The sequence below is a fragment of the Nonomuraea sp. NPDC001636 genome, from assembly GCF_040298265.1.
Classification (GTDB): Bacteria; Actinomycetota; Actinomycetes; order Streptosporangiales; family Streptosporangiaceae; genus Nonomuraea.
Genome location: NZ_JBEOZT010000007.1, coordinates 1 through 55,740 on the forward strand (window position 1 = coordinate 1; position 55,740 = coordinate 55,740).

53 protein-coding genes (1 of these 53 only partly in view) are annotated in these 55,740 nt (G+C 74.7%); 20 read left to right on the top strand and 33 right to left on the bottom strand.

What is annotated here, in order from left to right; all coding sequences use genetic code 11:
• Positions 1-234 precede the first annotated feature (234 nt).
• Both ABT158_RS15755 and ABT158_RS15760 read right to left on the bottom strand, forming a co-directional pair.
• The gene (locus ABT158_RS15755) at positions 235-1,062 is read right to left on the bottom strand and encodes an alpha/beta fold hydrolase (RefSeq protein WP_352353677.1); all 828 of its coding nucleotides are present in this window, start codon (positions 1,060-1,062) and stop codon (positions 235-237) included.
• The gene (locus ABT158_RS15760; RefSeq protein ID WP_352353679.1) at positions 1,059-2,354 is read right to left on the bottom strand and encodes an MFS transporter; all 1,296 of its coding nucleotides are present in this window, start codon (positions 2,352-2,354) and stop codon (positions 1,059-1,061) included. The genes ABT158_RS15755 and ABT158_RS15760 overlap by 4 nt, the downstream gene beginning before the upstream one ends.
• A gap of 92 nt (positions 2,355-2,446) precedes the next feature.
• Here ABT158_RS15760 and ABT158_RS15765 point away from each other — a divergent pair, with 92 nt between their 5' ends.
• A complete protein-coding gene (locus tag ABT158_RS15765; RefSeq protein WP_352353681.1) occupies positions 2,447-3,550 on the top strand; it encodes a LysR family transcriptional regulator in 1,104 nt (367 codons plus the stop codon).
• 51 nt (positions 3,551-3,601) lie between these two features.
• Here the strand turns inward: ABT158_RS15765 and ABT158_RS15770 are convergent, their stop codons facing one another.
• Positions 3,602-4,660, bottom strand: a complete 1,059-nt coding sequence (locus ABT158_RS15770; protein WP_352353683.1) for a spore photoproduct lyase family protein — start codon at positions 4,658-4,660, stop codon at positions 3,602-3,604.
• Positions 4,657-5,409 carry a DNA-formamidopyrimidine glycosylase family protein gene (locus ABT158_RS15775; protein ID WP_352353685.1) on the bottom strand — a complete coding sequence of 251 codons (753 nt, stop codon included), beginning with the start codon at positions 5,407-5,409 and terminating at the stop codon, positions 4,657-4,659. The genes ABT158_RS15770 and ABT158_RS15775 overlap by 4 nt, the downstream gene beginning before the upstream one ends.
• 176 nt (positions 5,410-5,585) lie before the next feature.
• Here ABT158_RS15775 and ABT158_RS15780 point away from each other — a divergent pair, with 176 nt between their 5' ends.
• Genes ABT158_RS15780 through ABT158_RS15790 form a run of 3 tightly spaced genes read left to right on the top strand, consistent with a single transcriptional unit; the run spans position 5,586 to position 13,803 of the window.
• Positions 5,586-6,044, top strand: coding sequence for a hypothetical protein (locus ABT158_RS15780; RefSeq protein ID WP_352353687.1), 459 nt, complete (start codon positions 5,586-5,588; stop codon positions 6,042-6,044).
• 21 nt (positions 6,045-6,065) lie between these two features.
• Positions 6,066-9,536 (top strand): hypothetical protein, encoded by a 3,471-nt coding sequence (locus ABT158_RS15785; RefSeq protein ID WP_352353689.1) that lies wholly within the window; start codon positions 6,066-6,068, stop codon positions 9,534-9,536.
• Position 9,537: 1 nt separating this feature from the next.
• Positions 9,538-13,803 carry a hypothetical protein gene (locus ABT158_RS15790; protein WP_352353691.1) on the top strand — a complete coding sequence of 1,422 codons (4,266 nt, stop codon included), beginning with the start codon at positions 9,538-9,540 and terminating at the stop codon, positions 13,801-13,803.
• 6 nt (positions 13,804-13,809) lie between these two features.
• Here ABT158_RS15790 and ABT158_RS15795 read toward each other — a convergent pair whose 3' ends face one another.
• A complete protein-coding gene (locus ABT158_RS15795) occupies positions 13,810-14,646 on the bottom strand; it encodes a helix-turn-helix domain-containing protein (RefSeq protein WP_352353692.1) in 837 nt (278 codons plus the stop codon).
• Between the two features lie 343 nt (positions 14,647-14,989).
• On the opposite strand from ABT158_RS15795, the gene ABT158_RS15800 reads away from it, so the two are divergent.
• Positions 14,990-17,038, top strand: coding sequence for an acyltransferase domain-containing protein (locus ABT158_RS15800; protein ID WP_352353693.1), 2,049 nt, complete (start codon positions 14,990-14,992; stop codon positions 17,036-17,038).
• A gap of 124 nt (positions 17,039-17,162) precedes the next feature.
• The gene (locus ABT158_RS15805; protein ID WP_352353695.1) at positions 17,163-17,489 is read left to right on the top strand and encodes a hypothetical protein; all 327 of its coding nucleotides are present in this window, start codon (positions 17,163-17,165) and stop codon (positions 17,487-17,489) included.
• A 314-nt stretch (positions 17,490-17,803) separates the two neighbouring features.
• On the opposite strand, the gene ABT158_RS15810 is transcribed toward ABT158_RS15805, so the two are convergent.
• The 3 genes from ABT158_RS15810 to ABT158_RS15820 are packed head-to-tail and all read right to left on the bottom strand — an operon-like array spanning position 17,804 to position 19,358.
• A complete protein-coding gene (locus ABT158_RS15810; RefSeq protein ID WP_352353697.1) occupies positions 17,804-18,406 on the bottom strand; it encodes an LGFP repeat-containing protein in 603 nt (200 codons plus the stop codon).
• A gap of 58 nt (positions 18,407-18,464) precedes the next feature.
• Positions 18,465-18,884 (bottom strand): DUF6294 family protein, encoded by a 420-nt coding sequence (locus ABT158_RS15815; protein WP_352353699.1) that lies wholly within the window; start codon positions 18,882-18,884, stop codon positions 18,465-18,467.
• Positions 18,885-18,893: 9 nt separating this feature from the next.
• Positions 18,894-19,358 (bottom strand): cupin domain-containing protein, encoded by a 465-nt coding sequence (locus ABT158_RS15820; protein WP_352353701.1) that lies wholly within the window; start codon positions 19,356-19,358, stop codon positions 18,894-18,896.
• A gap of 104 nt (positions 19,359-19,462) precedes the next feature.
• Between ABT158_RS15820 and ABT158_RS15825 the strand changes: the two genes are divergently transcribed.
• Positions 19,463-20,086: a TetR/AcrR family transcriptional regulator gene (locus ABT158_RS15825; protein ID WP_352353703.1), complete on the top strand. Its 624-nt coding sequence runs from the start codon at positions 19,463-19,465 to the stop codon at positions 20,084-20,086.
• 123 nt (positions 20,087-20,209) lie between these two features.
• Here the strand turns inward: ABT158_RS15825 and ABT158_RS15830 are convergent, their stop codons facing one another.
• Positions 20,210-20,446 (bottom strand): hypothetical protein, encoded by a 237-nt coding sequence (locus tag ABT158_RS15830; protein ID WP_352353705.1) that lies wholly within the window; start codon positions 20,444-20,446, stop codon positions 20,210-20,212.
• Between the two features lie 55 nt (positions 20,447-20,501).
• On the bottom strand, positions 20,502-20,915 hold the full coding sequence (locus ABT158_RS15835; protein WP_352353707.1) for a DUF6223 family protein: 414 nt from the start codon (positions 20,913-20,915) through the stop codon (positions 20,502-20,504).
• Positions 20,916-21,132: 217 nt separating this feature from the next.
• Between ABT158_RS15835 and ABT158_RS15840 the strand changes: the two genes are divergently transcribed.
• The gene (locus ABT158_RS15840) at positions 21,133-22,257 is read left to right on the top strand and encodes a sensor histidine kinase (RefSeq protein WP_352353709.1); all 1,125 of its coding nucleotides are present in this window, start codon (positions 21,133-21,135) and stop codon (positions 22,255-22,257) included.
• A complete protein-coding gene (locus ABT158_RS15845) occupies positions 22,254-22,916 on the top strand; it encodes a response regulator (RefSeq protein ID WP_352353711.1) in 663 nt (220 codons plus the stop codon). The genes ABT158_RS15840 and ABT158_RS15845 overlap by 4 nt, the downstream gene beginning before the upstream one ends.
• A 125-nt stretch (positions 22,917-23,041) precedes the next feature.
• Here the strand turns inward: ABT158_RS15845 and ABT158_RS15850 are convergent, their stop codons facing one another.
• Positions 23,042-23,896 carry a universal stress protein gene (locus ABT158_RS15850; RefSeq protein ID WP_352353713.1) on the bottom strand — a complete coding sequence of 285 codons (855 nt, stop codon included), beginning with the start codon at positions 23,894-23,896 and terminating at the stop codon, positions 23,042-23,044.
• Positions 23,897-24,096: 200 nt separating this feature from the next.
• Between ABT158_RS15850 and ABT158_RS15855 the strand changes: the two genes are divergently transcribed.
• Positions 24,097-24,972 (top strand): universal stress protein, encoded by an 876-nt coding sequence (locus ABT158_RS15855; RefSeq protein WP_352353715.1) that lies wholly within the window; start codon positions 24,097-24,099, stop codon positions 24,970-24,972.
• 137 nt (positions 24,973-25,109) lie between these two features.
• Here ABT158_RS15855 and ABT158_RS15860 read toward each other — a convergent pair whose 3' ends face one another.
• Together ABT158_RS15860 and ABT158_RS15865 are read right to left on the bottom strand one after the other, a co-directional pair.
• Entirely contained in the window at positions 25,110-25,715 is a 606-nt protein-coding gene (locus tag ABT158_RS15860; protein ID WP_352353717.1) for an Rv1733c family protein, read from the bottom strand.
• A gap of 224 nt (positions 25,716-25,939) precedes the next feature.
• Entirely contained in the window at positions 25,940-26,818 is an 879-nt protein-coding gene (locus ABT158_RS15865; protein WP_352353719.1) for a GerMN domain-containing protein, read from the bottom strand.
• A gap of 310 nt (positions 26,819-27,128) precedes the next feature.
• Between ABT158_RS15865 and ABT158_RS15870 the strand changes: the two genes are divergently transcribed.
• From ABT158_RS15870 to ABT158_RS15885, 4 genes are all read left to right on the top strand, one after another.
• The gene (locus tag ABT158_RS15870) at positions 27,129-28,103 is read left to right on the top strand and encodes an Acg family FMN-binding oxidoreductase (RefSeq protein ID WP_352353721.1); all 975 of its coding nucleotides are present in this window, start codon (positions 27,129-27,131) and stop codon (positions 28,101-28,103) included.
• Between the two features lie 76 nt (positions 28,104-28,179).
• Positions 28,180-28,974, top strand: coding sequence for a polyphosphate kinase 2 (ppk2, locus tag ABT158_RS15875; RefSeq protein ID WP_352353723.1), 795 nt, complete (start codon positions 28,180-28,182; stop codon positions 28,972-28,974).
• A 143-nt stretch (positions 28,975-29,117) separates the two neighbouring features.
• Positions 29,118-29,789, top strand: coding sequence for an NAD(P)-dependent oxidoreductase (locus ABT158_RS15880; RefSeq protein ID WP_352353725.1), 672 nt, complete (start codon positions 29,118-29,120; stop codon positions 29,787-29,789).
• Positions 29,790-29,866: 77 nt separating this feature from the next.
• On the top strand, positions 29,867-31,057 hold the full coding sequence (locus tag ABT158_RS15885; RefSeq protein WP_352353727.1) for a MarP family serine protease: 1,191 nt from the start codon (positions 29,867-29,869) through the stop codon (positions 31,055-31,057).
• Positions 31,058-31,084: 27 nt separating this feature from the next.
• Here the strand turns inward: ABT158_RS15885 and ABT158_RS15890 are convergent, their stop codons facing one another.
• The 13 genes from ABT158_RS15890 to ABT158_RS15950 form a co-directional block, all read right to left on the bottom strand.
• The gene (locus ABT158_RS15890; RefSeq protein WP_352353729.1) at positions 31,085-32,581 is read right to left on the bottom strand and encodes a carboxylesterase/lipase family protein; all 1,497 of its coding nucleotides are present in this window, start codon (positions 32,579-32,581) and stop codon (positions 31,085-31,087) included.
• 246 nt (positions 32,582-32,827) lie between these two features.
• Entirely contained in the window at positions 32,828-33,928 is a 1,101-nt protein-coding gene (locus tag ABT158_RS15895; protein ID WP_352353731.1) for an alcohol dehydrogenase catalytic domain-containing protein, read from the bottom strand.
• Positions 33,928-34,845 (bottom strand): DMT family transporter, encoded by a 918-nt coding sequence (locus tag ABT158_RS15900; protein WP_352353733.1) that lies wholly within the window; start codon positions 34,843-34,845, stop codon positions 33,928-33,930. The genes ABT158_RS15895 and ABT158_RS15900 overlap by 1 nt, the downstream gene beginning before the upstream one ends.
• 27 nt (positions 34,846-34,872) lie before the next feature.
• On the bottom strand, positions 34,873-35,484 hold the full coding sequence (locus ABT158_RS15905) for a glycerol-3-phosphate responsive antiterminator (RefSeq protein WP_352353735.1): 612 nt from the start codon (positions 35,482-35,484) through the stop codon (positions 34,873-34,875).
• A 10-nt stretch (positions 35,485-35,494) separates the two neighbouring features.
• A complete protein-coding gene (locus tag ABT158_RS15910) occupies positions 35,495-37,048 on the bottom strand; it encodes an FAD-binding oxidoreductase (protein WP_352353737.1) in 1,554 nt (517 codons plus the stop codon).
• A complete protein-coding gene (locus ABT158_RS15915; RefSeq protein WP_352353739.1) occupies positions 37,045-38,718 on the bottom strand; it encodes a glycerol-3-phosphate dehydrogenase/oxidase in 1,674 nt (557 codons plus the stop codon). The genes ABT158_RS15910 and ABT158_RS15915 overlap by 4 nt, the downstream gene beginning before the upstream one ends.
• Entirely contained in the window at positions 38,715-40,241 is a 1,527-nt protein-coding gene (locus ABT158_RS15920; protein ID WP_352353741.1) for an FGGY family carbohydrate kinase, read from the bottom strand. The genes ABT158_RS15915 and ABT158_RS15920 overlap by 4 nt, the downstream gene beginning before the upstream one ends.
• Positions 40,238-41,674 carry an MFS transporter gene (locus ABT158_RS15925; RefSeq protein ID WP_352353743.1) on the bottom strand — a complete coding sequence of 479 codons (1,437 nt, stop codon included), beginning with the start codon at positions 41,672-41,674 and terminating at the stop codon, positions 40,238-40,240. The genes ABT158_RS15920 and ABT158_RS15925 overlap by 4 nt, the downstream gene beginning before the upstream one ends.
• Before the next feature lie 197 nt (positions 41,675-41,871).
• The gene (locus ABT158_RS15930) at positions 41,872-42,369 is read right to left on the bottom strand and encodes a hypothetical protein (RefSeq protein WP_352353745.1); all 498 of its coding nucleotides are present in this window, start codon (positions 42,367-42,369) and stop codon (positions 41,872-41,874) included.
• 105 nt (positions 42,370-42,474) lie between these two features.
• Entirely contained in the window at positions 42,475-43,008 is a 534-nt protein-coding gene (locus ABT158_RS15935; protein WP_352353747.1) for a GNAT family N-acetyltransferase, read from the bottom strand.
• A gap of 10 nt (positions 43,009-43,018) precedes the next feature.
• Complete coding sequence (locus tag ABT158_RS15940) at positions 43,019-43,612, bottom strand: hypothetical protein (RefSeq protein ID WP_352353749.1); 594 nt, start codon at positions 43,610-43,612, stop codon at positions 43,019-43,021.
• A 75-nt stretch (positions 43,613-43,687) separates the two neighbouring features.
• Entirely contained in the window at positions 43,688-44,902 is a 1,215-nt protein-coding gene (locus tag ABT158_RS15945) for an alpha/beta hydrolase family protein (RefSeq protein ID WP_352353751.1), read from the bottom strand.
• Between the two features lie 90 nt (positions 44,903-44,992).
• Complete coding sequence (locus ABT158_RS15950) at positions 44,993-45,400, bottom strand: hypothetical protein (protein ID WP_352353752.1); 408 nt, start codon at positions 45,398-45,400, stop codon at positions 44,993-44,995.
• 140 nt (positions 45,401-45,540) lie between these two features.
• Between ABT158_RS15950 and ABT158_RS15955 the strand changes: the two genes are divergently transcribed.
• On the top strand, positions 45,541-46,077 hold the full coding sequence (locus tag ABT158_RS15955; RefSeq protein ID WP_352353754.1) for a hypothetical protein: 537 nt from the start codon (positions 45,541-45,543) through the stop codon (positions 46,075-46,077).
• A 35-nt stretch (positions 46,078-46,112) separates the two neighbouring features.
• Here the strand turns inward: ABT158_RS15955 and ABT158_RS15960 are convergent, their stop codons facing one another.
• The 5 genes from ABT158_RS15960 to ABT158_RS15980 form a co-directional block, all read right to left on the bottom strand.
• The gene (locus ABT158_RS15960) at positions 46,113-46,958 is read right to left on the bottom strand and encodes an FtsX-like permease family protein (protein WP_352353756.1); all 846 of its coding nucleotides are present in this window, start codon (positions 46,956-46,958) and stop codon (positions 46,113-46,115) included.
• Positions 46,955-47,620 carry an ABC transporter ATP-binding protein gene (locus ABT158_RS15965; RefSeq protein WP_352353758.1) on the bottom strand — a complete coding sequence of 222 codons (666 nt, stop codon included), beginning with the start codon at positions 47,618-47,620 and terminating at the stop codon, positions 46,955-46,957. The genes ABT158_RS15960 and ABT158_RS15965 overlap by 4 nt, the downstream gene beginning before the upstream one ends.
• Entirely contained in the window at positions 47,613-48,119 is a 507-nt protein-coding gene (locus tag ABT158_RS15970; RefSeq protein WP_352353760.1) for a PadR family transcriptional regulator, read from the bottom strand. The genes ABT158_RS15965 and ABT158_RS15970 overlap by 8 nt, the downstream gene beginning before the upstream one ends.
• A gap of 83 nt (positions 48,120-48,202) precedes the next feature.
• Complete coding sequence (locus tag ABT158_RS15975; RefSeq protein ID WP_352353762.1) at positions 48,203-48,832, bottom strand: response regulator; 630 nt, start codon at positions 48,830-48,832, stop codon at positions 48,203-48,205.
• A complete protein-coding gene (locus ABT158_RS15980) occupies positions 48,829-49,932 on the bottom strand; it encodes a sensor histidine kinase (RefSeq protein WP_352353764.1) in 1,104 nt (367 codons plus the stop codon). Before ABT158_RS15980 ends, ABT158_RS15975 begins: the two co-directional genes overlap by 4 nt.
• A gap of 87 nt (positions 49,933-50,019) precedes the next feature.
• Between ABT158_RS15980 and ABT158_RS15985 the strand changes: the two genes are divergently transcribed.
• Entirely contained in the window at positions 50,020-50,724 is a 705-nt protein-coding gene (locus tag ABT158_RS15985; RefSeq protein WP_352353766.1) for an ABC transporter ATP-binding protein, read from the top strand.
• Positions 50,721-51,461, top strand: coding sequence for an ABC transporter permease (locus tag ABT158_RS15990; protein ID WP_352353768.1), 741 nt, complete (start codon positions 50,721-50,723; stop codon positions 51,459-51,461). The genes ABT158_RS15985 and ABT158_RS15990 overlap by 4 nt, the downstream gene beginning before the upstream one ends.
• Before the next feature lie 49 nt (positions 51,462-51,510).
• Here the strand turns inward: ABT158_RS15990 and ABT158_RS15995 are convergent, their stop codons facing one another.
• Positions 51,511-52,347 (bottom strand): EamA family transporter, encoded by an 837-nt coding sequence (locus ABT158_RS15995; protein WP_352353770.1) that lies wholly within the window; start codon positions 52,345-52,347, stop codon positions 51,511-51,513.
• Between the two features lie 117 nt (positions 52,348-52,464).
• On the opposite strand from ABT158_RS15995, the gene ABT158_RS16000 reads away from it, so the two are divergent.
• The gene (locus ABT158_RS16000; protein ID WP_352353772.1) at positions 52,465-53,055 is read left to right on the top strand and encodes a helix-turn-helix domain-containing protein; all 591 of its coding nucleotides are present in this window, start codon (positions 52,465-52,467) and stop codon (positions 53,053-53,055) included.
• A 13-nt stretch (positions 53,056-53,068) separates the two neighbouring features.
• Here the strand turns inward: ABT158_RS16000 and ABT158_RS16005 are convergent, their stop codons facing one another.
• Entirely contained in the window at positions 53,069-53,824 is a 756-nt protein-coding gene (locus tag ABT158_RS16005; RefSeq protein WP_352353774.1) for a ZIP family metal transporter, read from the bottom strand.
• A gap of 137 nt (positions 53,825-53,961) precedes the next feature.
• On the opposite strand from ABT158_RS16005, the gene ABT158_RS16010 reads away from it, so the two are divergent.
• Both ABT158_RS16010 and ABT158_RS16015 read left to right on the top strand, forming a co-directional pair.
• The gene (locus tag ABT158_RS16010; RefSeq protein ID WP_352353776.1) at positions 53,962-54,720 is read left to right on the top strand and encodes a YqjF family protein; all 759 of its coding nucleotides are present in this window, start codon (positions 53,962-53,964) and stop codon (positions 54,718-54,720) included.
• A 145-nt stretch (positions 54,721-54,865) separates the two neighbouring features.
• Positions 54,866-55,740: the 5' portion of an alpha/beta fold hydrolase gene (locus ABT158_RS16015; protein WP_352353778.1), read on the top strand. Its footprint extends 652 nt past the window's final position; the window shows 875 of its 1,527 coding nt (coding positions 1-875); it begins with the start codon at positions 54,866-54,868; the stop codon falls past the right edge of the window.

Genomic DNA, 55,740 nt, shown 5'->3' on the forward strand with positions numbered 1-55,740 from the left:
GGGGGGCTTGGGGCACGGGCCCGGCCGCCGGGGGGGCCGGCGGCCCGGGCCCCGGGGCGGGGGGCGGGGGCGGGGGCGGGTGGTTGGGTCGCGTTGGCGCGCGGGGGTACCATACCCGGCCGCGCACCCCAGGTCGGTTCGCCGGCGTGACGACGCCGCCGGGCCGGGAGGCGTTAGGCGTGTCAGCGTGACGGTGGCAGGCCGGGGGCGGGCTGCCGGGTCGTCGCCGGGGATTCAGTGCAGCCGGTCCAGCACCGCCCGCAGCACGGGCGCGAACGCGTCGGGGTCGTCGGCGAAGCCCGTGTGGTCGCCGGGGAACAGGACGGGGTCGAGGCCGAGCGCCTGCCCCAAGGCGCGGGAGGCGCGGTCGCACAGCTGCCCGGCCGACTCCTCGCCGATGCCGATCACCAGGCCGGGCGTCGCGCGCAGCCGGTCCAGGTCGGGCGCCCAATGCGTGGTGGCGTGCAGCTCGTGGGCGAACCAGCGGCGCTCGTCGGCGACGTCCCGCGGGTCGCGCGGGCCGCCGAACATCATCTCCAGTGCGCCGTCCGGCACCGTGATGCCGGCCTGGCCCATGACCCCCGCCCAGGCTCCGACGACGTCGCCGCTCAGGTAGGCGGCGATGAGCTCGTCGGTCTGGCGGTGCAGCTTGTCGCGGTCCGGCAGCAGCTCGATCAGCGGCGGTTCGTGGGCGACGACGCCGCGCACCTGCTCGGGACGGGCCTGCGCCAGGGCCAGCGCGGTGACGGCCCCGCCGCTGGAGCCGAAGACGACGGCCGGACCGGCGTCCACGTGCGCCAGCAGGCGGGACAGGTCGTCGGCGCGCAGCTCCGGCGTGGAGTCCTGGGCGGGGTCGTCCAGCGGGCTGTGCCTGATGCCGCGCGGGTCGGTGGTCAGCACCGTGTGGTCGCCCGCGATCAGGTCGGCCAGCGCGGCGAAGGAGCCGGCGTCCATCGGCGCGCCGACGAGCGCGACGAGCGGGCCCTGGCCGCGTACCTCGAAGTGCAGGCGGGCGCCCGGGACGTCGAGCGTGGAGACGGTCGTGGAGACGGTCGCGGTCATGTTGTCCTCCTGGAAACGACGGCCCTGACGTGGGCCGCCGGATGGTCGGCCGCGGCCGCGGTCGTGACGACCGCGTCCAGCAGCGGTGGTGCGGCGACGGCCACGAGCAGCGCCAGGGCCGCCGGGATCACCAGGGCGAGGGGCAGCGACGCCGTCGTGGCGACGTACCCGATGAGGGCGGGGCCGACGAGGCCGCCGCCGTAGCTGACGGTGGTCACCGCGGACAGGCCACGCGCGGCCCCGCCCACGGTTCCGAGCAGGCTGGCCACGACCGGCCAGACCACGGCCACGCCCGCGCCGGACAGCGCCCAACCGGCCATGGCGCAGCCCAGACGGACGGCCGCCCCCACGGGCAGGACGCCCGCGAGCAGGACGAGCCCGTATCCGGCGGTGGCGGTCGCGCCGGCCAGCCGGATCGTGACGCGGACGCCGAGCCGCGTCCTGACGGCGTCGCCGGCGAACCGGACGAGCGTCATCGCCACGAAGAAGACGGTGTAGACGAGCGACCCGGTGGCCGGGTCGGCGCCCAGGACGCGGGTCGCGTGCACCCCGGCCCAGTCGGTGGCGGCGCCCTCGGCGACGAACGCGGCGGCGCCGACCACGCCCAGCAGGGCCAGCACCCCCGGCCTGAGCCGAGCCGCCCCCCGCACCCCGCCCGCACCCCCGCCGACGGCCCCGACAGCGGTCCCGGCGGTGGTTCCGGCGGTGGCCGGGGTGGCGGCCTGGGGGGTGGCCCCGATGGTGAACCCGGTGGAGGCCATGGCGGCGCCCCCGACGGCGGCCATGGCGGCGGTCAGCGCCGTCGCGCCCACCAGCATCAGCACCCGCACGTCGGCCCCCGCACGCAGGGCCGCCGTGACGAGCGCGCCGCCCGCCACCGCGCCGAGCGTCCACGTGCCGTGCACCGTGGCCATGATCGGCCGCCCGAGCCCCCGCTCGACGGCCACCGCCTGCACGCTCAGGGCCACGTTCAGCAGGCCGAAGAGCACCCCGAGCAGAGCGGCCGAGACCATCAGCGGCCCGGGGCCGGCCGCCAGCGCCGGGCCGGCCAGCGCGAGCGCCGCCGCCGGGGCGCAGACCCGCAGCAGCCCGGCCCCGGACCACCGGTCGCACAGCCGTCCGGCCACCGGCATGGCCACGAGGGAGCCGGCGGCCAGCATCATCAGCAGCGCGCCGAGCCCGCCCGGCCCGAGCCCGAGGCGCGCGTCGGTGGCGGGCAGCGTGGCGGCCCACACCGCGTTCGTGACGCCCGTCAGCCCGTAGCACAGCGTGATCGTTCCTCGTCCGGCCATGTCCTGATCCTGGCGGCGGCGGGGTGGCCGGGTCCAACACCTGTTCGAACGCGATTCACGCGCCAGCTGTGTGAATCAGGTAGGAAGGTGGCATGCCGGACGACGTGGAGATCCGCCTGCTGCGCCACTACGTGGCCGTCGCCGAGGAGTTGCACTTCAGCAGGGCCGCCCAGCGCCTGTACGTGGCGCAACAGGCGCTCAGCCGCGACGTCCGCAAGCTGGAGGACCGGGTGGGCCGCCGGCTCCTGGAGCGCACCACCCGCAAAGTCGCCCTCACCCCGGAGGGACGCCTGCTGCTGACCCGGGCACGGGAGATCCTCGCCCTGTACGACGCCACCATGCTGGACCTGCGCGGCCGGCCCAGGTCGCTGACGGTCGACGTCGTCGGCGCCGGCCTGACCCCCGCCCTGGTGCTGGCCGCGGCCCGCGCCCACGCGCCGGGGGTGGAGTTCTTCGCCCGCTTCCACAGCGGCACCGAGGCGGCCCCGCCCCTGCTCGCCGACGGCCGCCTGGACGTCACCTTCGGCCGCAGCCCCGAACCGCCCGGCCCCGGAGGGCTCGGCTCCGGAACGCTCGGCTCCGAAGCACTCGGCCCAGGAACGTCCGGCCTGGGAACGCCCGGCCTCAGCGCGTCCGGCCCAGGAGCGCCCGGCGCCAGTGCGTCCGACCACAGTGCGTCCGGCTACAGAGCGTCCGGCCGTGTGCGGTGGCGGCCGGTACGCCACGAGCGCATCGCGGTGCTGCTGCCCGAGCGGCACCCGCTGGCCCGGCTGCCGGCGATCCCCCTGGAGTCGTTGCGCGGCGCGAGCCCGTGCATCCGCGCCGGCGACCACGCCACGCCCGGCTGGGAGCACGCCGTCCTGCAGTTGCTGGCCCCCTTCGGCGTCGACGCCGCCCTGGCCCACCCGCACGTGCGCGGCGGTGACGAGCTGGCCCAGCACCTCCGCGACCGCGACGCGCCCATCCTCACGCTCACCACGCAACCCGACATCCCCGGCGCGGTCCTGCGCCCGCTCGTGGACCCGGTCGCGATGTTCCCCTGGACGATGATCTGGCGCGCCGACGACGACCATCCCGGTCTGCGCGCCCTCCACCAGGCCGTGGACGACCTGGCCGCCGCAAACGACTGGCTCGACGTCCCGGACGGCGCCTGGTTCCCCGGACCCGAGGCCGGGTCAGGCCGTCAGAAGGCGTAGTGGTCAGAAGGCGTGGCGGTCAGAAGGCGTGGCGGTCAGAAGGCGTAGTCGTCAGAAGGCGTAGCGGATGCGGCAGTAGGGGAGCCTGGCGGCGATCAGCCCGGTCAGGGCGGCGACGTAGCGGCCCTTGTGTCCGTTGCGGTAGCGGACGTTCCAGCCGCCCGTCTCCGACCGTTTGGCCTGCTGCAGCTCAGGCCGCCACAACACCTCCTCGGCCTTCGGATGCCAGCCCAGGTTGACCTGGTGGAGCCGGTCGTTGTGGGTCAGGAAGATCACCTCGGCGGCGAGCTGGGCGCGGGCCTCGGGCGACAGCGCGTCGCCGAGCCGCTCCAGCAGCTCGGCCCAGTCCGCCAGCCAGCCGTCCCGGACCACCACCGGGCTCAGGTTGACGTGGACCTCGTAACCGGCCGCGACGAAGTCGTTGATCGCGTCGATGCGCTCGGCGACCGGCGAGGTGCGGATGTCCAGGAGCTTGGAGTCGGCGGCGGGCATGAGGCTGAACCGCACCCGCGTACGCCCGCGCGGGTCCCAGCCGAGCAGGTCGCGGTTGACGTACTTGGTGGCGAAGCTGGCCTTGGCGTTGGGCAGGTCGCGGAAAAGCTCGACCAGGTCCCGGACGTTGTCGCAGATCGTGGCGTCGAGCGAGCAGTCGGAGTTCTCGCCGATGTCGTACACCCACAGGCGGGGATCGACCTGGTCGGGCCGGGGTTTGACGCCCTGGCGGCCGGCGTGCCGCCGCAGGTAGCCGGTGATCTGGTCGATGTTGGCGAACACCGTGATCGGGTTGCTGTAACCCTTGCGGCGGGGCACGTAGCAGTAGGCGCACGCCATCGCGCAGCCGTTGGCCGTGGAGGGCGCGATGAAGTCGGCCGAGCGGCCGTTGGGCCGGGCGGTCAGCGACTTCTTGACGCCGAGCACGAGCGCCTCGGTCTTGATCCGCACCCAGCGGGCCACGTTCGCCTCGTCGCCGTACAGCTCGGGGATGCGGTGGTGGCTGTCGACCTCGACGATCTCGGCGCCGGGGAATCTGGCGAGGATCTCGCGCCCGCGCGGCAGCGCGGCCGCCGCGGGCTCGGCGTAGATCCGCCGGACGTCGAGGAGGCCGGTCACGGCCGCTCCGGCTGTTCCATGGGGCAACAATATGCGGTCCGGGACGCGAGTTGCCAGGTCAGCACGGGTGCGCCGCAGCTTCGGCAGTGCTCGCGCCGGTACACCCAGCGCTCGCAGGGGGCGTCCGGGTCGCTCACCACCTGCCCGGCGTCCCGGCCGAGAGCGAGGTACCTGACCGCCGTGTCCCACAGCCGCCCGGCGGTTTCGGCGCAGACGCCGCGGGCGTCCGGATGCAGGCCGACGAGGAACAGCAGCTCGGCCCGCCACGCGTTGCCGATGCCCGACCACACCTTCTGGTCCAGCACGGCCGCGCCCACCGGCCCGCCGAACGCGGTCAGCCGGGCCACGGCCTGCTCCGGCACGGCGTCCGCGCGCAGCGGATCGGGCCCGAGCGAGTCCCGCAACGCCGCCACCTGCCCGCGGGTCAGTGCCTCACACCGCGAAGGCGCGATCAGGTCGTAGGCCACCTCGCCGGTCGCCAGCCGCAACCGGGTGCCGGGCCGCGGCGACGTCCCCGGATCGTCGTACCGCAGGAAGATGCCCCGCATGCCCAGGTGGACGTGCACGGTCGGCGCGTCCGCGAAGTGGTACAGCAGGTGCTTGCCGACCGCCTCCACCTCCGTCAGCACCCGCCCGTCCCACGGCCGCGCGTCGAACCGCCCCTGGGGCCCGGCGGCGAGGACCGTCCGCCCGGCCAGGTCCGCGTGCTGCCCGGCGGCGTGCCGGTGGATGAGATGTCCTTCGGGCATGCCCGGGGCCATACCCCTGTGAGCTGCGCCGACGCGCCGCGAGCGGCCGGTCCACTGAGTGGACCGAACGTTGCCCGCCGCCCTTCCACCCCAACAGCATGGACGCGACGTAAGTGATCGCTCACGCAGAGCGATGACCGCGCGGGCGATGAGACCCCCACGGAAGGACGAGCACGATGAACGACAGAACAGCGAGGGCCCTGTCCGGGGCCCTCATCGCGACGGTGATGGCGGGGGCGGCGGTGACGGCGTCCGGCGCGGCCCATGCGAGCAGCGTCCGGGCCGCGGCCGAGCCGACGTGCGGGAGCTGGGTCTCCAGCGCCGTCTTCCCCGGCCTGTCGGCCCGGGCCTGCATCTGGGGCACCGGCGCCTCCTGGAAGCAGGCCCAGACCGAGGTCTTCAACGGCACGGGCTTCGCACTGGAGGTCGAGACCCTGACCGCCACGCTCGACCCGCTCCCCGGCAACGCCCGGTGCACCGCCATCCGCCTCCAGAACGGGCAGACCGCGTTCTGCGGCACGCGGAGCGTCCCCGACAACAACCCCTTCCAGTTCGACCGCGCCGTGGGCTCCGTCCAGGTCACCGACCTGGTCCACCGGGAACAGTTCGCCTTCGCGTCCCCCTTCGTCGGCTGAGCGGGAAAGGGTGGTGAAGCCTTGACCGGTCCCGCGGAGGAGCCGGAGCAGGTCCGCCTGGTCCGCACCGCCGACCTGGCGGATCTGCGCTTCGGTTTTCCCGGCCTGTCGTTCAAGCGCCCGGCGGCCGGCCGGATCCTGGTCAGGACCGTGCCGGAGCGCGAGGGGCTGATCGTCGTCACGTTCGCCGCCCAGCACATCGTGGAGCAGGCGTTCTTCGAATCGGCCGGTGCCGGGCTGCCCGATCCCGTCCCGGTTCAGCCCCGTCCGGCGCCTCCCGTCGTCTCCCGGATCAGCGGGCGCACCACGCTGGTCTTCGTCGTGGGCCCTGAGGACGAGGTGCCGTACACCGCCGAGGGCCTGCTGGCGGCCATGAGACGGCTGCCGCTGCGCACGGTGGGCGACGAGGGCCCGGCCGACCCGCTGCGCGACCCGGCGGGGGATCCGCGGACCGCGATCGAGCTGCCGTACCGGCTGCTGCTGTCCCCGCCCCCCGACGTGCGCTGGACCCACCGCACGGCCCCCGCCGACGACGCGGACCGGGTGGAGCTGTGGCACACGCGGGTCCGCGACACGCGGGCCAGGGCCGTGTGGACCAGGGACTTCCCCGGCGACACGCCGGTCGATCCGCCGCCCGACCCGCTTCCCACGTCGCTGACGCCCGCCGACCGGGCCGCGCTCGTCCACCTCACCAGCGACCGCGGGCTGTTCACCGAGCCGGGGCACCAGCCGTACGTGCCGGTGCCCGTCGAGGTCGGCCACCTGATCCTGTCCGCCCTGGGCGGCTGGCTCGACGTCCTGGGCAGCTGGGACCCCCGCCCGGCGATCACGAACGTCAGCCAGTGGCGGCACCGCGCGGCCATGGGCCGCGACCACTACGTACGGGTGCTCTACTCCGGCTACCTGTGCCCCTTCGGGCACCGCGCGGACCTGGTGAAGGTGACCGAGCGGAAGTTCGACGCCGATCGCCCGGAACATCCCGCCTACCTGGCCCAGCGCATCTTCATCACCTGCCGCGAACCGGTCCGCGACTTCCCGCCCGGCCCGGCCCGCCGCGACGACGAGGGCGAACGGCTCGACGCCCTGTTCCCGTTCCGGCGGGTCGAGCTGCTGACCCTGGCCACCCCCGACCTCTCGCCGCCCGCCGACGTCCTGCCGGTGCGCGAAGGGCAGCACGCCTTCTTCCCCGCCGTCCGCGACCAGGACCCGTTCCTGTTCAAGGTGCGCGCGACCGACCTGGCCGGGCGGGAGACCGAGTTCAGCACCCCGCTGCTGTTCCTCACCGAGAACGTCAACAAGGGCGCCGACCTGGTGGCGGCGGCAGCGGCGTACAACGCCCTGGACCCCGGTCCTGCGCAGTCCCCGCCGGACCGGCTGAGCGCCGCCCTGCACGGCGCGCGGGTCGCCGTCGCCACGCCCGCCGCGCCCGGCGACACCACCGTCGAGGCCGCGACCCTCGTCTGGGGGGCCGCCCTGCCGACGGACCGCGATGACCGGCTCCACCAGCGGGTCCCCGGCTTCCTCCCGGTGCTGCGCTGGGCCTCGGCGGTGGTGCCGGCCGTGAGCAGGCTCACCGGCGCAGCCGGGCCTCGCCCGGTCCGGTACGCCCGGCGCTACCGGCTGGCCGCCTTCGACCGGACGCCCGACAGGCCCGGCGACCCCGTCAACCCCGGCGAGGTCTTCCTGGAACTGGTCACCGGCACGTCCCCGCTGGTCATGGACTTCGACGACCAGCGGGACCGCGCCGGCGGCCTGGCCGCGCCCACGTTCACCGTCGCGGGCCTGTCCCGCCTGACCGGGCCGGTCAGCGCCACCCGAACCCCCGCCGCCGCGGCGGACGACCCGCTCGGCACGGTCGCCGACGGCACCTTCCGGCCCTCGGACTTCTTCGACGCGATCGGCGCCAAACTGTTCGGCGTCATCCCGCTGTCCGCCCTGGTCAAGGCGGCCGGTCTGGACGAGGAGCTGAAGGCGCCGCGGTTCGTCACGCAGACCGTCAACGCCGCCACCGCCTTCCTCACCGACCTGCGCCGCGCCGAACGCCAGCTCACCGGCGTGGCCGCCCGCTTCCCGGCGGTGGCCGCCGCGGCCGAGCGGGTGCGGACCACCGCGCTGACCCTCGCCGCCACCGTCGAGGCGTTCGTCGCGGGAACGGCCGACCTCGGCCAGGTGGACGCGGCCTTCCGCGACTTCGGTGCCGCCCTCGACGCGCTCGGCGCCGGCCTTCCCGCCGACGTGGACCACGCCGTCGTCACGCTGCTCGGCCACCTGCGACAGGCCCTCGCCATCTGGGACGACGCCCCCGCCGGGGTGCTGCCGCTGCGGCAGGCGATCGAGAGCGTCAGGGCCGGCCTGCGGCTGCCGGAGTCCGTCGCCGCCCGGCTGGAGTGGACGCCCGACCTCCAGCCCTGGTCGTTGCGCGAGGGCGAGCAGCCTGTCTTCGTCCCGCACGACGGCCACGGCGACCCGGCGCGCAAGGGACGCTTCTCCGTGGTCGTCGACCTGCGCGCCGGGCTGCGTCCGGACATCCGCCCGGCCGCCGACGTGACGTGCACGCTGGAGGAGTTCGACCTGGTGCTGCTGCCGGGCGTGCTGGAGGCGATGCGGCTGGACTTCCGGCGGATCAGGTTCACCGTGCGGGCCGGTGAGAAGCCCGACGTCGAGGTGGCGTTCCGGGACGTCGAGTTCATCGGGGCGCTGTCGTTCGTCGAGACGCTGCGCCGGATCATCCCGCTCGACGGGTTCAGCGACCCGCCGACGCTCGACGTCTCCCCGCGAGGCGTGCTGGCGCGGTACGGGATGCCGCTGCCGAACCTGGCGATCGGCGTCTTCAGCCTGGAGAACATCTCCCTGAACGCCTACCTGGACCTGCCGTTCGCGGGCACCCGGCCGCTGGAGATCGGGTTCGCGTTCTGCCGCAGGGACGCGCCGTTCCGGCTCACCGTCTCGCTGTTCGGCGGCGGCGGCTGGTTCGGGATCGTGCTGTCGCCCGACGGGGTCCGCGCGCTGGACGCCGGCCTGGAGTTCGGGGCCGCGGCGTCCGTCGACTTCGGGGTGGCCAGCGGCAGCGTGTCGGTGATGGCCGGGATCTACTTCCACCTCGACGCCGCGACCGGGCAGGCCGTCCTGTTCGGCTACTTCCGCGCCCGCGGCGAGGTGGACGTCCTCGGCCTGGTCTCGGCCTCGATCGAGCTCTACCTGGAGCTGGGGTACGAGGGCGGCGACGCGGTCGGCCGGGCGCGGATCACGATCACCATCGAGATCGGGTTCTTCGAGGAGTCCGTCGAGATCAGCTGCGAGAAGCGGTTCGGCGGCGCCCGATCCCCGACGGCCGCCGCGGCGCTCGCCGAGGGCGCGGTGGTGGACGGCGGCCGGGCGGCCGGTTCCGCCGCGACCTTCGCCCAGATGATGGCGCCGTACCGGGATCCGGTCACCGGCGCGCGACGAGACCCGGTCGCCGAGTACTGCGGCGCCTTCGCGGAGGTGGCCTGACATGAGCGAACGGACCGGACAGAGTACGGGGGAGCGCATGGGCACGTTCAAGGTTCTGTGGACGGCGTTGCCGGCCGGGGTGGCCGGGCCGGGCGAGGTGCGGCTGTCGGTCGCCGTCGGCCCCCGGCTGGAGGCGCCGCGCGGCCGGCTCGACGACGTCGCGGAGTTCACCGACTGGCCCGGGACGTTGCGCGAGACGGTGCTGCCGGCCCTGCGGATCGTGTGGGACGGCCACGCGGCCCCGGTCGTCCCACACCTCGACCCGAGATCCCCGGCCCCCGACTCCGACCTGTGGGGGAGGCTCTTCCCGGCCGCCTCGCCGGTGCGGTCGCGCTCCCTGGCCGCCGCCGGCGCCCTCGGCGCGGCGGTCGCGGGGGGCTCGCCGGGCGTGCGGGTGTTGCGGTCGTTCCCCGCGGCGCTGGTCCACGAGCGCATCGCCACGCTGTACGACCAGATCGGCCAGGCCGTGATCAGCGACCGCCTCACGCCTCCGGGAAACGGCGAGGCCGCCCTCGGGGACGGCCGCCCGCGACGGCCCTGGCGTCAGCCGTACACCGGTCTGGTCCGCGAACTCCCGGTGGCCGGCGAGATGAGCCGGTTCAGCGGCGACCCGCAGGCCGCCTACCGGGCCATCGACGGCATGATCGGCGGGGGCGTCCGCGCCGCCGCCGAGCTCGGCCCGGCCACCCTCGACCGGACGAGCGCGGCCTACCGGGGCGACGAGACGAGGTTCGCGCTGGCCGAGGCCGTCAGGTTCTACGACCGGCCCAAGCCCTCCGGCAACGGCAACGGCGGCGGCCCGGCGGGCGCGGCGGCCGGTCCGCCCCGGCCGGAGCCGCCCGACGTGGAGTTCCACGGCGTCTGCGGCTTCCTGGCCGACTATCCGGAGCTGTGCCGCCGCCTCGGGCTCGTCCTCGACCTCGTCGTCCCCGTGCCCCCGGGGCTCGCCGCCGCCGGACGGCTCCGGGTGGCGTTCGAGGACGTGGCCCCGCCGTTCGACACCGACCGGCTGCGGCCGTGGACGCTCTACGACTTCGCGCCGGGGGAGCGCTTCACCGCCGCGTCGCCGCCCGGGCACCCCGTCCAGGGCGGCTGGCTCGGCCTCGGCGGCGACGACTGGACGGTCACCGACGCCGACGTCGACGGCGCGGCCATCAAGGCGGCCGACTTCACCGCGCTGATCGAGCGCATGCACGCCTTGAGCGGGCCGAGCGGCCAGCCGAGCGCCGACCACCTGGGCACCGGCACGACGGCGCTCCAGGGCGCCGGGCTCACCGTCTTCCACCGCGGGCGCGACGCCTGGCTGGCCGCCCAGATCGGCGACGACGCCGCCCACCAGCGGGGATCGGACGACGCGGCGCCCGAGCTGCACGCCGGGCACCTGGTCCGCGGGTTCCGCGTGGACGCCGGCATCGTCGGCCCGGACGGCGCGGTCACCGGCTGGCTCTCCCTGTGCCGCCGCCGCGGCTCCTACCTCATCCGCCGCGGCGGGCAGCCGCCGTACTGGATCGAGGGGATCGCCGACGACGAGGGCGCGGTCCGGGCGAGCGCCGTCACCCGCGACGCGACCAGGACCGACGAGCTGTACGTGCACCAGGCGCTGTTCGGCTGGGACGGCTGGAGCCTGGCCGCCCCGCTGCCCGGCCGCACGCTGGACAGGTTCGGCCGGCCGGTCGTCGCCGATCCGGAGGTGGACGCGAACTTCCCGCTCGACACCAAGTTCACGCCGGTGCCTGGCTCGCTGCCGGCGCTCCGGTACGGGCGCACCTACCGGCTGCGGGCCCGGGTCGTGGACCTGGCGGGCAACGCCCTGGACCCGCAGGCGCAGGCGCCCGCGTCCGCGCTGTCGCGGGCGATCACGTACTCGCGGTGGGAGCCGGTGCCGCCGCCCGTGATCGTCGAGCGCAAGCCGTTCAACGAGGGCGAGTCGAGCCAGTGCATGGTCATCCGGAGCACCGTCACGGCCGCCGGACGGGACGTCCCCGCCTGGGAGTGGGCCCTCGACCGCCAGGACGTCCCCGGCCACACCGACCACCCGCCCGCCGCCGACGGCCTGAGCCGCCGGTACGTCTATTACGACGAGCGGTTCGTCGCCCCGCCCAAGACGTCGCTGCAGATGGCCGAGCGGCACGGCCGGTTCGACGACGCCATCGGCGGCGACCGGCCGCAGGAGGTGCGCAGACGGTTCTTCACGGCCGCCGCCCGCGAGGCCGGCACGTTCCTCGACACCGTGGTCAGCTACGCCGACGACCCGCGCCGCACCCGCGACCTGCTGTTCTTCGGCGAGATCGCGGTCGCCAAGCACGACGCCGCCGACCCCGAGCCGGTCACCCAGCTGCCCGTGACGCGCGGCGCCGGGCTGAAGCGCGGTGAGTTCGTCGTGCACACCGCCGCCGAGCTGATCCTGCCGTACCTGCCCGACGTCCTGGCCAGGGGCGTCACGCTGTACGGCCTGCCGGGCGCGCCGCCCATCCACCCCGTCTCCTTCTACGACGGCTTCCACGACGTCTGGCCGGACGCGGCGCCGTTCACGCTGCGGATCGAGGAGGGGGACGGGCCGCCGCGATGGCAGGACGTCCCGCGCCGGCTCACCGTCCACCTGCCCAAGGCCGAGACGGCGACCGTACGGCTCAGCTGCCGGCTCACCGCGGCCGACCTCGCCCTGCTGCCCGTCTGGCAGCGCCTGCTCGTCTCGGACTTCTGGCGCGACCTGACCGACGCCGAGCGGGAGCTGATCGCCGAGGAGACCGTGGCCGGGCTGAACTGGCTGCTCACGCCGTACACGGAGCTGCGCCTCGTGCACGCTGTCGAACGCCCGCTGTCGCCGCCCGCGCTCGCCGGGCTGGACTTCGCCCGCGACCCCGAACAGACCTTCGCCGACCTGCGGGGCGCCCTGCGCGCCCACCCCCGCAGCACCGGGCACGTCGACATCGACGCCACCTGGACGCGCTGGATCGACGACGTCACCGAACCGGCCCCCCGCCGGATCAGGGAGCACGCCCACGTCGGCCGGGTCGAGCTGGCCCACTCCGACCGCGACGAGGTGCGCCTGCCGCACTCGGCCACCCCGGTCCGCCACGACTTCGGCGACACGCTGCACCGCAACGTCGCCTACCGGCCGACCGCCACCACCCGGTTCCGCGAGTACTTCCACCCGTCGATCACCGCCGATCCCGGCCTCGTCACCAGTGCCGGCGAGCCGAGCGCCGGGCCGTCCGGGCGGGGCTGGCCGGTGCCCGCGAGCAGGCGGCCGGAGCCGCCGAAACCGTCGTACCTGCTGCCCACCTTCCGGTGGAGCCGGCAGCAGGACCGCCGCGAGCGGCGTCTGGTGTCGGTACGCGACGGGGCCGGCGTCCGGGTCCACCTGGACCGGCCGTGGTTCTCCTCCGGCGACGACGAGTCGCTGGCGGTCGTCCTCGACCCGCCCGGGGGCGACGCGCTGCCCGGCCGCCTGGCGACCCGGTGGGGCACCGATCCCGTCTGGTCGGACGCGACCGTGCTGCCCCCGCCCGCTCCCGGCAACTTCCCCGGCCCCGTCACCGCCGTCGGGCTGCGGCTGGCCGAGTCGGGGGAGGGCCGCGAGCTGACCGGGGCCGTCGTGGCGTACGAGCCGTCCTACGACGCGGCCAAACGCCTGTGGTTCGCCGACGTGGACGTGGACCTGGGCGCCGCCGGGCAGGCGTCGGCCTGCTTCCCGTACCTGCGTCTGGCCCTGGCCCGCTACCAGCCGCACGCGCTGACGGGGCTGGAGCTGTCGCCGGTGGTGCAGGCCGAGTTCGCGCAGCTCGTGCCGCGCCGGACCTTGACGGTCGAGGAGGTGTCCGGCGGCGGGCTGCGCGTCGTCCTCGCCGGGCCCGCCGCCGCCACCGAGCTCGGCGCGCCGGCCGGTGCCGGGCTGCCCGGGGTCGCGGCGAGCCACCGGGTCACCGCGACCGTCCAGCGGCGGCCCTTCACCAGCGCGGAGGAGCTCGACTGGACCGACACGCCGATCAAGGCCGAACTGAAGTGCGGCACGGCCCGGACCGGCTACCAGTGGTCGGCGGTGATCCCGCCGGCGGTGCTGGACATCGTCTGGCAGTACCGCCTCCTGGTGGAGGAGCGCGAACGCTACCGCACCGATCCCGGCACGGCCGACGAGACGATCGTCATCGACGCGGCCGGTGGTGGCGCGCCGGAGCGGGTCCCGGTGGGGGAGCGGCTCGCGCACGCGGACAGCGTCCCGCTGCGCGCCCGGCTGGGACGGCTGGTGATCGACTTCGACGCCTAGCCCGACCTACCGGCCGGGTGGCGGGCCCTCCGGGGCGGCCAGGAGGCTCAGGGCGCGGCCCGCGCCCGGCACCCGGGCCAGGTTGGCGCTGATGCACGCCGCGGTCTCGCGTACGGCGTCGGCCAGCAAGGGCAGCCGGTTCGTGCCGACCACCACGACGGCCGCGGCGGCCACCACGGCCCCCGTCGGCGCGCGCACGGGGGCGGCCACACATCCCAGCGGCGGCAGGGCCGCCTCGAAGTCGAACGCCACCCGCCGTTCGCGGGCGTCGCCGACCCGCCGCGCCCACTCGGCCGGGGAGTGCCCCTCCGGCAGGCTCCAGCCGGGAGCGGGACGGCCGACCGCCGCCGGGTTCCCCACCGCCAGCACGACCTCGGCGGCGCTGGCCGCCGGCAGCACCAGGCCGGGACGCATGCGGAAGACCTCGTCCACGGCCGGGTCGCCGATCCCCGAGACGACGATGACGTCGTCGCCGTCCCTGACCGCGATGGTCGCCGCGCAGCCGGCGGCGGCCAGCCGGCGCAGCGGACGCACGGCGGCCGTGCTCAGCACCTGGGCCGGTGACCAGCGCTGACCCCAGCGGAACATCCGCGTGCCGATGCGGTAGCGGCCGCCGTCCTCGCGGTGGACCAGGCCGAGGTCGGTGAGCCGGCACAACAGCCGGTGGGCGGTCGCCTTGGGCAGGCCGGTGGCCACGGCCAGCTGGGTCAGCCCGGCCTCCTCCACCCGCGCGAGCTCCTCCAGCACCGCGAACGCGCCGTGCAGCACCCCGCGCCCGGCGGCGGGCCCGGCTCGTCCGTCGTCACCGTGGCCGCCGCCGAGCTCTTCCGGGCAGATTTCCATCGCGCACCCCCCGGGTCGCACTGACCCACCCGTTCGTATCACCGGGACGGACGCGCTCCCCAGAATCCCGACCGCCATAAGTGACTAACCAATCACGCAAAGTGATGTCGCGAGGCGAGTGCACACTTCGGGGCCCGAGTCGCAAGGGGGGCGGACGGCTATAGGCGAGTTTCTCCGTCGATAGGGTGACGTGTCGCAATGACACGACTACTTATCGTGTGCGAGCGGTATCAGTCGTTCGGCCGGACGGACGCCGGCGACGGGCGCGAGCGGTTCGCCACGACGCGCCCTTCGCCGGTCCTTTCCCGTGCGCCGCAAAGCCCCGCCTCCAGGAAGGGACTACATGCGCAGCAAAGTCGTCGCGGTCTTCCCGGGCAGCGTAGCCATGCCCGCCGCCGGGGTGCTGGCGCCCCTGGCCGCCCGTACGCCGGCCGTGCCGGAGCTCCTGCCGGAGATCGACGCCGTCGCCGCCGAGTACGGCTCGCCACCGCTCAGCGCCTACCTCCTCACCCCGGACGCCCCCCGCCCGCCCGGCCCCGAGAGCCACTACCTGGCCCTGATGGCGGTGTCGTTAGCCACCTTCGACACCCTCGTGCGCGAGGGGCTCCAGCCGTACGCGCTGGTGGGGCACGGCCTCGGCGAGCTGTGGGCCCTGGTCGCCGCCGGGGTGCTGAGCGCGGGCGACGGCGCGCGTCTGGCCTGCGCACGCAGCCGCGCGCTGACCGGCCTGGGCTGGCCGGGCGCGATGATGTCCCTCGACGTCTCGGCCGTGCAGGCCCGGCACCTGGTCGCGCTGCTCGACCATCCCCATCTCGTGGTCGGCTGCGACGACACGCCGCGGCGGTGCGTGCTGTCGGGGCCGCGCGAGCTGATGCCGCAGGCGGCCCGGATCGCCGGACACCTGGGCTGGACGAACGCCGCACTCCAGGTCCCGCACCCCGCCCACACGCCCGCGGTCGCCGCCGCGGCCGCCGACCTGAGAGGCCGCCTGTCCGGCGTCAGGACGGCTCCGGCGCGCTGGCCGGTGTTCTCGCCGACGCTGGGACGCCTGCTCACCCCCGACGACGATCCTGTGGGGGTGACCGCCGACGCCATGGTCGTCGCCGTGCACTTCCACCAGGCCGTCCGGGGGCTGGCCGCCCGTGGCGCGGAGGTCTTCCTGGAGTGCGGGGCGGGTGAGGACGCGGTCGCGCTGGTCCGCGCCATCGTCCCCGCCGCCACCGCCGTCTCCCCGCTCGCCGCCGGCGGGCCCTGGCGGCCAGGCGAGCCCCTCCGCCCCGCCACCGCCCTGAACACCCCCGAGCCGGCACCGAACGGCTCCGCCCCCACACCGGGTCACGTCGCGCCCGGCGGCCCTGCCCTGCTCGTCGACCAGGCGGGACCGCCGTGGCGCGACGAACCCACAGAACTCGCCCCGCGTGACGAACCCGCAGAACTCGCCCCGCGTGACGAACCCGCAGAACTCGCCCCGCGTGACGAACCCCCAGAGCCGGCCCCGCGCTACAGACCCGCAGGGCTTGGCCGGCCTGGCGATGCGGCGGAACGGGGCGCGTTGCCGCAGGCCGGTGCCGGGCTCGTGCCCGCCCCGGCCCGTCCGGGGGACGCCGACCAGGAGACGGGCCGATCGGGGACGGTCGGTGGCGCGGCTCTCGGCCAGGAGGCAGGCCCGTCGGTGGCCGGTGGCGCGCCTCTTGGGCGGGAGGCAGGTTGGTCAGTGGCCGGTGGTGCGCCTCTTGGGCGGGAGGCAGGGCGGTCGGTGGCCGGTGGTGCGGGTCTCGGGGAGGTGGCGCGACCGCGGCTCGCGCCTGCGCCGCCGCTCGCGCCGCCGCTGTTCCCGTCCGTCGATCGGATGTTGCCACCGGCGACGCTGCTGCTGTGCGGCGGGGCCGACGTCCTGGCGTTGCGGGCGTTGACCGACGATCGTGACGACGTGGTGGTGGCCGACGCCGACACCATCGACTGGACCTGGCTCCCCCTGACGCCCCGGCACCTGCGGGTGGTCGCCCGCCCCGGCCTGGACGCCGGACCGGTGCACGAGGCGATGATCGCCACCGCGGCGCGCTTCCCGCACCTGCACAGCATCGCCGCCCTCGTCATGGACGCACTGCGCCAGGAGGTGGTGCCGCACCCGATCGCCGGCCTGTTCACCGGGGCGATCCAGCCGCTGGCCGCCGAACTGGCCGGCTGTGCCTGCGTCGCGGTCGCGACCGCGGACGTCGACCTGCCCGCCGCGCTCGACGTCCTGGCCGCCGAACTGGAGGCGGCGCCCCCGCTGCTGGCCGCCTTCTACCAGGGCTCCCAACGGCTCCTGTACGAGCTCACCCCGGCCTTCGGCGACCAGCCGGGGCAGGGGAACGGACGCTCGTGGCCCTCGCCGACCAACACGGCATGAACGCCCCGCCTCGCCGATGCCCCGGGGAAGCGACTCCTGACGAGACCGCGCCTTCCGCCTCCGCCACTCTTTGCGTACGCTGCATCACAGCAAGTGACAGGCAAGCATTCGTTCAGGAGGGGCATTGCGCAAGTCAAAGCATGTCGCGGCGGTCGTCGCCGGGTCCGTCGCCCTGCTGTCGCTGGGGTTCACCACGCCCGCGTCGGCCGCCACGGTCCTCGACTGCGACACCTTCGTCCACAACAACGACAACTACCTCGGCATCGCGATGTGCAGCAACCCGACGGGCGAGACCTGGCGGTTCCGGGCCGTGATCACCTGCGGCTGGGCGCCCGACGTCGTCGGCGACTGGGTCGACCTCCCGCCGGGTGGTTCTGGCCAGTCCCAGGGCGTCTGCGGCCGGTTCGGCACGGGCGTCGGCGCCGTGGGCGTCGACGAGCGCCGCGTCTGAACCAGGAGATGGCAGAACGCCGGTGAAGGCTCTCGGCCATGGTCCGGAGCCCTTCACCGGTCGAGCCGGCCGTCGACGGCGACCGTCAGGATCGGCCGATGCCCTCTCCGTGCGGCGTGCGGGCATCGGTCCGTTCCTCCAGGTGGCCGTCGAACGGCGTCGATCGGGGCGGCCTTCTCGCGACTCTTCGACGAGTACGCCAAGGGCCGTCTACAACCATGCCTTCCGCCAGGCGCCGGTCTTCGTCGTCATCGATCTTGCGGACGCGTACCCGGCGGGGACGACGCTTCCGGCCGTCCCCGCGGCGAGGCTGGTCAGTGGGCGAGGCCGATGGAGGTGGGGATGCTCCAGGGGCCGCAGTCGGAGCCGAAGGTCGCCCTGTCGCAGCCCTGGACGACGAAGGCGAATGTGTTCACCTCGTGGCCGTTGGTCGTGGTGCCGACGCCGTCCCGTACGTAGGGGGCCATCACGTACTGGCCGCTCCAGGCGGTCAGCCGGCCCGTACGGACCTGGGTGGCCTTGCCGCCGTCCTTGCTCCAGCGGACGTTGAAGAAGTCCCAGTCACGGCCGAGGCCGCTCCACTTGAAGACGAGGTTCTGGCCCTTCTGGTAGACGCGGACCAGGGTGCCGTCGCCGAGGTTCGGCGACCAGGCGATCTTGCCGTTGGTGAAGCGTTGCCAGGAGCCCTTCTTGTCCGGATATCCGAACTCCTTGGTGGTGGGGCAGCCGTACACGCTGCGCTCGCCGCCGTTGGAGCGCCACAGGCCGCCGATGAGACTGCCGGACGGCGCCACCAGCGACGGGTCGCACGCGCTGCCGGCCGCCGCCGCGGGCGCCGGTGTGGTGAGGCAGAAGGTCGCCGCGAGCAGGGCGGCGGCGGCCGTGCCGGTTCGGGATGGTGGGGCTGCGCGGCTCATGGGCGTCCTCTCGTCGAAGTGCCGGCGGGCGTGTGCTGGCGGGACCGTTCCGGGCGGCTCAGCAGTGCTTGCTCAGGGACATGCGCTTGACCAGGTCGAACAGGTCGGGGTCGAACTGGCCCTTGGCGATCCAGCGGTAGGTCCGTCGGTCGTGCAGGTTCTTGACGAACTTGGTGCTGGTGCTGCCGTACACGCGTATGTCGCCGAGCAGGGCGCCGGCGCCGTCCTTCAGATGCGCCCACATCAGCCAGGCGTCCTCGTCGCCGAGGCTGGAGACGGTGGCGTCCAGGCGCGCCGTGCCGTTGGAGTACAGGGTCCAGGTCGCGCCGGGCTCGATCGTGCACTCGCCCGCCGAGAGGTAGCCGCGCCAGACGTACGTCTTCTGCTCCAGGGCGGACGCGCCGGCCGTCGTGGTGACGGACGACGCCAGGACGACGGCGGACACGAGCACGCCGGCGGTCTTGCGGATGCCTTTCATGAGGACTCCTCAGGGCATGGGGGGCGGAGGGAGGTGTGCCGGGGGCGGGCCGATGACCTGGTAGCCGTGGCGGGCTGCGACCTCGGCCAGGCGGCCGGGATCGACGTCCCCGGCGGCGACCTCGGCGGCGAAGTGTTCGAACCCGGCGGGCCAGGTGAGCTGGAGCAGGCGCAGGGGAGCGTCCTGGCCGTTGGCGAAGGCGTGCGGCACCCGGCGGGGGAGCAGGACGAAGGCCCCGGCGGCGACCTGCCACGACCGCTCGCCGCAGTACATCCGCGCCGTCCCCGACAGCACGTAGAACGCCTCGTCGTCGTCCCGGTGCACGTGCAGGGGCGTGGCGAAGCCCGGCGGGCATTCCTGCTCGATGACGGTGAGCCGGTCGCCGGTCTCCGTCCCGCCCGCCTTCACGGTCATGCTGGTGCCGAGGAACGAGTGGACGGCGCCGCCGCCGGCAGGCAGATGGAGCGCGCTCATGGCCGTCTCCGCAGCGTGTGGAGCCGGATCGCGATGGACGTCATGCCTCACCACCCTTTGTAGCATCGCTCTAAAGTACTACTCTAAAGTGGTACTCTAAATCGATGGATGACGTCAAGAGCCCCAAGCGGCGCTCGGCCCAGACCAGAAGCCGGATCGTGACCGCCGCCCAGGGGCTGTTCGTCGTGCGTGGCTACGCAGGCACGACCTTCCAGCAGATCGCCGACGCGGCCGAGGTCTCGGTGCAGACGGTGTACTTCCACTACGGGACCAAGAGCCGGCTGCTCAAGCACGTGGTCGACGTCGCCTCGGCCGGTGACGACGAGCCCGTGCCGCTGCTGGAACGGCCCTGGTTCGCGGCCCTGCAGGCGTCGCGGGACCCGGTGGAGGTCGTGAAGGGGTGGGTGCACCAGAGCGGCGTCATCCTCGGCCGCGTCGCCCCCGTCCTGGCGGTGGTCCGCGACGCGGCGGCCACGGACGCCGACATGGCCGCCCAGTGGGCGATCAACAGCGAGCAGCGGCACACCGCCCACGGGCAGGTCGTCGCCATCCTCGACCGCCTGGACGCCCTGCGTCCCGGCCTGACCGCCGAGCGGGCCACCGACATCACCGTCGGGCTGCTGTCACCGGACCTGTTCCTGGTGATGATTCGCGAGTGCGGCTGGACGCCGGCGCAGTGGGAGAGCTGGAGCGCCGACCAGCTCTCCCACGCCCTCCTGCCCTCCTGACGCCCCGGCGGATCCGTCCTGGAGGGCTGGCGCCCTGGCGTCCTGGCGGGCGTCGCGGATGGGCGGGCGGACACGTGGGCGGGTGGTGGGCGTGGTGGGCGGGTGGAAAGGTGGGCGGGTGGGTTAGTCGGTCGGCTCCACGTCCGGTTCCTCGTCCTCGCCGGAACCCTCGGCCACCTCCCGTCGCTCCTGCGCGACCTTCTCCTCCGGATCGGGCGGTGGCTCGACCGGCTCGGCGGGGATCGGCCGGGGAGTGTCCCTCACCTCGACCGCCGCCCGCGCGGCGGTGGTGTCGCTCTCCCCGTTGACCCGTCCGACCGCGGGCGGCATGTCCTCGGGCAGCTTGTCCTGTTCGTCCATGACCCGCAACTGCCCTGACCTTGACCTCTTGAACGAAAACCGACCTGTTCGGCGGTCAGGCCGGGCGGCGGGCGCGGTTCAGGACGAGGACGCCGAGGACGACGGCGGCCAGGCCGAGGATCAGGTCCAGGTAGCCGCCGACGATGCCGTAGCCGGTGCCCGGACCGCCCTTGGCGGCGCCGATGACCCAGCCGCCGATGACGATGCTGGTCACCCCCGCGGCCAGGGCGACGACGGCCCCGCGCTTCCCGGTCCCGGCCACGGTCCCCGTCCCGGTGCCGGTGCCGGGGGTGGTGTCGGAGGTGGTGCGGCGGCGGAGGTGGCCGGTGGCGCGGGCCAGGCCGAGGCCACCGGCGGCGACGCCGGCCAGGCCCAGCCCGGCGGCGATCAGGGACCACATCCGGCCGGTGGTCATGGCGTACGCGGCGACGGGGTCGGCCTGGGCCGCGAGCAGGTGGTCGATGAACATGGCGGGTTCCCCTTCGGCTGGACGTTGACGTGGAAGAGCATGACCCTCAGGGCCGCCGCCGGTCGTCCGGCGGGAGCGGGCTTGTCGGGGTGCCGCCGGCGCCGCAGCCGGCTACCGCACGGGCGGCAGGCAGGCGCGGACGTACCGCGTCCGCGGTAGGCGGCGGGTGATCCTCCTGCCGGAGTCGTCCGGCCGGACATGCGGCTATGGTGCGCTTATGAGCACAGGGCGGCTCGGCGTCGGAGCCGGGGGGATCGACTGGCTGATCGCTGCCGGTGTGGCGGCGGCGCTGGTGGTCACCGGGGTGTCCGGGCAGCCTTCCGCCACCTACCTCGCGCCGCTCGGCTACGCGCTGCTGGCGGCCGGCGGGCTGGCGCTGGCCGCGCGCCGCCGGGCGCCGGTGCCCGTCCTGGCCGTGACGGGGTTGTGCGCGGTGGGGTACCAGGCGGCCGGGTTCGACGTGCCGGCGGTGGCGTACCTGTTCGCGGTGTACGCGGCGATGCGGGCCGGACGGCGGCTGGTCACCGTGGCCGCGAGCGTGATCGTGCTGGCCCTGCTGCCCCTGGCCGCGCTGGCCTCCGGGCTGCACGACACGGGCGAGGCGTTCGCGCAGGCCAGGGGCGCGCTGGAGCTGGCCTGGCTGGTCGCGGCCGGCGCCGCAGGCGAGGCGTTGCGGCAGGCGGAGGGACGGGCGGAGGAGGCCGAGCGCACCCGGGAGGAGACCGCGCGGCGGCGTGCCGACGAGGAGCGGCTGCGCATCGCGCGGGACCTGCACGATTCGCTCACCCACCAGATCTCGGTCATCAAGGTGCAGGCCGAGGTGGCCGTGCACGTGGCCCGCAGGAAGGGGGAGCAGGTGCCGCAGGCGCTGCTGGTGATCCAGGAGGCCGGACGCGAGGCGACCAGGGAACTGCGCGCGACCCTGGAGGCGCTGCGTGACGACACGACTCCGCCGCACGGCCTGGACCGGGTCCCCGAGCTGCTGGAACGGGCCCGGACCACCGGCCTCGACGCGACGCTGACGATCGAAGGGCAACGACGTGACGTGCCGGCCGCGGTGGACCGGACCGCGTACCGGATCGTCCAGGAGTCGCTGACCAACATCGCCCGGCACGCCGCCGCCGCGACCGCGCAGGTCCGCATCGACTACCGTCCCGACGCGCTGGCCATCCGCGTGGACGACGACGGCACCGCCACGCCGGACGCCGCCCCCGTGCCCGGCGTCGGCCTGATCGGCATGCGCGAACGCGTCACCGCGCTCGGCGGCAGCCTGCGGGCGGCCCCGCGCGGCGCGGGCGGCTTCACCGTCCAGGCCGAGCTGCCGATGGACCGCACGCCGTGATCCGCGTCCTGCTGGTGGACGACCAGCCGCTGCTGCGCGGCGGGTTCCGCGCGCTGCTCGACCTGGAGGACGACATCGAGGTGGTCGCCGAGGCCGCCGACGGGGCGCAGGGCCTGGCCCTGGCCAGGGAGCACCTGCCGGACGTCGCGCTCATCGACATCCAGATGCCGGTCGTGGACGGCATCGAGGCGACCCGCCGCATCGCCGCCGATCCGGCCCTGGCCGGCGTGCGCGTCGTCATCCTGACCAACTACGGCCTGGACGAGTACGTCTTCAACGCGCTGCGCGCCGGCGCGGCCGGGTTCCTCGTCAAGGACGTCGTGCCGGAGGACTTCCTGCACGCCGTGCGCGTCGCGGCCCGCGGCGACGCGCTGCTCGCGCCGTCGATCACCCGCATGCTGATCGACCGGTACGTCACCCGCCCGCCCGCCGCCACCGCCGGCGAGGAGCTGCGGGAGCTGACCAACCGCGAGCGCGAGGCCGTCGCCCTGGTCGCGCGGGGGATGTCCAACGACGAGATCGCCGCTCACATGGCGATCAGCTCGATGACCGCCAAGACCCACGTCAACCGGGCGATGGCCAAGCTGCGCGTGCGCGACCGCGCCCAGCTCGTGGTCCTGGCCTACGAGTCGGGGCTGGTGACGCCGCGCACGGCGTGACACGCCGAAAGTTCACGTCCATCCACAACGCCCGGTGCGGGACGGCGACGGCGATCTCCTTCAAGGGGGGCACGCCGTGGGGGCATTGGTCCCTGGACGGCGGGCCGGGAGGCCCCGCCGCCGGTTCAGGGGCGCTCGCGCACCACCGCGACGGTGCAGCGCGCGTGGTGCAGGACGCCGCGCATGACCGAGCCGAGCACGAACGAGCCCAGCCCGCTCCTGCCCTGCGAGCCGACCACCAGCAGGTCGGCCCGGTCGCCCGCGGCGACGAGCGTCTTGACGGGATGGCCGCACTGGACGTCCGTGATCACCCTGACGTCGGGATGCCGTTCCTGCCACGGGGTGAGCTGTTCCCTGGTGACGCGCAGGTGGCTCTCCCGCAGCGCCTCGATGTCGCAGGAGAAGTCGGGCGCCAGCGCGAACGGCAGCGGCCAGGCGTGCACCGCCCGCAGGCTGCCGCCGCGCAGCTCGGCCTGCCGGAAGGCGTAGTCGAGGGCCGGTTCGCAGGCGGGGGAGCCGTCCACGCCGACGACGACCTCGTCATGGGAGGCGGTGTCCCCGTCGCGGACGACGACCACCGGGCCGGGCGCCTGACCGGCCACGCTCATGCTGACCGAGCCGAGCACGGCACCGGCGAAGCCGCCCGCCCCCCTGCGCCCCACCACCAGCTCGGCGGCCTCGGCCGCCTGCTCCCGGAGGACGACCGACGCCTTCCCGGTCATGACCCGGGTGCTCACCTCGACCGTGGGCCGGCGTTCGCCGACGATCTCCTGCGCCTTGGCCAGGATCTCCCGCGCGCGCTCGGTCATCGAGCTCTCCCACTCGACGGCGGCGATCTGCGGAACCTGGTACGGCCAGGTCTCCACCACGGACACGATCCGCAGCTCGGCCCCCGCCCTGAAGGCGTCGTCGGCAGCCCACGCCACGGCGTCGAACCCGGACGGCGATCCGTCGACACCCACCACGACCAGCTCAGACATCGCTCATACCTCCCCTACTCATTCAGCCGTCCGGGAGGTGAGCGGACAGGATCGCCAGCCCCAAAACTTGGAGAAATCTGGCGGCGGAGGCGACCCGGGGCAGCTCAGGACGGCCTCCGGCCCGCGAACTTGGGCTTTCTTCGCCCGCTCCTGACTTTGGGCAGGCGGGGGCCGAGGAAGATCCACGGCCGGGAGGCAGCATGCCGGGACGGATCATGGTCGGCGTGGACGGTTCCGCGCCGTCGGACGCCGCGTTGGGATGGGCCGCCGACGACGCGGCGCGGACGGGCGCGGAGTTGCACATCGTGCACGCCCTGGACCGGCAGCCGTACGCCGTCGGCCGGTTCCCCGACTTCGGGCAGTGGAACAATTTGCTGCTGGCGGCGTCCAGGGTGCTGGAGCGGGCCGAGGCGGCGGTCCGGGCGCGGCAGCCGTCCGTGCCGGTGCACGCCGAGATCGTGGAGGGGACGCCCGCGGCCGTCCTGCAGGATCAGGCGCGGCGGGCGGACGAGCTGGTCATCGGCAACCGGGGGCTGGGCGGGTTCGCCGGCGCGCTGCTCGGGTCGGTGACCATGCAGGTGGCCGGTCAGGTGCGGTGTCCCGTGGTGGTGGTGCGCGCGGACCCGCCGGAGCGGGTGGGCGAGGTCGGCGTCGGGATCGACGACTCCGGCGTCTGCGAGCCGGCCGTCGGCTACGCCTTCGAGCAGGCCGCCCTGCGCGGCGCCCGGCTGCGCCTGATCCACGCCTGGCAGATCCCCGTGCACGCCTTCGCACCGGAGATCGCCTACGACGTGGACGAGGTCCGGGCCGCCCAGCGGGAGGTGATCCGGACCAGGACGGCCGGATGGCGGGAGCGGCATCCCGAGGTGACGGTCGTGGAGGACGTGCAGAGCGCCCATCCGGTCGAGGCGCTCACCGGCGCGCCCTGCGACCTGCTGGTGGTCGGCTCGCGCGGCCGGGGCGCGTTCGGCTCGCTGCTGCTCGGCTCGGTCAGCAGAGGGGTGCTGCACCACGCGCACTGCCCGGTCGCGGTGATCCGCCCCGCCGACAGCGCCGAAGGCCGCGAGCCGCGGTGATGGACGAGCGGCGCGGATCAGGGCCCGTGAGCCGCGGTGAAGGACAATCGGCGCGGATCAGGGCCCGTGAGCCGCGGTGGCAGGAGGACAGCGCGAATCAGAGGCCGTGAGCCGCGGTGACGGACGGCCGGTGCGAATCAGGGGCTGCGGCGCCGTCCCCAGTCCTCGCCGGCCCGTGCCCACTGGACCTCCCACTCCCGGTACCGCCGCCGATCCGTCCACCACCGGAACGCCGCGAAGCCGCCCGCGGCGGCCAGGGCGATCACGGACATGAGCAGGAGGCCGGTCGCCACGCCCCTCGTCCGCAGGACCGTGCGGGCGGTGGGCGGCGGCACGGGCCGGCCGGCGGCGTCGATCCACAACGGGACCGTGGAGCCGGCCCTGGCCACCGCGGGGACCGGCACCGGGCCGCTGCGCGCCGCGCCCGAGGACGTCGTCCAGCTCGCCATCGCCCGCTGCTCGCCCATGGGCATCTCGGTGAGGGCGACGCGGGCGGCCGGCGCGTCGGCCAGCAGCGTCGCCCTGACCTGATGCCGCCCCACGGCGTGCGCGCTCTCCTCGCGGAGCGCGCCCTCGTAGGCCAGCCGGCCCACGAGGACGGCGGGCCAGACGCCCGCCAGCACCACGAGCCCGGTCACCAGCACCGCGAGCGCCTCCAGCCGGTCGGAACGGCGGCGCAGGGGATTGCCGTCGGGGCGGTACAGGCGTACGCGCCGGGCCAGAAGGTCGATCAACGCTTTCAACGGACACCTCCTTGAAGCACTGTGCGGGCGCCCCGGCGGGGACGGCAGGGGCGGGCGGCTCTTGACGGGAGGACCTTCGTCCCGGGTCCGTCATGACGGACGGGGCGGCCCCGCGTTCGGATCACGGAGGACAAGGCGTGGTCACCCCGCCATCATGAACGAACCAAGAAGATCAACATGGCCGTTCTCCTGGGAAAACGTGCCCACAGGCACCCCGTCCGGCCTCAGCCGGGCTCCAGCGAGCGGGGTACCGAGTCCGACGGCCCGGCGGGATGCCCGGTACGCCCCGCCGCGTCATAGATCTTGACCCACCGGATCGCCGGGAACTGCTTGAGCGTCGGCCTGATCTGGTCGGCGACGGTGAAGGCCGATCCGCCGCCGTCGACCGGGCCGGTCAGGTGGACCCTGGCGATCCCGTCCGCGACGGTCAGCCTGCCGAAGCCGGTGGCCCCGGAGCTGACGAAGCGCAGGCCGCGCGCCAGTTCGGCCTCGGTCGGGCCGGCGAACAGCCGTTGCAGCGCGCCGTAGGCGGTCTCCGGCGGGGCCACCGGGCGGGTCACGGACGCCGTGCGCGGGCTCCGGGCGGTGGTGTCGAGGAAGTGGTCGCGCACGGACACGGTCCGGTAGGACGTGGTGAGGTCGACGACGACCCGGCTCGGCCGGGTCAGCGTGCGGACCTGGTAGGGCACGCGCCTGGCCAGGCCGACGCCGAAGGTGAGCGTGGCCTCGAAGTCGCCGGTGTTGACGACCTGGACGACGCCGGGCAGCGCGTAGGTCCGGCGGGCGGGGCCGTAGGTGACCCGGCCCCGGCGGTCGTGGCCGTCGGCCTGGTCGAAGCGGACCTGGAGGAGGGCGTCGCCGACCGCGCCGACCGTCCGTCCGGAGCCGTCGGCGACCAGCCGGGACACGTAGCGCACGTCCTGCCGGGCCGGGACCGGGCCGCGGAACTCGAAGACCAGCCGGTCGACGCCGGGCAGGTGCGCGGCCCGGATGCCGACCAGGACGGGGACGGCGGCCTGCCGCGCGGCCCGCGCGGGTGAGGCCGGCACGCCGGTGACGGCCACCGCCAGGGCGACGGCGAGGAGGGGGCGGATCGGGATCATGATCATCATCTCTTTCCCGTGAACGATCCTGGTCCCAGACTGACGCGCGCGACCGCGGGGCGACACCGCCGGACGTCCTGAACTCCGTGGCCTTCCGGCATCGGCGCCGTACGCTCGCCGGCAGGGTCCTCGGACCCGGTGGCGCGGGCCCTCCGGCCCTGGGGCGGGCGCCCCGGGAGGACTCATCCTGGCGGGGTAGGCCGGACAGAGAAGGCCGAAGCGCGGCAGGCCGGACAGAGAAGGCCGAAGCGGGGTAGGCCGGACAGAGAAGACCGCACATTTCGCCGCGGTCGTCTTCTGGAGGTGGACCATGAGCACGTGCTCGCCGAGACAGGCCATGGACGCGGCGGTCGAGGCCGCTCGATGGGCCCCTTCCGTGCACAACACCCAGCCGTGGACCTTCTCGGTCTCCGACGTGGAGATCGGGTTGAAGGCCGACACCGGCAGGCAGCTCAAGGCCGGCGACGTGACCGGGCGGGAGCTGGTGATCAGTTGTGGCGCGGCGCTGTTCACGATGTGCGTCGCGATGCGGTGCGCGGGGTTCGAGCCGGTCGTCCGGGTCCTGCCGGATCCCGATCGGCCCGGGTTGCTGGCGACGGTCCGGCCGGGCCGGGAGAGCGAGCCGGACGAGGTGACGCGGGTGCTCGGGGGCGAGATCGAGCGGCGTCACACGCATCGGGCGGGTTTCGCCGACGTCCCGGTCCCTGACGCGTTCGTGGAGTCGCTGGTGAGGGCGGCGATGGGCGAGGGGGTCCGGTTGACGCCCGTCCGGTCGGCGGAGGCGGTGGAGGTGCTGGCCGCGCTGACCCGGGCGGCGCAGGGCGTGCAGGAGCAGGATCAGCGGTTCGGCCTGGAGGTCGTGCGGTGGGCCAGGCCGCCGGGCAGCACGCGGGCCGACGGTGTGCCGGCCGGGAGCTACCCGCGCGAGGGCGCGCCGACGGAGGCGGTCTTCCCCCAGCGTCACTACGCGTGGCGGCAGGGCTGGGGCGCACCGGGCGGCCAGGACGAGACGGCGGTCGGGGTGGTCGCCGTGCTGACCACGCGGGCGGACGACCGGCGGGACTGGCTGGCCGCCGGCCAGGCGCTGCAACGGGTGCTGCTGCAGGCGTCGGCGCACGGGGTCAGCGCCGCCTTCCACACGCAGGCCCTGGAGCTGGAGCTGTTGCGGGAGTTCCTGCGGCTGGAGCTGTTCTCGGGGGAGCACCCGCAGATGATCATGCGGCTGGGGGTCACCTTCGAGGAGAAGGGCACGCCCCGGCGTCCGCTCTCCGACGTCCTGGAGTGAGCGCGGCCTGGAGTGAGCGCGTCCTGGAGTGAACGCGGCCTGGAGTGAGCGCGGCGCCCTTCTAGAATCCGCAGGCATGGGGACTGACAGGCTGCGCCGCAAGCCGTACGAGAAGGAACTCCTCCGCCTCCAGCAAGAGCTGGTGGAGCTGCAGGAGTGGGTGCGGGCCGAGGGGCGGCGCGTCGTGGTGATCTTCGAGGGGCGCGACGCCGCGGGCAAGGGCAGCACGATCAAGCGGGTCACCGAGTACCTGAACCCGCGGGTGGCCAGGATCGCCGCGCTGCCCGTCCCGACCGACCGGCAGCGGTCGCAGTGGTACTTCCAGCGGTACGTCGAGCACCTGCCGGCCGCGGGGGAGATCGTGCTGTTCGACCGGAGCTGGTACAACCGGGCCGGGGTCGAGCGGGTGATGGGGTTCTGCACCCCGGAGGAGCACGCGCGCTTCCTGCACCAATGCCCGATCTTCGAGAGGCTGCTGGTCGAGGACGGGATCCTGCTGCGCAAGTACTGGTTCTCGGTGAGCGACGCCGAGCAGGAGCGGCGCTTCCGCGACCGGCTGGCGGACCCGATGCGCCGGTGGAAGTTGTCGGCGATGGACCTGGAGTCGATCACCAGGTGGGAGGAGTACTCCCGGGCCAAGGACGAGATGCTGGCGCACACCGACATCCCCGAGGCGCCCTGGTACGAGGTGGAGAGCGAGGACAAGCGGCGGGCCAGGATCAACATGATCGCGCACCTGCTGTCCACGATCCCCTACCGGCGGGTCGAGCGGGCGCCGCTGGAGATCCCGCCGCGACCGCCCGCCACCGGCTACCGCCGTCCGCCGCGCCGCCCCGGAGGGTACGTCCCCGACGTCACGGCCGACCTCTGAGCGGGCCCGGCCGGAAGCCGGTGGGCAGCTCGCGTCCGGGCGCCCGGGGTTGAGGGCCTGGCGGGACGTCACCTTCGGCGGGCTCACTCCGTCGTACGGGTGGCTGTTCGCACCGGACCCTTTCAGCAACCTTGGAGTGATTCGTGAAACTCACCGTCTTCGGCGCCGGCGGCGGCGTCGGTCGGCACCTGCTCGCCCAGTCGCTGGCCCAGGGGCACGACGTCACGGCGGTCGTGCGCGACCCGGCCAGACTGGACGGGCTGCCGGTCCGGGTGGTGCCCGTCGCCGACCTGACCACGGCCGAGGCGGCCGATCTGCGGCCCGCCGTCGAGGGCGCCGATGCCGTCCTGTCGGCGCTCGGCCCGCCGAACAACGCCGCGGCCGGGGTGGCGTCCCGGGGCACCGAGGTCATCCTCGCGGCCATGGAGGCCGCCGGAGCCCGCCGGCTGGTCGTGGTGAGTGCCGCCCCGGTGGGCACCACGCCCTCGCCGGGCCGTCCCCACCCGCCCCGGCACGACCCCGGCGACGGGCCGTTCCTGCGATACGTGGTGTATCCGCTGGTCAAGGCCGCGCTGCGCCCGCAGTACCTGGACCTGGCCGTCATGGAGGACGCCGTGCGCGACAGCGGCCTGGACTGGACGGTGGTCCGGCCGGTGCAGCTCACCGACAAGCCCGTGACCGGCGCCTACCGGACGGCGGTGGGCCAGAACGTGCCCGGCGGCCGGTACGTCTCCCGCGCCGACGTCGCCCACGCCGTGCTTGCCGCGCTCGGCCGTCCGGAGACGGTCCGGCAGGTCATCGGCATGGCGGACTGACCCGCTCGCCGATCAAGGAAATCCGGCGTACCGGACTGGATCCTCCCTTGTCGGGGAAAAGATGATTGTCTTTGCTTGTGTCCGGTGATCTGCTCGACGTCGTCCTGGTCGTTCTGGTGGTCGGGTTCGGCGTGGCGGGCTTCCGGCAGGGGTTCGTCGTCGGGGTGACGAGCTCGATCGGGTTCGTCGCCGGATGCGTGCTGGGCATCGCCGTCGCCCCCGCCGTGACGAACGCGCTCGTGACCGGCGACATCGCGCAGACGGCTTGCGCGCTCGTCATCGTGTTCCTGATCGCGCTGGCCGGCCAGTTCGCCGCGTCCACGCTGGGGGTGCGGTTACGCACGTACCTGCGCGGCGAACCGGCCCGGATCCTGGACTCCCTGGGCGGCGGGCTGGTCAACGCCACGTTCGTGCTGCTGGTCGCCTGGCTCGTGGGCAGCCTGCTGGTCTCCAGCCCGTGGACGCCGGCGGTGGAGCAGATCCGCGGCTCGGCGCTGCTGTCCACGCTCGACGCGGCGGCGCCCGAGGCGGCGCGGAACTGGCAGCGGCCCTTCAAGCAGTTCATCGACCGGTCCGACTTTCCGCCGGTGCTCGACACCATCGCCGGGATGAGCACCGTCCGGGTGCCGCCGCCGGACGTGGCCGTGCTGCGCAGCCCGGCGCTGCGGCAGGCCAGGACGGGCATCCTGCAGGTCCAGGGGACCGCCTCCGCCTGCGGCAAGCGCATCACCGGCACCGGCTTCACCTACGCGCCCGACCACATCATGACCAACGCGCACGTCGTGGCCGGGGTGGACACGGACCTGCAGGTGGTCGACCACCAGCAGCGGCCGCACCCGGCGCAGGTCGTCTGGTACAACCCCCGGCGGGACGTCGCGGTCCTGTACGTCCCCGGACTCGGGCTGCCCCCGCTCTCCTTCGACACCCGGGCCAGGGAGGGCCAGGACGCGCTGGTCGCCGGCTACCCGAACGGCGGCGGCTTCACGCCGGAGCCCGCCCGCGTCGCCGAGCGGCAGCGGGCCGGCAGCCGCGACATCTACCGGGCCTCGCAGGTGACCAGGGACGTCTACCTGATCCGGGGCAAGATCCAGCAGGGCAACTCCGGCGGCCCGCTGCTCGCCGTGGACGGCCGCGTCCTGGGCGTGATCTTCGCCGCCGTCGCCGGCCAGGTGGAGACCGGCTACGCGCTGACCGCCGGCGAGGTCGCGCCCGACGCCCGCCAGGCCGCCACGGCCACGAACCCCGTCAGCACCCAGACCTGCGACTGACCCCGGCCCGCCCGCGGTGACCGGTGCTCACGCCGGCCCGGAGATCGTCAGCGGGAGCGGGTCGAAGGCGTGCCCGGCCCACAACCGGCGCGACGCCTCCTCCGGGTACGCCGCCGTGCCCGGCTCGGTGTCGATGATCCAGGTCAGCCGCTCGCGCGGCTCGTACGCCGGCCAGCCCGGGTCGCCGGTCGCGGCGAAGGCGGTCCACGCCGCCCGCACCCGGGCCGACAACTCGGCGGCCTGCGGCGGCGGCTCCTGGCCGAGCAGCAGCCCGGCCACGCCCGCGGTCAGGTTGCCGAACGTCAGCGGCAGGCCCAGCCCGTGACACGCGCCGAGCGTCCCGCCCATGCCGGGGGCCGGCCAGGTCAGCTCGTACAGGTGGGCCCGGCCGTGCCCGCCGTGGGCCTCGGCCAGCCGTACGGACGGCATCCGGAACAGCCAGTCGGAGTGGACCAGCTCGTACAGCCGTTCGTCGCCGGCCTCCGGGTGGGCCGCCCGGTAGGCCGCCGGGTCGGGGGCCAGCGCCCGCAGCGCGGCGGCCGCCTGCTCGGCGGTGACCTGGCCGAGCTCGCCGCCGAGCGCCATGAACAGCCGGTACTCGTCGCGGTTGTGCCCCACGAGCAGGTCCACCCCGCCTGACGGCGACCGCCAGGGCGTCGCGGGCAGCACCTCGCCGTCCACGACCGGCGCGAACGGCGTGCGGACGTGCGCGGCCAGGCCCCAGCGCGGGCTGCCGCCCATCCCGGCCGCCACCGCGTCGCCGGCCTCGATCAGCCGTTCCGGCGGCAGGCGCGCCAGCTCGTCCGCGTGCGGGGCCGCTCCCAGCTCGGCGGCCACCGCGGCGGCGAGATCGGCGGCCAGCTCGGGGGTGAGGAACAGGCCCGGCACGCTCTGCGCGATCGCGCGGTGGAACAGGCCGGCCGCGGCGGGCATCGTCATCAGCGCCGCGATGCTCCCGGCTCCGGCGGACTCGCCGAAGACGGTGACCTGGCCGGGGTCGCCGCCGAAGGCCGCCGCGTTCTCGCGCACCCAGCGCAGGGCGGCCACCTGGTCCAGCAGGCCGCGGTTGGCGGGCGCGCCGCGGAAGTGCCCGAAGCCCTCGGCGGAGACCCGGTAGTTGAGGGTGACCACGACGACGCCGTCCCGGGCGAGCACGCCGCCGTCGAAGAGCGGGTCGCCGGACCAGCCGTACATGTAGCCGCCGCCGTGGATCCACACCATCACCGGCAGCCGGGCCGCGCCCAGGTCGGGGGTCCACACGTTGGCGGTCAGCCAGTTCCCGTCGGCCCCGGCGTCGCCGGTGGCGCCCAGCAGCCTGGACTGCGGCGGCGGCGGGCCGAACGCGGCGGCCTCGCGCACGCCGTCCCACGCCTCGGGCGGCGCGGGGGCGGCCAGGCGCAGGCCGTCCACCGGCGGGCACGCGTACGGCACGCCGCGGAAGACGGCCACGCCGCCCTCGATCCGGCCACGCAGCCGGCCCGTACGGATGGTGACCTGCGGGTGAGCGGTTCCGGCGGCGCTCATGACACGCTCCTCGTCCGGGGGACGGCTCCGACGGCCGTGCGCGGCCATCCTCACCCCGGACGCGGCCCGGCCGCATCCCGTTTTCGGCGGCGCCGACCGGCTGCTGCGCCCGCTCGTCCGCGAGGGCGGCACGCTGGTGGAGTGCGACTGGGAGACGGCGACGGGCCGGACCATGGCCCGGTCGAAGGAGCTGCCGCGGCCCCCAGACGCCGGCCGTCGCGTCGGGGTGGCGTCCGGCCCCGGCGGTCAGTCGTCGAAGACGATCAGCTGGCGCAGGGCGGCGCCGTCGGCGAGCTGGTCCATCGCCTCGTTGACGGCCGCCAGGCCGATCCGGGCCGAGACCAGCCGCTCCACCGGCAGCCGGCCCTCGCGCCACATCCGGGCGAACACCGGGATGTCGCGGGCGGGCAGCGCCGAGCCCAGGTAGCTGCCGATGATGCTGCGCCCGCCGGCTACCAGCGCGAGCGGCGAGATCGAGGCGCGGGCGCCGGGCGCGGGCAGGCCCACGCTGACGGTGCGGCCCCCGGGGGCCGTCGCGGTCACCGCGGTCTCGAACGCCCGCGCGCTGCCCGCCGCCTCCACCACGACGTCCGCCTCGCCGGTCAGCTCGTCCGGGCCGTACACCTCGTGCGCGCCCAGCTCGCGGGCCATGGCGAGCTTGGCCGGGTTGGCGTCCACGCCGATCACCCGGACGTCGTCGAGGGCCAGCGCGGTGAGCAGCGCGGCCATGCCCACGCCGCCCAGCCCGACGACCGTGACCGTCTGCCCGGGGCGCGGCCGGCCGGCGTTGAGCACGGCGCCGCCGCCGGTCAGCACGGCGCAGCCGAGCAGGGCGGCGACCTCGGCCGGCACGTCGGGATCGACCGGGACGACCGAGCGCCGGTCGACCACCACGTGCGTGGCGAACGCCGACACCCCGAGGTGGTGCAGCACCGCGACGCCGTCCCTGTGCTGGCGGACCGCGCCGCTCAGCAGGGTGCCGTCGTTGTTGGCGGCGCTGCCCGGCACGCAGGGCGTCACGCCCTCGGTGGCGCAGCCGGCGCACCCGCCGCACCTGGGCAGGAAGGTCATCACGACGCGCCGCCCGGGGGCGAGGTCGTCGACGCCCGGTCCGGCCTGCTCCACCACGCCCGCCGCCTCGTGGCCGAGCAGCATGGGCACCGGACGCACCCGGTTGCCGTCCACCACCGACAGGTCGGAGTGGCACACGCCGGCCACCTCCACCCGCACCAGCAGCTCGCCCGGCCCCGGCGGATCGAGTTCCAGGTCGCAGACCGTCAGGGGCCGCGACTCCGCGTAGGGCCGGGACCGGCCGATCTCCTCCAGGACCGCGCCGCGAATGCGCATCAGTTCGCCCTTCTTCGTGTCGAGAGGTTGGCCAGCAGCACCCCGCAGCCGCCCAGGACGAGCCCGGCCACGGCGAGCGGGGGCAGCGGCTGCCCGGCCAGCGACCAGGCCAGGACGGCGGTCACGGCCGGGGTCAGGAAGAACACCGTGCTCACCCGGCTGGCGGGGGAGCGCAGCAACATCCGGTTGAGCAGGATGAACGCCGCGATGGAGTTGACCAGCGCCATCCAGCCGACCGACAGCCCGAACGCCGTCCAGTCCGACACCCGGACCGGGCCGAGCGCCAGGCAGGCGAGGCCGGCGGCGGGGGCGCTGACCAGCAGCTGCACCGCGGTGCCGCTCAGCGCGTCCATGCGGGGGGCGTACCGCTGCTGGTAGAGGGTGCCCGCGCTGAGCCCGGCCAGCCCCAGCAGGCACAGCGCCACCCCGGACGCGGACAGGCTGATCCGGTCGGCCACCGCCAGCACCACCCCGGCCAGGCCGAGCGCGAACCCGGCCCACTGCCCGGCGCCGACCCGCTCGCCCAGCACCCGGCCGACCAGCAGGATGACCACCGGGTTCAGCCCCTGCACCAGGGACACGACCGCGGCCGGCAGGCCCGCGCCGAGCGCGCTGTAGAAGGCGCCGAACTGCACGGCCTGGATCAGCAGCCCGGCCACGGCCACGTGCGCCAGGTCCCGCCCACGAGGCCACGGCACCCGCCTGACCAGCGCGTACGCCCCCAGCAGCACCCCGGCGACGGCGAACCTGCCGAACATCAGCAACAACGGCGGCGCCGCCCTGACCCCCGGGATGCCCGCGATGAACGCGCTGCTCCACAGGACGACGAACACCCCGGGCGCCACCGGCCACCGCCTCCCGGCGCGCCGGACGGGCGCCGTGGGGGCGGCGGTCTCCCGCACGCGGGCAGGCGTCATCGCAAGGTCCTTCCGGATGAAGACGGATCAGGAGGCGCGCAGGGCCGAGCGGCGCAGCCCCCACAGCTCCTCGTCGGAGGTGCACACGCCGACGGCCCCGTGCCGCAGCGCCTCCACCACGTCGTCCGCGCTCTGCACGAACCCCGCGGCCAGGCACGGCACGCCGACCGCCCGCACCTGCCGCTCGACGTGCCGCAACACCATGGCCGGCATGAGCTGCACCAGGTCGGGCCGCGACCGGGTGATGGACTGCAGGCTGCGCCGCAGGTTCGACCGGTCGGTGACGAACACCTTCTGCATGGTCAGCAGCCCGAGCCCGGTGGCCCGCTCGATCATCGCCTGCCGCGTGGAGACGACCCCGACCGCGCCGATGCCCTGCAGGTAGGCCAGCGCCCCGGGATCGTGCCCCAGGCCGGGGGTGGAGTCGATGTTGACGAATGCGATCTTCCGGGCGGCCACCGTGCGCTGGACCGTGGCCGCCAGGTCGCCGAGCGGGATCGAGGCCAGGATGCCGATCGGCGTGGGGGAGGAGGTGAACCGCTCGACGCTCTCCACCCCCACCAGCGACGCGGCGACGGGATGCTCGGCCAGGGCGGCGAGCAGGCGCTGATCCAGCGGGCCCTTGTGTCGAGAGTTCACCGCATCAACCTTAGTGCGCCGGGTTTTCGAAGGGCGCGGGCAGCCCCAGCTTGCCGGGGTTCATGATGCCCCGCGGGTCCAGCGCCTGCTTGACCGCCAGCAGCGTGGGGTAGCCGCTGCCCAGCGCGTCCCGCATGTACGGCGAGCGCAGCAGGCCGACGCCGTGGTGGTGGCTGATCGCCGCGCCGTGCCGGACGAGCACCTCGGCGGCGGCGTCCCAGGCGGCCCGGTACCAGGCGCGCCGCTGGTCGCGTTCGACGTCGCCGCGCAGCGAGAAGTACAGGCAGGCGCCGTCGGTGTAGGCGTGCGACTGGTGGGCCGAGGCGCGCAGCGTGCCGGGGACGGCCTCGATGGCGGCCACGACCTCGTCGTACAGGGCGGGCAGCGCGGCCCACGGCCCGGCGATCTCGCAGGTGTCGGAGACGAACCCCGGCCCCCGGACGAAGCCGTCGGCGGCCTTGCCGACGATCATGCGCTCGTCCAGCCAGCGGGCGAAGACCGCCGCGCCGTCCAGTTTCACCGACGCGCGTTCGGCGCAGACCTCCTCGGCGATCCTCATGACGGCGTCGACCAGCACCGGGTCGCCCTCGTCGGCGACGAGCAGCAGGTTGGTGCCGGGCTCGCCGAAGTGGGTGCCGCTCTCGTGCGCGTCGTACAGGCGCAGCGCGGCCGGGGTGGCGCCGCGCTGCAGGATCTCCCGGCACGCGTCGAGCCCGGCGGCGAAGGTGTCGAAGCCGTAGGCGATGCCCACCGCGTAGTCGGGCAGCCGGTGCGTACGCAGCCGCAGCCGGGTGATGACGCCGAGCGTGCCCTCCGAGCCGATGAACAGCTGCCGCAGGTCGGGGCCCACCGCGGCGCGCGGGTAGGTGCCGTAGCTGGCGGTGGTGCCGTCGGGCAGCACCACGTCCAGCCCGACCACCATGTCCTCGATCTTGCCGTAGCGGGTGGAGAGCTGGCCCGCGCCGCGGCAGGCGGCCCAGCCGCCGACGGTGGAGATGGCGAACGCCGACGGCCAGTGGCCGGTGGTGGCGCCGTGCGTCTCCTGCAGCTCCTTCTCGAACAGGTCGCCGAACATGCCCGCCTGCACTTCGACGATCATGGATTCGGCGTCGAAGGACAGGATGCGGTTGAGCCGGCACACGTCCAGCACGACGCCGCCGTGCACGGGCAGCGCGGCGCCCAGCACGTTGCTGCGGCCGGCCGAGACGGTCAGCGGGATGCGGTGCTCGTGGCAGATCCGCACCACGGCGGCCACCTGCCGCTCGTCCTCCACCTCGACGACGACCGCCTCCGGCGTGGCCGGACGGCCGTCGGTCTCGCCGATGGAGGTGCCCGCCCACCAGTCGCGGGTGCGCAGGATCACCTCGTCCCGGTCGGTGTGCACGGCGGCGCCGAGCGCGCGCAGCTCCGCCACCACGCTCTCGGGGACCGGCACGACCTGGCCCTGCAGGCTGGCCGGGCCCTTGCCCGGCGGGCAGTCGGCGGCCCAGCGCGGCGGCGTGGGCGCGCCCACGACGTAGTCGCCGCGGTTGAACGGGTGGGTGACGGTCTGCCTGCTGATCATGAAAGTCCCTCCATCAGAACGCTCTTCTCGCGGTCCACGCCGCGCACGTAGTCCTCGACCTGCCGGGCCACCTCGTCGTCGGAGAGGCCGAGCTCGCGCTGGAGCAGCCGGCCCACCTCGGGAGCCGCCTTGACCGACAGGTCGCGGGCGAAGACCCGCATCCGGGTGCGCCGCGACAACACGTCGTCCACGTTCCTGGCCAGCTCGCAGCGGGCCGCGTAGACCACCTCGGCCCGCAGGTACTCGCTGCCCTCGACGACCGGCCCGGCCAGCGACGGGTCCTCGGTGATCAGGTCGGCGACGAACCGGGCCTCGGTGCCGTACCGCTCGCCCAGGTGGGCGCCGAGCCCGCCGGTCGCGGTGGTCGCCTCGGCGTCGTAGCCCGCGCCGCCGAGCAGCGGCAGCCGCGCGGTGCGGCAGCGGGCCTTGCGGCCGAGCACCTTCAGCGCCTCGTCCACGGCCAGCTCGCCCATGTGCCTGCTGGTGGTCAGCTTGCCGCCGGTGACCGTGACCAGGCCGAAGCCGTCGGTGGTGATCCGGTGGTCGCGGCTCATGTCGAGCGTGGCGCCCTCCTTCTCGCCGACCAGCGGACGCAGCCCGGCGATCGAGCCGATCACGTCGTCCGGGGTGAGGTCGGCGTCGAAGGCGGTGTTGGCGCCGTCGAGCAGGTACTGCATCTCCTCGCGGGTGCACAGCACCTCGTCGGGCGAGCCGTCGTAGTCGGTGTCGGTGGTGCCGACCACGACCACGTCGCCCCAGCGGGTGCAGGTGGCGCGGCGGGCCCGGCCGGGCACCGGGACGGTCACGGTGCCGTCCACCGGCAGCCGCGTCCACGGCACCACGATGTGCACGCCCTTGGCCGGACGCACCCGCGCCCGGTGCCCCGGGTCGGACAGCGCGTCCAGGGTGTCGGTCCACACGCCGGTGGCGTTGACGACGACCCCGGCGCGCACCTCGACCGTGCGCCCGTCCACCTCGACGCGGGCGCCGCGCACCCGGCCGCCCTCCTTGACCAGCTCGCGGCAGGTGGCGCCGTTCAGCACGGTGGCGCCGAAGTGGGCGGCGGTCCTGGCGATGGTCAGGGTCAGCCGGGCGTCGTCGGTGCGGCTGTCGTAGTAGAGCAGGCCGCCCTTGAGCCGGTCGGCGCGCAGCCGCGGCGCCCTGGCCAGCACTTCGGCCACGCTGAGCCGCTGGTGCAGCCGGCCGATGCGCCAGCCGCCCGCCAGGTCGTAGGTCCACAGCAGGCCCTCGAAGGCCTTGGCGATGCGGGCGTCGAAGACGCCGTCCTCGGCGAGGATCGGCAGCACGAACGGCAGCCGCCGCACCAGGTGGGGCGCGTTGCGGCGGAAGCGCTGCCGCTCCAGCAGCGAGCGGCGCACCAGCGGCAGGTTGCCCTGCTCGATGTAGCGCAGGCCGCCGTGGACCATCTTGGAGGACTTGGAGGAGGTGCCCGAGGCGAAGTCGTCGCGTTCCACCAGCGCCACGCTGAGGCCGCGGGTGGCGGCGTCCAGCGCGGCGTAGCAGCCGGTCACGCCGCCGCCGACGACGAGCACGTCCACCGGCCGCGCGGCCAGCCGCTCGATCTGCGCCTGACGGTCCAGCCGCAGCGGGGTGCGCCGGATGGCGCTCCTGGTCTCCGATCTGGGCTTGCGTTCTGGAAGCCGGATCACGAGGGGGATTCCTCCTGTTGGTACGAGATGTGCCGGGAGAGCAGGTCACGCCAGGCGGCGCGGGCCTCCTCGCGGGCGGCGTCGGGCAACGTGGGCTCGAAGACGGGGACGTCGCCGAGCCCGGCGAGGGCGGCGGGCAGGTCGGGCCAGAGCCCCGCGCGCACGCCCCCGAGGTAGGCGGCGCCGCGCAGGCTGGCCGTCTCGTTGGCGCGGGCGCGGCGGACCGGCCGCCCGACGAGGTCGGCCTGGCTCGCCATCAGCACGTCGCTGCTGGCCAGGCCGCCGCCGCAGAACAGATCGGTGACCGGCGCGCCGAGCGCCTGCTCCACCCCGTCCAGCAGGTCGCACACCGAGTGGGCGATGCCCTCCAGGACGCCCCGGGCCAGCTCGGCCCGGGTGGTGGACAGGCTGAGCCCGGTCAGGACGCCGGTGGCCTCGGGCGACCAGACCGGCGTGCGCATCCCGGCCAGCGCGGGCAGGAACCGCACCCGGCTCGGCCCGGGATGCTCGCGGGCCAGCGCGGTCAGCTGGGCGGGCGAGTCGAACAGCCCGATCTCCTCGCACAACCAGCGCACCGCCGAGCCGGTGGTGGCGGCGTAGCCCTCCAGGCTGAACACCGCCGCGCCGCGCGAACGCCAGCCGACCAGCGTCAGCACCCCCGGCACCGCCCGGCGGTGCGCGGGCGGCCGGTCGCCGGCCACGGCGTCCAGGAACGTTCCCGTGCCGTGCACGCACATCGCCTGGCCCGGCCGGTGCGCGCCGAGCGCGATCATCGCGGCGTGCTGGTCGCCCATCACCGACAACACCGGCAGCCGCACGCCGAGCACCGACGGGTCGGTGTGGCCGTAGTCGCCGTCCTCGTCAAGGATCTGCGGCAGCACGTCGCGGGGGCAGCCGAGGAAGTCCCGCCACGGCTCGTACCAGTCGCCGGTGCGCAGGTCGTAGGCGCCGGCGGCGACCGCGTTGGTGGCGGACATGACGTGCCGCGCGCCGCCGGTCAGCCGCCACACCAGCCAGGTGTCGACCGAGCCGAAGGCCACCCGTCCCGCCTCGTGCGCCCGGCGCACGGCCGGGTCGTCGCGCAGCACGTCGGCGGCCCACAGCAGCGGGGCGCGCGAGCCGACCGGCCGGCCGGTGTGCTCGACCAGGCGGGCGTCCCAGCCGGGCTCCCATGCGCGCAGCCGGGCGGCGTAGCGGCGGTCCTGCCAGACCACGGCGGGGGTGAGCGGCTCGCCGGTGACGGTGTCCCACAGCAGCACGGTGGCGCGCTGGGTGGCGATCGACACGCCGGTGACCTCGACGTCGTGCGCCCGCGCCCACTCCAGGGCCTGCGCGCAGACCTCGGCGGTCTTCGCCCAGATCTCCATGGCGTCCTGCTCGACCCGCAGATGGTCGGGGGAGTGGACCGAGATGGGCCGGTAGGCGGGCGGCGCCGCCGAGCCGTCGTCCAGGACGACGGCGGCGCGCGTGCCCGTGGTGCCCTCGTCGACGCTGAGGATCCCGCGCCGGGTACGGCCGGTCATCGGCGCTCGTCCCTCTTCCGCAGCGCGATCTCCTCCTCCTCCAGGTTGACCGCCACGCGGGTGGGGTCCCACTTGATCAGCAGGCAGGTGACCAGGCCGACCAGCGGCACCACCGACAGCACCATGAGGCTGGCGCCGACCCCGATGCCCGCCTGCAACTGCGGGAACAGGTACAGGCCGGCGACCGAGCCGAGGCTGCCGAGCATGCCGGTCACGCCGGTGCCCAGGGTGCGGATGTCGCTGCGGTAGGACAGCGCGGCGATCGACTTGCCGTTCGGGCCGGGCCCGGCGGAGTGGAAGAAGATGAACAGCACGGGCAGCAGCGCGGCCAGCGCGACCGGCAGCTGCTTGAACGTCGCGCCCATCACCAGCAGCGCCACGAACACCACCGCGTACCCGGCCATCGAGCTGAGCCGCAGGCCCAGGCGGCGGCCGGTGTAGGCGGCCAGGCAGCCGCCGACGATGCCGACCGCGTTGAACGCCATCGACCCGATCGTGGCCTTCTCGAACTCCTTGCCGAACAGCTCCAGGCTGATCACCGGCAGGTACCAGCCGACCGCGAAGTACTGCATGGCCTGGGTGAGCGAGATGACCGTGGACAACACCGTGCGCGGCAGGTACGGCCTGCGGAACAGCACGCCCGCGTCGCCGAACCCCACCTGCCGGCCCTGGTCGGCCGCGACGCCGTCCCGTCCCGCGTCCTCCTGGACGGCGAAGCCGTACATGCGGCGCAGGGCCGCGGCGGAGTCGCGCAGCCGTCCCTTGGCGGCCAGCCACGTCGGGCTCTCCACCAGGAAGGCGAGTTGCAGGACCAGCAGCACGACGGCGAAGACGGCCGAGGAGCCCACCGACCAGCGCCAGATGTCCGCGCCCACGTCGAAACGGTAGAACACCAGCGTGAGCAGCAGGTTCGTGGTGGTGGCGGTGTACCAGACGCCTTGCCAGAAGTTGAGCCTGCCCTTGAGCGCGGACGGCGTGTACTCGGCCAGCAGCGCCATGGCCACCGCGAAGTCGATGCCGTACGCGATGCCGACCAGGCCGCGGCCGGCGAAGACGGTCTGGAAGTCGGAGCCGGCCGCCGTCAGCAGCGCGCCGAGCGCGAACACCACCTTGGTCAGCAGCAGCGGCTTGACCCGGCCGATCCGGGCGGCCAGCCAGCCGCCGAACGGGTTGGAGATGATGGCGATGGCCGGCGCCATGGCGGTGAGCACGCCCACCTGGCCCGGCGACAGGCCGAGCTGCTTGACCATGGGGGACAGGCCGGCGCCCAGGGCCGCGTTGGAGTAGGCGTCCAGGAACAGGCCCGCCAGGGCGAGGAACCAGATCCAGTTGGCCCGGCCGGCCAGCCTCGTCAGGGTGTTGATGACGTCGGCCGCGTCTCCGGCGTTGCGGATCCGCGTGACCGAGGTGTTCTGCACGGGGGCGTCGCTCATGCCCAGCCGCCTTTCAGGGGGGTGTGATCCCTTGCCAGCGGTCCGGATACGACAAAGGCACAGACGAAGACCACTGACAGGGATCTCTTCGTCTGTGCCTGCCGATTGACGGGACACTATGTGCCGACTGTCCGGTATGTCAAGCGGTCGTACTCGTATCGCCGCAGCTCGCACGCCCTGCCCGGCGGACCGGGCGGTCAGGAATACCTGATCTCCCACCAGCGGCGGGTGCACGACCACTTGCCCGCGGCCTTCACGCAGGCGCGGAACTTGCGGCCGGTCGGGGCGTCCACCGCGTACGACGTGACGCTGCGGCGTCCGCCGCCCCTGACCACCGCGTGGCAGGCGTGGTAGGTGCGGCCCCCGTCGTCGGTCCAGTCGATGGAGATGCGGTCGCCGGAGCGCAGGCTGGTGCCCCAGGCCCACCACACGTTCCGGCCGCGGTAGACGCCGTCGGCCTCGTACAGGTAGACCGTGCCGCGGCGGCCCTTCGCCGCCGCCATGCGGTGCCAGGTGTTCCTGGGCACGTCCCGGCTCACCCGCAGCCGCGCGCCGCACGAGTAGTTGATCGGCCCGGCGGCCTGCGTCCGGGACACCTGCCGGACGTCCTGGACGGAGGCGCCGGCGGGCGAGGCGACGGTCAGGACGCCGCCGGCCACCACCGCGGCGACCGCCAGGGCTGGAAGGTTACGCATGTGCTCCCCCTTGGTGCGGAATCGTGTGACCGCAACGTAGGGGCGCCGGTGTTGAGGATCCGTTGAGCCCGCGTTGATCTCCGCCTGGGTCCGCCCCGCCGCTGGTCAGGCCCCTGGAGGTGCCGGGGTCCGGTCCAGGTCGGCGCGGACGATGCCGTACATCACGCCGTCACGCCACTCGCCGGCGCGGAACCCGCCGCCGCGCAGCACGCCCTCCCGGGTGAAACCGGCCTTCTCCAGCGCGCGCTGCTCGGCCACGTTGCCGAGCTCGGTGGTCGCCTGCACCCGGTTGACCGGCGAGTGGTCGAACAGGTAGCGCGCCAGCAGCCGCTGCGCCCGCGTCCCGTGCCCCTTGCCGCGGAAGCCGGGCGCCACGATGAGGCCCATCTCCCAGCAGGACGACACCCGGGAGGTGAGCTGCCTGCGCCACGACACGAGGCCCGCCCGGTCCTCGCCGGAGGCGATCACCAGCATGCCGCCGTCCTCGCCGAGCATCCCGTTCTCGTCCCAGAGGCGGCGCAGGCGGTGGGGGTCCTGCCAGCCGTACCACTGGTACTCGCCGCTGCTGTCCGGGTCGCCGATCAGCCGGGTCAGGAACGCCAGGTCGTCCTCGCGGACGGCGCGCAGTTCGATCGTCATGATCGCGACACTATGCGACAGAGGGGACGTCGGCGCGGGCCCTCCGTCCGGCCCGCAGCGCCAGGGCCAGCGCCGCCAGCAGCGCCGCGCCCGTGAACGGCGGCCACGACAGCCCGGACGGCGGCCCGAACGTCCCGCCCGCCCCCGCGCGGTCGAGCACCGCGGCCACCGCGAGCGCGGGCAGCGCCTGGGCCGCTCCCGAGACGAGCGCGAGGACGGCGAGCCAGGCGACCCGCGCCGCGTTGCCACGGCGGTACGGCTCGCCCGCGAACACCGATGTCAGCAGCCCGCCGACCAGGAGGGCGGCGACGAGCGCGCACAGGCCGCCCACCATCACGTCCGCCCGGTAGAGCATCTGCTCGGCCGCCGTCGAGTCCCAGACCCGCAGCGACAGCTCCCCGCCTCCCAGGGAGAGGCCGCGGGGCAGCTTCACCCCGCTCAGCCCGAGCCGGTCGGCGGCCCCTGGACGGGGGACGACGCGGACGACGATCTCCCCGCCGGCCTGCGTGGCGCCGTTGACGGCGTAGGCGACCCCCCACACCCCCGCGACGGCCCCGGCGAACCTGACCACGTAGAGGGCCAGCCGCACGAACAGACGATCCATGGACGCTCCAAGGAGACGGACCGATGGTTGTTCATCATGCCCGCCGGGCCGGCCCCGCGTACAGACGGCCCCGGGTCACTCGCAGGTCTTGTCCTCCGGGCTGCAGAATTCGACCTCGGGGACGTCGGCCGACGGCTTGTCCAGCAGGGGCCGGGCCTGCCCGCGCAGGTGCTGGTCGAAGAAGGCCGTGACGTAGGCGCGGGTGACGCCGAGTGCGCGGGCGCCGGGCACGGTGGCGCCGTCCTCGATGCCGACCTGGTCCATCAGGACGCCCAGGTCCGTGAAGGACGTGTGCGCGGCCCCCGTCAGCAGCAGCCAGCGCTTCCATCCGGTCAGCCGCGCCCAGACGCGCTCCCACGTGGCGGCCGACCCGCCCTTGCCCGGCGTGAACGAGGAGGGCTTGCCCAGGAACAGGAACGGCCGGGACGTCCCGGCCGCCGGGAGCGTCGTCTCCACGCTGCCGTCGAGGTCGATGCCGGCGCGCAGCCGGGTGTCGGCCGCGATCGACGCGACGGCGGCGGCGCCGCCCGCCGAGTGACCGGCCATGGCGATCCTGGACGGGTCGATCAGGCGGGCCCCCGTCCACCGCGCGTGCGCGCCGGTGAGCCGGTCGAGCACGAAGGACACGTCGGCCGCCCGGCTCTTCTCCAGCTTCGCCCACCAGGCCGGGCCCTTGTCGTCGATCTCGCAGGTGACGCAGGTGGTGACCCGGCCGTCGGGGAAGGAGGTGGCGACGTTCTCGTAGGTGTGGTCGATGGCGGCCACCACGTACCCGTGGCTGGCCAGCTCCTCGGCCAGGGCGGTGAGCTCGGTGCGGGGCTTGCTGTGGCCGGGGGACAGGACGACGAGGGGCAGGCTGCGGGGGCGTCCGGCGGGGCGGGCGTCGGTGAAGGCGTTGGTCCGGGTCCTGCTCAGGGTGTCGGCCGGGAGGTCGGTGATCCCGCCGTCCTTGAGCAGCAGCTCCGACGCCTTCGCCGTCATGTACGGGGCGCGGTGGCGGCCCGGCGACCTGGCCGGGTACCAGAGCGAGACCATCAGCTCGCGCGCCTTGGCCGAGGGGACCCACGGGTCGGCGCGCGAGGTGTCCTTCAGGTACAGGGACGTGGTGCCGACCGGCCGGGAGCCGGTCGGGGCCGGCAGGTACGTCGCGGGCGCGGGCGCCGCCGAAGCAGCCGACGCCACGGACGCCGCCGCCGGCGAGCCGTGGACCAGCCCGGCCGCCAGGACGGCGGCGAGCCCGGCGACGGCCGCGGTCCCGCCGGCCCGGTTCGTTCTGAAGTGCTTGATCATGCACCGCAATATACCCCGAGAGTATATACGCGGTGTATAAGCGGGGCGGAGTGCGGGGACACCGTCAGGGAGGAGGCCCCGCCGCGCGGGTCAGCCGGCGGGAGGGGCGGGGCGGAAGCGGAAGGCGAGCACCGCCGCGCAGAGCAGCAGCACCCCGCAGACGCCCTGCTCGGCGACCATCCAGCCCGGCAGCGGCAGGAACAGCAGCACTCCCACCACCGCGACGAGGATCACGACGAGCACGACGCGCAGGCGCAGCAGCGCCCGGTCGCCGCCACCCTGGGCGCGCCGGGCGAACACGAACGTCAGGACGGACGTCGCCGCCACGATGACGCCGCGCCCCCATGCCTCGGGGGTGACGAGCGACGGCGCGACGGTGGACAGGACGGCGATCGCCGCGACGGTCAGCAGGCTGAGCGCGGCGTAGGCGGCGACCAGGATCTTGGCCGTGTGCAGGCCGGAACCGGGGAGCGCGGCGGGAGGGGTCGGCGTGGTCATGGGACATCCTCCGGATCTGTGGTGCTGGCGGCCGGTCGGACGGCGTGGACGGCGTCGGTGAGGATGACGCTGATTGGACTCTCCCCCACGGGGAGAGTCCACGCTATGGGGGATTCCACCCAGATCTACCCGGAGGATCCATGACCCCGCGACTGGTCCACTGCCATCCCGTCACCTGCCTCAACGTCACGGGCATGGGAGAGCCCGGCGGCGCCGAGCACCTGTCGGCCATCGGCGCCCTGTACGCCGTGGCCGCCGCCATGGGCGGCGCCACCGGGCCGCTGGAGGGGCGGTGGTGGGTGGAGGACACCTCGCTGCCGCCGCTGGAGACCCCGCGCGACCAGTGGCGGTGGCACCTGCTGCTGCCGTTGCCCGGGATGCCCGAACCGGGGGCGGCCGAGGCGGCGCGTGAGCGGGCCCGCCCGTCGGGAGCGGCCGTGGACCGGGTCCAGGTCGTCACCTTCACCGAGGGCCAGTGCGTGGAGCTGCTGCACGAGGGGCCCTACAGCGAGGAGAAGAGGTCGCTGGAGGTGATGGAGGCGTTCATGGCCGAGCACGGGCTGGTGCCCAACGGGCTGCACCACGAGATCTACCTGACCGAGTTCACCGACCCCGACCCGAAGACGCTGCTCAGGCAGCCGGTCGCCCCCCGGCCGGCGGAGGCGGCTCACCGGTAGACGGCCAGGGGGCAGGCGGTGTCAGCGGAGGCCGGTCACGTCCGCGTGCCGGACCGCAGGGCGCCGCGCAGCAGGGAGCGGGCCGCCAGGGCGACGACCACGGCGGCCAGCACCCCGACGCCCGCCATGAGGACGGCCCTGGTCAGCGCCCACGGCAGCGACTCGACGCGGTACACGCTCGCCAGGGAGAGCACCACCACGGCGACCCCCGACACGGCCGCCACCACGCAGACCGGCAGCGCCGCGACGACCGCCTGCCGCACCAGCACCCCGCCCAGCGCCCGTTCCGGCACCCCGGCGGCGGCCAGCGCGGCGAACGAGCGGCGATGGTCGATCAGCTCCTCCGCCTGGTGCACCACCAGCGCGATCGACGACGTCACCAGGGCCAGCAGGAGCGCGACGTCCACCAGGGCGTGGCCCTGGGAGTAGCCGGCGGCGGCCTGCTGGGCCCCGGCCCCCGCGCCGAAGAAGACCGTCAGGCTCACCACCGACAGGGCCCTGGCCCACGCCCGGGGGTCGGCCTCGACCAGCCGCGCGGCCAGCAGCGTCTCCGGCGACCGGGCCCGCCGGCCGGCCCGGCGGGCGTACGCCCTGATCAGCCAGGTCGCGGCCAGGGTCGCGCCGATCAGCAGCAGGACCAGCCCGGCCGCCATGGCGGTCGCCGTCCCGTACTTGCCGGCGACGGGGAAGCGGCCCTTGACCGACAGCCCGAGGACGAGCAGGCCCACGCCCGCCGCGAACAGGACCAGGTCCAGCACACGCGGCCCCCGCACGCGTGCGCGGCGGGTCACGCCCAGCGGCGAGGTGACGACGTGCCGGCCGGCGCGGGCCCCCGACAGGACCCCGCCGAGCGTCACCAGGGCGACGACCACGGTGATCATCGTTCCGCCCCCACCAGGACGGCGCCGTCGCGCAGCGGGATCTCGCGGTCGGCGTAGGCGGCCACCCGGTTGTCGTGGGTGACCAGGACGACGGCGGCCCGGCCGGCGCGGGCCGCGCCGAGCAGCGCGCCCATCACCTGCTCGCCGCCGAGCGTGTCGAGGGCTCCGGTGGGCTCGTCGGCGAACACCACGCGCGGGCCGGTCACCAGCGCCCGCGCGATGGCGACCCGCTGCCGCTGCCCGCCGGACAGCTCGCCGGTGCGCCGCCCGGCGCAGCCGGACACCTCCAGCCGGGCCAGCCACTCGGCCGCGGCGGTCATCGCCTCCTGCCTGCCGTGCCGGTTGAACAGCAGCGGCAGCGCGACGTTCTCCGCCGCGGTCAGCTCGGGCACCAGCTCGCCGAACTGGAAGACGACCCCGAAGCTCTGGCGTCGCAGCCGGGTCAGGTCGTCCTCGGGCAGCGTGTCGATGCGCGTGCCGTCGAGGACGACCTCGCCGGACTCCGGCCGGACGACCCCGGCCAGGCAGTGCAGCAACGTCGACTTGCCCGCGCCGCTCGGACCGGTGATCGCGACGATCTCGCCCTCCGCGATCGCGAGCGAGACGCCGTTCAGCGCCCTGGTGCCGCCGTACGACTTGCCCAGGCCCCTGGCCTCAAGCATCGGTGTCCTCCTTCGTCCGCGCGAGCGCGGTCTCGATCCAGCGCAGGTCGGCGTCGAGGTGCTGGAGCGCGTAGTCGGCCGCCAGCACCTGGGCGGGCGAGCCGGTCGCCTTCTCGGCGGTCAGCTCCCGCATGCGGGCCAGGTGGGCCTCGCGTTGCCGCAGGAGGTAGCCGTCGGCGGCCTTCCCCGCGACGGCGACCCGGGCGAACAGGGGGCCGGCGACGTACGGCGCCGACGGCTCGACGGTGTTCAGCCACCGCTCCAGCTCCGCCCGGCCGGCATCGGTGATCGCGAACAGGGTGCGCTCGGGGCCGCCCTCCTGCTGCGTCTCGGCCACCTCCGCCAGTCCGTCGCGTTCCAGGCGTTGCAGCGTGGCGTAGACCTGCCCGTACGCCAGGGGCTTGGCGCCGGCGAGGCGGTGATCGTGCTCCTTCTTGAGCTCGTAGCCGTGTTTCGGCCGCTCGGCGAGGAAGCCGAGCAGCACGTGACCGGTTGACATGATCACGACTATACATTCAATGAATAGTCACGCAAGCGGAACCGGCGGACCTCACACGAGGCGGGTCTCACACGAGGCGGGTCTCACACGAGGCGGGCCTCGTAGGCGGCGATGACCAGGTGCACGCGGGTGCGGGCGCCGAGTTTGGTCAGCAGGCTGCTGACGTGCGTCTTGACCGTGCTCATGCTGACGAACAGGGTGCCGGCGATCTCCGCGTTCGACAGGCCCCTGGCGACCAGGACGAGGACCTCGCGCTCGCGTTCGGTGATGTCCAGGCCGCCGTCCCCGGACGGTGGCCGCACGTACCGCTCGACCAGCCGCCGCGTCGCGGTCGGCGCCAGCAGCGACTCGCCGGACGCGACCACGGCCATGCTCCTGATCAGCTCGGCCGGCGGCGTGTCCTTGAGCAGGAAGCCCGCCGCGCCCGCCCGGAGCGCCCCGTAGACGTAGTCGTCGAGGTCGAAGGTGGTGACGATGAGCACGCGCGTCTCCGGCCGCTCGGCGCAGATGCGGCGGGTGGCCTCGATGCCGTCCATCTCCGGCATGCGCACGTCCATCAGCACCAGGTCGGGACGGTCGCGTCCGGCCGCCGTCACCGCCTGCGCGCCCGTGGCGGCCTCGCCGACCGCCTGGAACCCCGGCGTGGAGTCGATCAGCCGCCGGAAGCTCGCCCTGATGAGCGCCTGGTCGTCGGCCACCAGCACTTTGATCACAGCGGCAGCCTCGCTCTCACCCGGAAACCGCGCACGGGCCGGACGCCCGCCTCGAACTCGCCCCCGAAGACGCGCACGCGCTCGCGCAACCCGGTCAGGCCGTGCCCGTACGGCCGCGCCCGGCCGCGCGTGCCGTCGTCGGTGACCTCCACGGTCAGCGCGTCCGGCCGGCGTTCGATGCGGACGAGGGCGTGCCGGGCGCCGGCGTGCTTGAGCACGTTGGTCAGCGCCTCCTGGACGATCCGGTAGACCGTCGGCTCCATCTCGCCGTCCACGGCGCCGTCGATGGACAGCTCCACCTCCAGGCCCGCCGCCCTGGTGCGCGCGACGAGCGCGTCGAGATCGGCCAGGCCGGGGGCCGGGGCGAGCTCGGCCGCGTCGTCCTCGCGCAGCACGCCGAGCAGCTGCCTGGTCTCCCGCAGGGCCGACCTGCTGGTCTCCTCGATCGAGGCGAGCGTGCGGCTCATCTCCTCCGCCCCGCCCACGTGGCCCGCCACGCCCGCCTGCACGGCGATCGTGCTGAGGCTGTGTCCGATGACGTCGTGCAGCTCCCGGGCGATCCGCAGCCGCTCGGCGACGGCCTCCGCGCGGGCCCGTTCCTCGGCCTGCGCGGCCAGCTGCCCGGTGTAGAGCCCGCGCTGGCGTACGGCCGTGCCGGCGGCCCACGCGGCGAGCAGGATCGCCAGCGCCAGCCCGATCCGGTCGCGGACCGCGGCCGTCATGGGGACCTCCGCCACGCCCTGCGCGGCGACCGCGCCCGCCACCAGCAGCGGCAGCACGGCCCTGTGCCGCGTGGCCAGCGTGTACAGCACGAGCGGCAGGCAGAGCAGCTCGGCGTGGGGGAGCAGGAACTCCCGCATGCCCAGCCCGCCCAGCAGGACGACCACGAACACCGGCCCCGGCCACAACCGCCTGACCGCCACGGGCAGCCCGGCCGCCAGCGCCGCCGCGAAGTCCGGCACACCGGGCTCGGCCGGGTTCCGCGACCAGGTGAGCCCGGCGTAGCCGAGCGCGACGACCAGCGCGACGACGGCGTCGAGCGAAATCCAGCCCCAGGCGGGCACCCGGTTCAGCAGCGGCGGACGGATCTGTTGGCGCACGGCACGAACCTAGCCCGGCGGCCACGCCGCCCGTATCGGTCCCAGGACCGATGTGCGCCGGGCCGGAAGCCGTGGAGGGTGAGGAACATGATCGAAGTCACCGGACTCACCAAACGCTTCGGCCGGACCCCGGCCGTGCAGGACCTCTCCTTCACGGTCCGGCCCGGCCGGATCACCGGCTTCCTCGGCCCGAACGGCGCGGGCAAGACCACGACCATGCGCGTGCTCCTCGGCCTCGAACGGCCCACCGCCGGACGGGCCACCGTGAACGGCCTGCCCTACCGCGCGCTGGACCGGCCCCTCACCCAGGTCGGCGCGCTGCTGGACGCCTCCGCCGTGCAGGGCGGGCGGCGCGCGGAACAGCACCTGTGGTGGCTGGCCCGCTCCAACGGCCTCGACCGGGCCCGCATCGGCCCCCTGCTGGAGCTCGTGGGGCTCGGCGGGGCGGCCGGGCGGCGCGTCGGCGGGTTCTCGCTGGGCATGAAGCAGCGGCTCGGCCTCGCCGCGGCGCTGCTCGGCGACCCCGAGGTGCTGGTGCTCGACGAGCCGGCCAACGGGCTCGACCCCGAGGGCATCCGGTGGATGCGCGGCCTGCTCAGGTCGCTGGCCGCCGAGGGCCGCACCGTGCTGGTGTCCAGCCATCTCATCAGCGAGATGGCGGTCACGGCCGACCACCTCGTCGTCATGGCGGGGGGCAGGCTGCGCGCCGACGCCGCGCTCGGCGAGCTGGTCGGGCCGGGCGGCTCGCTGGAGGAGACGTTCATGGAGCTCGTCGGACGGGGGGAGCGGTGAACGCGCTCGCGGCCGAGTGGATCAAGTTGCGGACCCTGCGTTCCACCTGGTGGGCGCTCGGCGTCGGGGTGCTGGTGTCGCTGGCGCTCACCGTGCTCGGCGCCGCCACCGTCATCTCTCGCTGGGACCCGGGCCGCACGGCGGACCAGGCGGCCATGGGGGTCGTGGTCGCCGTGTACGTGGGGGTGGTCGTGGCCCAGCTCCCGCTCGGCATGCTGGGCGCGATGACGGCCAGCGGCGAGCACACGTCCGGCATGATCGACGTGACGTTCGTGGCGATGCCGTCGAGGGCGCGCGTGCTGGTGGCCAAGGCGGTCGTCCTGGGCGGCGTCGCGGTGGCCGGCTCGCTGCTCATCGCGGTGCCCGGATACCTGTACGGGCGGTTCGTCGCCGCGGAGTTCCACCCTTCGGTGCTGCCCGCGGGGGCCTGGACGGTCGTCGCCGGCGGCACGCTCATGATCGTCGTGGCCACCCTGCTCGGGCTGGCGCTCGGCACGGTCCTGCGCAACGGCGCGGTGGCGACGGCGGCGCTGGTGGTGATCGTCCTGGTGGCGCCGTTCGCCGCCCGCGTGCTGCCGGGCGGCGACGTGGTCAACCGGGTCCTGCCCGGGTACCCGGCCCTCCAGCTCATCGAGCAGGTGCCGGACGTCATGCCGACCTGGGCGGCGTTCGCCGTGCTCGGCGCGTGGGCGGTGGTCCCGCTGTCCGTCGCCGTGGTCGCCGCCGCACGTTCCTGACGCCGGGCGGGCCGCCGGGCAGGGCTCAGGGCGGGTCGCCGGGCAGGGCTCAGGGCAGGGCGAGGAGGCTGACGGCGAGGGCCGCGGCGCCCAGGCCGACGAGCTGCCCGCGGTGGATGCGCTCGGCGAGCACGCCGCGGGCCAGCAGCACCGTGCCGGCCGGGTAGAGGGCGGTGACCACGGCCACCACGGCCAGGTCGCCGCTGCGGGCCGCGAGTAGGAACAGCAGGTTGGCCACCGAGTCGAGCACGCCCGCGGTCGCCGACAGCGCGTACGCGGGCCGCTCGGGACCCAGCCGGCGGCGCAGCAGCCCGGCCGCGGCCAGGGTGACGGCCGAGGAGACCGCCCGTCCCACGATCAAGGGCGCCACCCCGCTGTCGGACGGCGCCTGGTGCAGGAAGACGAGCTGGAGGGCGATCGCCGACCCGGCGCCGAAGGCGAGCAGCAGCGCCGTCCGCGACGGACGCGCCGACCCCGCGCCGTGCCCCGCGCTGACCAGGACGACCGCCACCAGCGCGAGCGGCAGCCCCACCAGCCCGGCGGCCGACAGGTGCTCGCCCTGGAGCAGCCCCACGGCGACGGGCAGCGCGGCCGACACCAGTGCCGTCACCGGCGACAGCACGTTCATCGGACCGATCGCCAGTGTGCGGTAGAGCAGGGCGAACACGGCCGCCGAGGCGACGCCCGAGGCCGCGCCCCAGCCGAGCGCGGCGGGGCTGAACGACGCCCCGAGCATCGGCCACAGCAGCAGCTCGACCGCGAGGCTGGCCGGGGCCGCGACCATCACGGTACGCAGCACGTGGGCCCTGCGGGCGCCCAGGCCGCCGAGGAAGTCGGCGCAGCCGTAGGCGAGCGAGCTGCCCAGAGCCAGCAGCAGAGCGATCACGACACCTCCCGGACATTCAGCGGAACGACCAAAGAGTACATTAGACTGACTGTCGGAGCACAACGGACCGACCGCGCAGTACATTTCACCGGTCCGCCCCGCGAGGAAGGTGAACAGATGGCCGAGCCGGCCAGCGCCCTGCGCACGGTCGCCCACAACGTCAAGGCCGCCCGCACCCGCGCCGGCCTGTCCCTGGAGGAGCTCGGCCGGCGCGCCCAGGTCAGCAAGGGCGCGCTGGTGGCGCTGGAGAAGGCGCAGGGCAACCCCAACCTGGCCACCCTGGTCCGGCTGGCCGACACCCTGGGCATCCCGGTCTCGGCCCTGATGCAGGGGCCGCCGGAGGGCCGGCTGCGCGTGGTGGCCGCCGACGCCGTGGCCCCCTTGTGGACCGGGCCGCGCGGCGGCCAGGCCCGGCTCATGCTGACCACCACCGGCCCCGCCCCGGTCGAGGTCTGGCGCTGGCGGCTGGAACCCGGCGAGGAGTACCCCAGCCAACCCCACCAGGCCGGGGTGGTGGAGACCCTCAGCGTCGTCTCCGGGCGGATGACGCTCGTCCTCGACGGCGCCGAGCACCCCGTCGAGGCGGGCCAGACCGCCACCTTCGACGGCGACGCCCCGCACGGCTACCGGGGCGAGGGCGACGGCAGCTGCGACCTGATCATGACGGTCCACCTCCCTCCGGGCCCCTGGACCGCCGCCCGGCCGTGAGCCGCGCTCGCCGTCAGGAGGCCAGGCGCTCGATGGCGAAGGCGGACAGGAAGCCCACGGTGGTGATCAGCCCGGTGAGGACGTGCGCCTGCTCGAACGCCTCCGGGATCATGGTGTCGGCCACCATGGCCAGGATGGCGCCGGCCGCGATCGCGGTGATCAGCGCGATGGCCTCGGGGGAGGCCGACCGGAGGGTCAGGTAGCCGATCATGGCCGCCACGCCGCTGACCACGGCGATGCCGCCCCAGACGCCGAACACGTACGCGGGGCTGCGCCCGGCCCGTCGCATGCCGGCGGCGCTGGACAGGCCCTCGGGGACGTTGGAGACGAACACCGCCGCCACGACGGCGAGGCCGATCTCGCCGCCGTGCAGCAGGGACAGCCCGAGCGCCACCGACTCCGGGATGCCGTCGAGCAGCGCGCCGACGGCGATGGCGGCGCCGCTGCCCTGCGCGTCGGCCTCGCTGGGCTGCTGGTCGCCGGAGCGTTTGCGGTGCCGGGCGCCGTGCCGCGCCAGGATCACGTTGGCCGCCACGTACGCGCACGCTCCGGCCAGGAAGCCGACGGCGGTGGGCAGCAGCCCGCCCGACCGTTCGGCCTCGTCCAGCAGCTCGAAGGAGAGCGCCGAGATCAGCACCCCGGCGCCGAAGGCCATGACGGCGGCGATCGCCCGCGCCGGGACCCGCACCAGCATCGCCACGGCCGCGCCGAGGACCAGCGCGCCTCCGGCGACCAGCCCCCATGTCCCCGCTTCCAGCCACTCAGGCATGTGCACCGATCCCTCTCGCCGTCCTCGCCCCAAGGTTCTCGCGCCTCCGCCCTTCCCGTCACGCGTTCCGGAGGCGGGGATTGGGGTGGAATGCCCCGGGTAGGGCAGGCGGCGGTCCGCACCCGCCGTGAGGAGACTTGGATGGAGCACCGCCACACCCCTCGCACCCCGCGTCCGGCGTGAAGGCGCCGCCGTCGCCGCGCGTGGCGCTGCCGGTGATGTGCCACCGGTGGGCGCACATCACGTTCCTGCACTGGCGCTACCCCGTCGAAGCGGTCCGTGGGCTGGTGCCGGACGAGCTCGCCGTCGAGACCATGGACGGGTCGGCGTGGGTGGGGGTGACGCCGTTCCTCATGGAGGACGTTCGGGTGCCCGGCCTGCCCGCCGTGCCGTGGTTGTCGGCGTTCCCGGAGACCAACTGCCGCACGTACGTGCGGGACGCGCGCGGCCGTTCCGGCGTCTGGTTCCTGTCCCTGGACGCGGGACGGCTGCCGGCCGTGCTCGGCGGGCGCTCCGGCTACGGGCTTCCCTACCACTGGTCCGACATGTCGGTCCGGATCGACCGGCGGCGCCGCCGCTACCGCTGCCGCCGCCGGTGGCCGGGGACGCTGGGCGTGCGGTGCGACGCCGAGGCGGAGGTGGGCGGCGTCCTGCGGGAGGACGAGCAGGACGAGCTCGCGCACTTCCTGACCGCCCGCCACCGGCTGTTCACCCGGGTGGCGGGCCGGCTGGCCGCGGCCGAGGTCGAGCACCCGCCGTGGCCGCTGCAGCACGTCGAGCTGACCGCCCTCGACCAGGACCTGCTGCGGGCCGCCGGCCTGCCCGACCCGGCCGGCCCGCCCCTCCTGCACGCCTCCCCGGGCGTGGACGTACGCGTCGGCATGTGGTCGTGGTGACCTGACGCGAGGCCCGCGTACGCGCGCCGTCCGAAGGGCGGCCGGGCGGAAGGTACTCAGGGATGACTCCGGTCTCCTCCTCCAGTCGGATGGTCTTGTCGGAGGAACTGATCGATGATCAGGTCCCCGACCGATGGGAGTCGCCATGCGAAGACCAGTCCTGATCCTCACCCTCTTATCGGCCCTCGCGGCGCCGCTCGCGCCGGTCCCCGCGGCCGCCGCCACCACCGCCCCGGCCGTGCGGTGGGCGCCGTGCGCGGAGGACCCCACGGCCGACTGCGGGACGCTGACCGTGCCGATCGACTGGAACGACCCGCGCGCCGGGACGTTCGAGCTGGCCCTGGCCCGGCGCCGGGCGAGCGACCCGGCCGCCCGCATCGGGTCGCTGGTGATCAACCCCGGCGGCCCCGGCGGCTCCGGCGTGGACGCCGTGGTGAACAACTGGCTCAGCTTCACCCCCGAGATCACCAGCCGCTTCGACGTGGTCGGCTTCGACCCGCGCGGCGTGGGCCGCAGCCACCCCGTCACCTGCTCGCTGGAGCTCGCCCAGCAGGCGCCCGACCCGCTGTCGATCAAGGACCAGGCCGGCTGGGACGCCCTGCTCGCCTTCAACCGGCGCTACGGCGACGACTGCCGCCGGCGCACCGGCCCGCTGTTCGACAACGTCCACACCGGCTACGTGATCCGCGACCTCGACGCCCTGCGCGCCGCACTCGGCGACGACAAGCTGACCTACTACGGCGTCTCGTACGGCACCCTGATCGGCCAGCTCTACGCCGAGCGCTACCCGCGCCGCGTCCGCGCCCTCGCGCTGGACAGCAACATGGACCACAGCCTCGGCACCCAGGCGTTCCTGGACACCGAGGCCTGGACCGCCCAGGACTCCTTCGACGAGTTCGTGGCCTGGTGCGGCCGCACCGGCTCGTGCGCGCTGCACGGCAGGGACGTCCGCGCGGTGTGGCACGAGCTGCTGGCCAGGGCCGACCGGGGCGAGCTGACCTTCCCCGGGCAGCCGGACGT

What these genes read in the sequence shown, in the direction of transcription:
- ABT158_RS15925 (WP_352353743.1), bottom strand. Translation starts at nt 41,674, where the DNA reads ATGAGCGACGCCCCCGTGCAGAACACCTCGGTCACGCGGATCCGCAAC.
- ABT158_RS15910 (WP_352353737.1), bottom strand. Translation starts at nt 37,048, where the DNA reads ATGATCAGCAGGCAGACCGTCACCCACCCGTTCAACCGCGGCGACTAC.
- ABT158_RS15780 (WP_352353687.1), top strand. Translation starts at nt 5,586, where the DNA reads ATGAACGACAGAACAGCGAGGGCCCTGTCCGGGGCCCTCATCGCGACG.
- ABT158_RS15850 (WP_352353713.1), bottom strand. Translation starts at nt 23,896, where the DNA reads ATGTCTGAGCTGGTCGTGGTGGGTGTCGACGGATCGCCGTCCGGGTTC.
- ABT158_RS15935 (WP_352353747.1), bottom strand. Translation starts at nt 43,008, where the DNA reads ATGACGATCGAACTGCGCGCCGTCCGCGAGGACGACCTGGCGTTCCTG.
- ABT158_RS15890 (WP_352353729.1), bottom strand. Translation starts at nt 32,581, where the DNA reads ATGAGCGCCGCCGGAACCGCTCACCCGCAGGTCACCATCCGTACGGGC.
- ABT158_RS15960 (WP_352353756.1), bottom strand. Translation starts at nt 46,958, where the DNA reads ATGATCACCGTGGTCGTCGCCCTGGTGACGCTCGGCGGGGTCCTGTCG.
- ppk2 (WP_352353723.1), top strand. Translation starts at nt 28,180, where the DNA reads ATGGGGACTGACAGGCTGCGCCGCAAGCCGTACGAGAAGGAACTCCTC.
- ABT158_RS15965 (WP_352353758.1), bottom strand. Translation starts at nt 47,620, where the DNA reads ATGCTTGAGGCCAGGGGCCTGGGCAAGTCGTACGGCGGCACCAGGGCG.
- ABT158_RS16000 (WP_352353772.1), top strand. Translation starts at nt 52,465, where the DNA reads ATGGCCGAGCCGGCCAGCGCCCTGCGCACGGTCGCCCACAACGTCAAG.
- ABT158_RS15970 (WP_352353760.1), bottom strand. Translation starts at nt 48,119, where the DNA reads ATGTCAACCGGTCACGTGCTGCTCGGCTTCCTCGCCGAGCGGCCGAAA.
- ABT158_RS15835 (WP_352353707.1), bottom strand. Translation starts at nt 20,915, where the DNA reads ATGTTCATCGACCACCTGCTCGCGGCCCAGGCCGACCCCGTCGCCGCG.
- ABT158_RS15820 (WP_352353701.1), bottom strand. Translation starts at nt 19,358, where the DNA reads ATGAGCGCGCTCCATCTGCCTGCCGGCGGCGGCGCCGTCCACTCGTTC.
- ABT158_RS15940 (WP_352353749.1), bottom strand. Translation starts at nt 43,612, where the DNA reads ATGGATCGTCTGTTCGTGCGGCTGGCCCTCTACGTGGTCAGGTTCGCC.
- ABT158_RS15815 (WP_352353699.1), bottom strand. Translation starts at nt 18,884, where the DNA reads ATGAAAGGCATCCGCAAGACCGCCGGCGTGCTCGTGTCCGCCGTCGTC.
- ABT158_RS15985 (WP_352353766.1), top strand. Translation starts at nt 50,020, where the DNA reads ATGATCGAAGTCACCGGACTCACCAAACGCTTCGGCCGGACCCCGGCC.
- ABT158_RS15825 (WP_352353703.1), top strand. Translation starts at nt 19,463, where the DNA reads ATGGATGACGTCAAGAGCCCCAAGCGGCGCTCGGCCCAGACCAGAAGC.
- ABT158_RS15830 (WP_352353705.1), bottom strand. Translation starts at nt 20,446, where the DNA reads ATGGACGAACAGGACAAGCTGCCCGAGGACATGCCGCCCGCGGTCGGA.
- ABT158_RS15865 (WP_352353719.1), bottom strand. Translation starts at nt 26,818, where the DNA reads ATGATCCCGATCCGCCCCCTCCTCGCCGTCGCCCTGGCGGTGGCCGTC.
- ABT158_RS15790 (WP_352353691.1), top strand. Translation starts at nt 9,538, where the DNA reads ATGAGCGAACGGACCGGACAGAGTACGGGGGAGCGCATGGGCACGTTC.
- ABT158_RS15795 (WP_352353692.1), bottom strand. Translation starts at nt 14,646, where the DNA reads ATGGAAATCTGCCCGGAAGAGCTCGGCGGCGGCCACGGTGACGACGGA.
- ABT158_RS15920 (WP_352353741.1), bottom strand. Translation starts at nt 40,241, where the DNA reads ATGACCGGCCGTACCCGGCGCGGGATCCTCAGCGTCGACGAGGGCACC.
- ABT158_RS15755 (WP_352353677.1), bottom strand. Translation starts at nt 1,062, where the DNA reads ATGACCGCGACCGTCTCCACGACCGTCTCCACGCTCGACGTCCCGGGC.
- ABT158_RS15870 (WP_352353721.1), top strand. Translation starts at nt 27,129, where the DNA reads ATGAGCACGTGCTCGCCGAGACAGGCCATGGACGCGGCGGTCGAGGCC.
- ABT158_RS15760 (WP_352353679.1), bottom strand. Translation starts at nt 2,354, where the DNA reads ATGGCCGGACGAGGAACGATCACGCTGTGCTACGGGCTGACGGGCGTC.
- ABT158_RS15895 (WP_352353731.1), bottom strand. Translation starts at nt 33,928, where the DNA reads ATGCGCATTCGCGGCGCGGTCCTGGAGGAGATCGGCCGGTCCCGGCCC.
- ABT158_RS15800 (WP_352353693.1), top strand. Translation starts at nt 14,990, where the DNA reads ATGCGCAGCAAAGTCGTCGCGGTCTTCCCGGGCAGCGTAGCCATGCCC.
- ABT158_RS15855 (WP_352353715.1), top strand. Translation starts at nt 24,097, where the DNA reads ATGCCGGGACGGATCATGGTCGGCGTGGACGGTTCCGCGCCGTCGGAC.
- ABT158_RS15840 (WP_352353709.1), top strand. Translation starts at nt 21,133, where the DNA reads ATGAGCACAGGGCGGCTCGGCGTCGGAGCCGGGGGGATCGACTGGCTG.
- ABT158_RS15945 (WP_352353751.1), bottom strand. Translation starts at nt 44,902, where the DNA reads ATGATCAAGCACTTCAGAACGAACCGGGCCGGCGGGACCGCGGCCGTC.
- ABT158_RS15950 (WP_352353752.1), bottom strand. Translation starts at nt 45,400, where the DNA reads ATGACCACGCCGACCCCTCCCGCCGCGCTCCCCGGTTCCGGCCTGCAC.
- ABT158_RS15900 (WP_352353733.1), bottom strand. Translation starts at nt 34,845, where the DNA reads ATGACGCCTGCCCGCGTGCGGGAGACCGCCGCCCCCACGGCGCCCGTC.
- ABT158_RS16005 (WP_352353774.1), bottom strand. Translation starts at nt 53,824, where the DNA reads ATGCCTGAGTGGCTGGAAGCGGGGACATGGGGGCTGGTCGCCGGAGGC.
- ABT158_RS15930 (WP_352353745.1), bottom strand. Translation starts at nt 42,369, where the DNA reads ATGCGTAACCTTCCAGCCCTGGCGGTCGCCGCGGTGGTGGCCGGCGGC.
- ABT158_RS15810 (WP_352353697.1), bottom strand. Translation starts at nt 18,406, where the DNA reads ATGAGCCGCGCAGCCCCACCATCCCGAACCGGCACGGCCGCCGCCGCC.
- ABT158_RS15765 (WP_352353681.1), top strand. Translation starts at nt 2,447, where the DNA reads ATGCCGGACGACGTGGAGATCCGCCTGCTGCGCCACTACGTGGCCGTC.
- ABT158_RS15775 (WP_352353685.1), bottom strand. Translation starts at nt 5,409, where the DNA reads ATGCCCGAAGGACATCTCATCCACCGGCACGCCGCCGGGCAGCACGCG.
- ABT158_RS15955 (WP_352353754.1), top strand. Translation starts at nt 45,541, where the DNA reads ATGACCCCGCGACTGGTCCACTGCCATCCCGTCACCTGCCTCAACGTC.